The sequence below is a fragment of the Olivibacter sitiensis DSM 17696 genome, assembly GCF_000427965.1.
GTDB classification, from domain to species: domain Bacteria; phylum Bacteroidota; class Bacteroidia; order Sphingobacteriales; family Sphingobacteriaceae; genus Olivibacter; species Olivibacter sitiensis.
The window spans coordinates 57,672-103,359 of record NZ_ATZA01000014.1; the positions used below are offsets into that span (position 1 = coordinate 57,672).

General features: G+C 42.4%; 39 protein-coding genes and 1 rRNA gene (1 of these 40 running past the window's edge). 36 read left to right on the forward strand and 4 right to left on the reverse strand.

Going from position 1 to position 45,688, the window contains the following annotated elements; translation table 11 throughout:
* The 14 genes from rpsE to dnaK form a co-directional block, all read left to right on the forward strand.
* On the forward strand, positions 1-365 hold the 3' portion of the coding sequence (gene rpsE / locus A37S_RS0109390) for a 30S ribosomal protein S5 (RefSeq protein ID WP_028296769.1). 154 nt of this gene lie to the left of the window's left edge; the window shows 365 of its 519 coding nt (coding positions 155-519); its start codon lies beyond the left edge, outside the window; its stop codon occupies positions 363-365.
* A gap of 5 nt (positions 366-370) precedes the next feature.
* A complete protein-coding gene (gene rpmD, locus A37S_RS0109395) occupies positions 371-550 on the forward strand; it encodes a 50S ribosomal protein L30 (protein WP_028296770.1) in 180 nt (59 codons plus the stop codon).
* A 138-nt stretch (positions 551-688) separates the two neighbouring features.
* Positions 689-1,135, forward strand: a complete 447-nt coding sequence (gene rplO, locus A37S_RS0109400) for a 50S ribosomal protein L15 (protein WP_028296771.1) — start codon at positions 689-691, stop codon at positions 1,133-1,135.
* A 3-nt stretch (positions 1,136-1,138) separates the two neighbouring features.
* On the forward strand, positions 1,139-2,482 hold the full coding sequence (gene secY, locus A37S_RS0109405; RefSeq protein ID WP_028296772.1) for a preprotein translocase subunit SecY: 1,344 nt from the start codon (positions 1,139-1,141) through the stop codon (positions 2,480-2,482).
* A gap of 6 nt (positions 2,483-2,488) precedes the next feature.
* Complete coding sequence (gene map, locus A37S_RS0109410; RefSeq protein ID WP_028296773.1) at positions 2,489-3,283, forward strand: type I methionyl aminopeptidase; 795 nt, start codon at positions 2,489-2,491, stop codon at positions 3,281-3,283.
* Between the two features lie 66 nt (positions 3,284-3,349).
* Entirely contained in the window at positions 3,350-3,568 is a 219-nt protein-coding gene (infA, locus tag A37S_RS0109415) for a translation initiation factor IF-1 (protein WP_028296774.1), read from the forward strand.
* A gap of 42 nt (positions 3,569-3,610) precedes the next feature.
* Entirely contained in the window at positions 3,611-3,727 is a 117-nt protein-coding gene (gene ykgO, locus A37S_RS26620) for a type B 50S ribosomal protein L36 (protein WP_013665024.1), read from the forward strand.
* A 102-nt stretch (positions 3,728-3,829) separates the two neighbouring features.
* Entirely contained in the window at positions 3,830-4,207 is a 378-nt protein-coding gene (gene rpsM, locus A37S_RS0109420) for a 30S ribosomal protein S13 (RefSeq protein WP_028296775.1), read from the forward strand.
* Between the two features lie 16 nt (positions 4,208-4,223).
* On the forward strand, positions 4,224-4,613 hold the full coding sequence (gene rpsK, locus A37S_RS0109425) for a 30S ribosomal protein S11 (protein WP_028296776.1): 390 nt from the start codon (positions 4,224-4,226) through the stop codon (positions 4,611-4,613).
* A gap of 68 nt (positions 4,614-4,681) precedes the next feature.
* Positions 4,682-5,290: a 30S ribosomal protein S4 gene (gene rpsD / locus A37S_RS0109430; RefSeq protein WP_028296777.1), complete on the forward strand. Its 609-nt coding sequence runs from the start codon at positions 4,682-4,684 to the stop codon at positions 5,288-5,290.
* Positions 5,291-5,373: 83 nt separating this feature from the next.
* The gene (locus A37S_RS0109435) at positions 5,374-6,366 is read left to right on the forward strand and encodes a DNA-directed RNA polymerase subunit alpha (protein WP_028296778.1); all 993 of its coding nucleotides are present in this window, start codon (positions 5,374-5,376) and stop codon (positions 6,364-6,366) included.
* A gap of 140 nt (positions 6,367-6,506) precedes the next feature.
* Positions 6,507-7,052, forward strand: a complete 546-nt coding sequence (rplQ, locus tag A37S_RS0109440; protein ID WP_028296779.1) for a 50S ribosomal protein L17 — start codon at positions 6,507-6,509, stop codon at positions 7,050-7,052.
* A gap of 164 nt (positions 7,053-7,216) precedes the next feature.
* Positions 7,217-8,329 (forward strand): class I SAM-dependent methyltransferase, encoded by a 1,113-nt coding sequence (locus tag A37S_RS0109445; RefSeq protein ID WP_245586346.1) that lies wholly within the window; start codon positions 7,217-7,219, stop codon positions 8,327-8,329.
* Between the two features lie 164 nt (positions 8,330-8,493).
* A complete protein-coding gene (gene dnaK / locus A37S_RS0109450) occupies positions 8,494-10,410 on the forward strand; it encodes a molecular chaperone DnaK (RefSeq protein WP_028296781.1) in 1,917 nt (638 codons plus the stop codon).
* 83 nt (positions 10,411-10,493) lie between these two features.
* On the opposite strand, the gene A37S_RS24180 is transcribed toward dnaK, so the two are convergent.
* A complete protein-coding gene (locus tag A37S_RS24180) occupies positions 10,494-12,959 on the reverse strand; it encodes a TonB-dependent receptor (protein WP_036602019.1) in 2,466 nt (821 codons plus the stop codon).
* Between the two features lie 161 nt (positions 12,960-13,120).
* Here A37S_RS24180 and A37S_RS0109460 point away from each other — a divergent pair, with 161 nt between their 5' ends.
* On the forward strand, positions 13,121-14,029 hold the full coding sequence (locus A37S_RS0109460) for a bestrophin family protein (protein WP_028296782.1): 909 nt from the start codon (positions 13,121-13,123) through the stop codon (positions 14,027-14,029).
* A gap of 9 nt (positions 14,030-14,038) precedes the next feature.
* Here A37S_RS0109460 and A37S_RS0109465 read toward each other — a convergent pair whose 3' ends face one another.
* The gene (locus A37S_RS0109465; protein WP_028296783.1) at positions 14,039-14,887 is read right to left on the reverse strand and encodes a universal stress protein; all 849 of its coding nucleotides are present in this window, start codon (positions 14,885-14,887) and stop codon (positions 14,039-14,041) included.
* A 221-nt stretch (positions 14,888-15,108) separates the two neighbouring features.
* Here A37S_RS0109465 and A37S_RS0109470 point away from each other — a divergent pair, with 221 nt between their 5' ends.
* The 5 genes from A37S_RS0109470 (at position 15,109) to A37S_RS0109490 (ending at position 21,587) form a co-directional block, all read left to right on the forward strand.
* Positions 15,109-16,710: a glycerol-3-phosphate dehydrogenase/oxidase gene (locus A37S_RS0109470; RefSeq protein WP_084163836.1), complete on the forward strand. Its 1,602-nt coding sequence runs from the start codon at positions 15,109-15,111 to the stop codon at positions 16,708-16,710.
* Between the two features lie 32 nt (positions 16,711-16,742).
* Positions 16,743-18,269 (forward strand): glycerol kinase GlpK, encoded by a 1,527-nt coding sequence (gene glpK / locus A37S_RS0109475; protein ID WP_028296785.1) that lies wholly within the window; start codon positions 16,743-16,745, stop codon positions 18,267-18,269.
* Positions 18,270-18,280: 11 nt separating this feature from the next.
* Complete coding sequence (locus A37S_RS0109480) at positions 18,281-19,015, forward strand: MIP/aquaporin family protein (RefSeq protein WP_028296786.1); 735 nt, start codon at positions 18,281-18,283, stop codon at positions 19,013-19,015.
* 86 nt (positions 19,016-19,101) lie between these two features.
* Entirely contained in the window at positions 19,102-20,676 is a 1,575-nt protein-coding gene (locus A37S_RS0109485) for a calcineurin-like phosphoesterase C-terminal domain-containing protein (RefSeq protein ID WP_028296787.1), read from the forward strand.
* Positions 20,677-20,813: 137 nt separating this feature from the next.
* A complete protein-coding gene (locus A37S_RS0109490) occupies positions 20,814-21,587 on the forward strand; it encodes a glycerophosphodiester phosphodiesterase (RefSeq protein WP_028296788.1) in 774 nt (257 codons plus the stop codon).
* Positions 21,588-21,619: 32 nt separating this feature from the next.
* Here the strand turns inward: A37S_RS0109490 and A37S_RS24185 are convergent, their stop codons facing one another.
* Positions 21,620-22,333 carry a carboxypeptidase-like regulatory domain-containing protein gene (locus A37S_RS24185; protein WP_169719468.1) on the reverse strand — a complete coding sequence of 238 codons (714 nt, stop codon included), beginning with the start codon at positions 22,331-22,333 and terminating at the stop codon, positions 21,620-21,622.
* A gap of 284 nt (positions 22,334-22,617) precedes the next feature.
* On the opposite strand from A37S_RS24185, the gene A37S_RS24190 reads away from it, so the two are divergent.
* The 6 genes from A37S_RS24190 (at position 22,618) to A37S_RS0109525 (ending at position 31,771) form a co-directional block, all read left to right on the forward strand.
* Positions 22,618-23,901, forward strand: coding sequence for a DASH family cryptochrome (locus tag A37S_RS24190; RefSeq protein ID WP_051292940.1), 1,284 nt, complete (start codon positions 22,618-22,620; stop codon positions 23,899-23,901).
* A 239-nt stretch (positions 23,902-24,140) separates the two neighbouring features.
* Complete coding sequence (locus A37S_RS0109505; protein WP_028296789.1) at positions 24,141-26,963, forward strand: 2-oxoglutarate dehydrogenase E1 component; 2,823 nt, start codon at positions 24,141-24,143, stop codon at positions 26,961-26,963.
* A gap of 32 nt (positions 26,964-26,995) precedes the next feature.
* Entirely contained in the window at positions 26,996-28,573 is a 1,578-nt protein-coding gene (odhB, locus tag A37S_RS0109510) for a 2-oxoglutarate dehydrogenase complex dihydrolipoyllysine-residue succinyltransferase (protein ID WP_028296790.1), read from the forward strand.
* A 119-nt stretch (positions 28,574-28,692) separates the two neighbouring features.
* Complete coding sequence (locus A37S_RS0109515; RefSeq protein ID WP_028296791.1) at positions 28,693-29,094, forward strand: GtrA family protein; 402 nt, start codon at positions 28,693-28,695, stop codon at positions 29,092-29,094.
* Between the two features lie 5 nt (positions 29,095-29,099).
* Positions 29,100-30,752 (forward strand): ArnT family glycosyltransferase, encoded by a 1,653-nt coding sequence (locus A37S_RS24195; RefSeq protein WP_036602047.1) that lies wholly within the window; start codon positions 29,100-29,102, stop codon positions 30,750-30,752.
* A 44-nt stretch (positions 30,753-30,796) separates the two neighbouring features.
* Positions 30,797-31,771 (forward strand): hypothetical protein, encoded by a 975-nt coding sequence (locus A37S_RS0109525; RefSeq protein WP_051292942.1) that lies wholly within the window; start codon positions 30,797-30,799, stop codon positions 31,769-31,771.
* Between the two features lie 38 nt (positions 31,772-31,809).
* On the opposite strand, the gene A37S_RS26210 is transcribed toward A37S_RS0109525, so the two are convergent.
* Positions 31,810-32,544 carry a head GIN domain-containing protein gene (locus tag A37S_RS26210; RefSeq protein WP_051292944.1) on the reverse strand — a complete coding sequence of 245 codons (735 nt, stop codon included), beginning with the start codon at positions 32,542-32,544 and terminating at the stop codon, positions 31,810-31,812.
* A 203-nt stretch (positions 32,545-32,747) separates the two neighbouring features.
* Here A37S_RS26210 and A37S_RS0109535 point away from each other — a divergent pair, with 203 nt between their 5' ends.
* The 10 genes from A37S_RS0109535 to A37S_RS0109585 form a co-directional block, all read left to right on the forward strand.
* Entirely contained in the window at positions 32,748-33,902 is a 1,155-nt protein-coding gene (locus A37S_RS0109535; RefSeq protein WP_028296793.1) for a GNAT family N-acetyltransferase, read from the forward strand.
* Between the two features lie 67 nt (positions 33,903-33,969).
* Positions 33,970-34,491, forward strand: coding sequence for a plastocyanin/azurin family copper-binding protein (locus tag A37S_RS0109540; RefSeq protein WP_028296794.1), 522 nt, complete (start codon positions 33,970-33,972; stop codon positions 34,489-34,491).
* A gap of 201 nt (positions 34,492-34,692) precedes the next feature.
* Complete coding sequence (gene lpdA, locus A37S_RS0109545) at positions 34,693-36,096, forward strand: dihydrolipoyl dehydrogenase (RefSeq protein ID WP_028296795.1); 1,404 nt, start codon at positions 34,693-34,695, stop codon at positions 36,094-36,096.
* Between the two features lie 123 nt (positions 36,097-36,219).
* Positions 36,220-36,624 carry an acyl-CoA thioesterase gene (locus tag A37S_RS0109550; protein WP_028296796.1) on the forward strand — a complete coding sequence of 135 codons (405 nt, stop codon included), beginning with the start codon at positions 36,220-36,222 and terminating at the stop codon, positions 36,622-36,624.
* Positions 36,625-36,765: 141 nt separating this feature from the next.
* Entirely contained in the window at positions 36,766-37,449 is a 684-nt protein-coding gene (locus tag A37S_RS0109555; protein ID WP_028296797.1) for a response regulator transcription factor, read from the forward strand.
* Positions 37,446-38,753 carry a sensor histidine kinase gene (locus A37S_RS0109560; RefSeq protein WP_028296798.1) on the forward strand — a complete coding sequence of 436 codons (1,308 nt, stop codon included), beginning with the start codon at positions 37,446-37,448 and terminating at the stop codon, positions 38,751-38,753. The genes A37S_RS0109555 and A37S_RS0109560 overlap by 4 nt, the downstream gene beginning before the upstream one ends.
* 112 nt (positions 38,754-38,865) lie before the next feature.
* Complete coding sequence (locus A37S_RS0109565; protein ID WP_245586347.1) at positions 38,866-40,275, forward strand: TolC family protein; 1,410 nt, start codon at positions 38,866-38,868, stop codon at positions 40,273-40,275.
* Between the two features lie 29 nt (positions 40,276-40,304).
* Entirely contained in the window at positions 40,305-43,571 is a 3,267-nt protein-coding gene (locus A37S_RS0109570; protein WP_028296800.1) for an efflux RND transporter permease subunit, read from the forward strand.
* 11 nt (positions 43,572-43,582) lie between these two features.
* Positions 43,583-44,722: an efflux RND transporter periplasmic adaptor subunit gene (locus tag A37S_RS0109575; protein WP_084163837.1), complete on the forward strand. Its 1,140-nt coding sequence runs from the start codon at positions 43,583-43,585 to the stop codon at positions 44,720-44,722.
* A 432-nt stretch (positions 44,723-45,154) separates the two neighbouring features.
* Positions 45,155-45,688 (forward strand): 16S ribosomal RNA (locus tag A37S_RS0109585); the annotation flags it as partial.

Consider the following 45,688-nt stretch of genomic DNA (forward strand, 5'->3'; position numbering starts at 1 on the left):
GTTATGGGCTAGGCAAGGCGAAGGAAGTAACTGAGGCCATTGCAAAAGGCGTGGATGATGCGAAGAAGAACTTGATTAAAGTTCCTGTCATAAAAGGAACCGTTCCTCATCCTCAATTGGGCAAATTCTCGGGTGGGTCCGTTTTGATTAAGCCCGCTGCCAGTGGTACTGGTGTTTTGGCTGGTGGAGCGATGCGGGCGGTACTAGAGAGTGCCGGCGTAACGGATGTATTGGCAAAATCAACAGGATCTTCCAATCCGCATAATGTGGTAAAGGCTACGATAGATGCATTGACTAAGATGCGCGATGCCTATACTGTCGCCCAGCACCGTGGGGTAGATTTGAATAAAGTTTTTAACGGATAATCATTATGGCAAAGATAAAGATCACTCAGATTAAAAGCGTTATCGATAGGCCTGAGCGCCAAAAGAAAACGATGGTTGCCTTGGGCTTAACCAAGATTAATAAATCGGTTGAATTAGAGGCGACACCTTCAGTAATCGGTATGGTTAGAAAAGTGAACCACCTAGTTGCTATAGAAGCCATATAATTCTGGTTTTTCTCTTGAACAACTCCTATCATCTGAATTGTGTGGGGAGTTGTTCAAGTAGATTTTAGTTAATACATGTTTAATCGTTGTCCCTGATTAGTGAAAGCGAAGGGCAACATAAAGGGAAAGAGTTTAATTATGAACTTGTCAAATTTAAAACCTGCTAAAGGTTCAACGAAATCTAGAAAGCGTATAGGTCGCGGTCAAGGATCTGGTCGTGGAGGTACATCTACACGTGGACATAAAGGAGCAGGATCTCGTTCTGGCTATAGCCAAAAAATTGGTTTTGAAGGTGGTCAAATGCCTTTGCAACGTCGTGTTCCGAAAGTTGGTTTTAAGAATATCAACAGAGTCGAGTATGTGGGTATCAATTTGGACGTCATCCAACAACTGGCTGAGAAATTGAATGTGACTAAATTCGATTTTGATACGTTTAAAGCACATGGTCTTGTGTCAAAAAGTGATTTGGTAAAGATTTTGGGTCGCGGAGAATTGAAAGCTAAACTTGAAATAAAAGCACATGCATTTTCTGCCTCTGCGCAAGAAGCTATTGAAGCAGTTGGCGGGTCTATCGAAAAACTTTAATAGATGAAGAAGCTGATCTCAACCTTAACCAATATTTGGAAAATCGAAGATTTAAGAACGCGTATCTTAAATACGCTTTTGTTTCTTTTGATTTATCGGATAGGGTCGCACATTGTATTGCCGGGGATCAATCCAGCGGCATTGCAGTCCGAAGCTAAAGACGGGCTTATTGGTCTGTTGAATATGTTTGCAGGAGGGTCATTTAGCCGTTCTGCCATATTTGCTTTGGGGGTGATGCCCTATATCTCTGCTTCTATTGTTGTACAATTGCTAGGTATTGCTGTTCCTTATTTTCAAAAGTTGCAAAAGGAGGGAGAGAGTGGTCGCAAGAAAATGACTCAAATAACCAGGTACCTTACTTTGGTTATCACCTTGGTGCAAGCGGTCGCTTACGTAAGATCTCAAATATCACCTGATATGAGAATGTCTGAAATAGGAGAGCCTACCTTTACCATTTTATCTACCTTTATCCTCACTGCAGGTACTATGTTTGTGATGTGGTTGGGTGAAAAGATTACCGATAAGGGAATTGGAAATGGTATTTCGCTTATCATCATGGTCGGAATCATTGCTCAACTCCCTAGCGGACTTATCAGTGAATGGGGCGCAAGAGTTGGAGGTCAAGGCGGTGGTCTTATTCCTTTCATAGTTGAATTGGCGGCATTGTTTTTTGTAGTGGTGTTTACCATTATGATAGTTCAAGGTGTAAGGAAAATCCCTGTACAATACGCTAAGAAAATTGTCGGAAACAAGCAATATGGTGGTGTACGTCAATACATTCCTTTGAAAGTCAATTCGGCTGGCGTAATGCCTATAATCTTTGCGCAGGCAATTATGTTTGTTCCGCTTACGTTGAGCCAGTTTTTTCCGGATATGAAGAATTCTTTTTTGGATTCGCTGTCTAACTATACTTCTGTGACCTATAATGTGACTTTTGCGATATTGATTATCGCATTTACGTTCTTTTATACGGCAATTATGGTCAATCCTCAGCAGATGGCCGATGATATGAAGAAGAATGGTGGTTTCATACCTGGCATAAAGCCTGGTTTTGCAACGGGCAATTACATTGATGGTGTTATTTCGAAAATCACGTTGCCTGGTTCTGTCTTTTTGGCTATTATAGCTATTTTACCTGCTGTAGCTGGTAAGTTGGGCGTTAACAGCCAGTTTGCACATTTCTATGGCGGCACTTCACTGCTTATATTGGTAGGTGTAGTACTAGACACTATTCAGCAAATAGAAAGCCATTTGTTGATGCGTCACTATGACGGATTGATGAAAAGCGGACGAGTAAAAGGACGGGCTAATGCTGTGGCAAGCGGCGTAACCGACCCAACTCTGTAATAGAAGATGTCTAAAATTATATTAAAATCGGCAGAGCAGATAGAGGGCATCCGTGAGAGCGCGCTCATCTTATCTAAATTGCTGGCTGAGATAGCTAAGGAAATAAAGCCAGGGGTGAAAACCATTTCGTTGGATAAATTGGCTTACGATTATATCCAGGACAATGGCGGAACCCCAGCCTTTCTTAATTACAACGGGTTTCCTTATTCGCTCTGTATTTCAGTAAATGATCAGGTTGTCCATGGTTTTCCTTCCGACTATGAGCTGAAAGATGGCGATATCATCAGCGTAGATGGTGGAGTGGATTTAAAGGGCTATATTAGCGATTCGGCCTTTACATTTGGTGTAGGGGAAATTGACGACGATATCGCTCAGTTACTACGGATTACTCGAGAAAGCTTGGATAAAGGAGTTGAATTTGCCGTAAAAGGGAATAGGGTGGGCGATATTTCATCCGCTATACAGGATTATATTATCCCTCATGGATATGGGATTGTCCGTGAGCTTGTAGGCCATGGAGTAGGCCTTTCGTTGCACGAAAAGCCAGAAGTTCCAAACTATGGATCCCGAGGTCGAGGAGTCAAGCTTGAACTTGGAATGGTAATAGCTATAGAGCCTATGATCAATCTGGGTAAAAAAGGAGTTCGGTTTTGGGACGATGGTTGGACAGTGAGTACTGTTGATGGCAAACCTTCCGCACATTTTGAGCATACAGTTGCAATAAATAAGGGAAAACCAGATGTGTTGACGACCTATGCTTTCGTTGATGAAGTTTTAAATAAAAAGGTTGATAATCAATAATTTTATTTTTATCTTTGCAACCCTGTTTGTGCAGGATGTATAATTGTATATAAATCAATAATATATATGGCTAAACAAGCCTCTATTGAACAAGACGGCATAATTAAGGAGGCTCTGTCAAACGCGATGTTTCGCGTGGAGCTTGAAAACGGACACGAAATTATAGCGCATATCTCTGGAAAGATGCGTATGCATTATATCAAGATCTTGCCTGGAGATAGGGTGAAGTTGGAAATGTCTCCTTATGATTTGTCTAAAGGAAGAATTACTTATAGGTATAAATAGGCACCTTGAAGTGCTTGAAAAACTTTAAAATAAATAGAACTGATGAAAGTTAGAGCATCTATAAAAAAGCGTAGTGCTGATTGTAAGATCATACGTCGCAAAGGAAAGGTTTTTGTGATAAACAAAAAGAATCCTAAATTCAAACAGCGTCAAGGATAAGGAATTTCAGATGGTGGATTTTAGATTTACGGTTGCTGATAAACATCGGTATTCATCAATCTAAAATCTAAAATCGTATATCAGAAAATCGTAAATAGAAGTATGGCAAGAATAGCAGGTATAGATTTACCAAGAAACAAAAGGGGCGTAATTGGCCTTACCTATATCTATGGTATAGGAAGATCTACAGCTCAAAAGATTCTAGCTGAAGCAGGAATCGACGAGAACCTAAAAGTTCAAGATTGGAACGATGAGCAATTGACGGCAATTCGTACAATAATCAACGATCAAATTAAGGTGGAAGGAGCTTTGCGCTCTGAAGTACAACTTAACATTAAGCGTTTAATGGATATAGGTTGTTATCGCGGACTTCGTCATCGTAAGGGATTACCTTTGCGTGGGCAGAGAACCAAGAACAATTCCCGTACTCGTAAGGGAAAACGCAAGACAGTTGCTAACAAGAAAAAAGCTACTAAATAATAATTAATACAATACAATGGCTAAAACTAAAAAAGTAACCAAGAAGCGTATTGTAGTGATTGAACCTGTAGGTCAGGCTCATATCAACGCAACTTTCAATAACATTATTGTCACTTTGACCAATAATTCAGGTCAGACCATATCTTGGTCTTCTGCTGGAAAGATGGGCTTCAAGGGTTCTAAAAAGAACACTCCTTATGCCGCTTCTCAAGCAGCTGCAGATTGCGGTAAGGTGGCCCATGATTTGGGATTGCGTAAAGTTGAGGTTTTTGTAAAGGGACCTGGTGCCGGTCGCGAATCGGCTATCCGTACTCTTCAAACCCAAGGTATTGAGGTAACTACTATCAAGGATATCACTCCACTGCCTCACAACGGTTGTCGCCCTCCAAAAAGAAGAAGGGTTTAAGTTTAATTAACGGAATTTAAAGATAAGATTCTTTCGCAACTGGCGAAATGATACTTTAAAAAAAGAAAATGGCAAGATATACTGGACCAAAGTCCAAAATAGCACGCAGATTCAGGGAGCCTATATTCGGACCTGATAAAGCATTGGAACGTAAGAATTACGGACCTGGAATGCACGGCCCTTCTAAGCGTCGTGGCAAACAATCTGAATACGCTGTTCAGTTGCAAGAAAATCAAAAAGCAAAATATACGTACGGAGTTTTAGAACGTCAGTTCTCGAATCTGTTCGATAAAGCGTCTTCCAAAGTAGGTATTACTGGTGAGAACCTCCTTAAGTTTTTGGAAGCACGTTTGGACAATACCGTTTATAGACTAGGTATTGCACCTACTAGATCTGCCGCTCGCCAATTGGTGGGACATAGGCATATCACTGTAAATGGATCGGTAGTGAATATTCCTTCCTATAGCTTGCGTCCTGGAGATGTCATTACGGTGCGCGAAAAATCCAAATCATTGGAAGCGATTACATCTTCTGTGGCAGGTAGGAAAATAAATAAATTTAGCTGGTTGGAATGGGATGCTAATGAACTTAGCGGCAAATTCTTGAATTATCCAAATCGTGATGAGATTCCTGAAAATATCAAGGAACAACTCATCGTCGAATTGTACTCTAAGTAACCAGTTATAAGGAAAAGCAAATACTATATAAGGTACTTGCTTTTCCTTGTAGTGTTTGAAAAATAAATCTTAAATAGACATAAATGGCAATTTTAGCATTTCAGAAACCGGATAAAGTTATTATGCAAAAATCCACAGACTTTGACGGTGCGTTTGAATTTCGTCCGTTAGAGCCTGGTTTTGGAGTAACCATAGGTAATGCTCTGCGCCGTATATTGTTATCTTCTCTCGAAGGTTTTGCGATTACGTCTGTTCGTTTCTCTGGTGTTTCACACGAATTTTCTACTATTAAGGGAGTAGTTGAAGACGTGACTGAAATTATACTTAACCTCAAGCAGGTTCGTTTCAAGAAAACGGGTGAAATTGGGGATAGCGAGAAGATTTTCGTAGTACTCAATGGACAGGATCAGTTCAAGGCTGGCGACATTACTGGCTTTTCTAGCAATTTTACCGTTCTGAATCCAGACTTGGTGATTTGCAACATGGATTCTTCCGTTACACTTGAGGTCGAACTGACAGTGAATAAGGGAAGGGGATATGTAAATGCGGAAGAAAATAAAGTAAGCGATGCTCCTGTGGGACTTATTGCTATTGACTCTATTTATACTCCCATAAAGAATGTCAAGTACACGATCGAGAACTATCGTGTGGAGCAAAAGACGGACTATGAGAAATTGCTCTTGGATATATCTACCGATGGCTCAATCCATCCTGAAGATGCTTTGAAAGAAGCTGCAAAGATACTTATCCACCATTTTATGCTGTTTTCTGACGAGAATATCCTTTTGGAATCTCAAACAAAAGAAGAAAGCAAAGAAGTGGATGAGGAAATATTGCATATGCGCAAGATTTTGAAGACCGAGTTAGTAGATTTGGATCTTTCAGTCAGAGCGTTAAATTGCTTGAAGGCCGCTGATATTCGTACTTTGGCGGAGTTGGTTTCTTACGATGTAGCCGATATGTTAAAATTCAGAAACTTCGGTAAGAAATCTTTAACTGAAATTCAGGATTTGGTAAAGTCTAAAGGTTTATCCTTTGGCATGAACTTGTCCAAGTATAAATTGGACGAAGAATAAAACCTTCGGGCACCGAAAGGTACATCGGTGCAATTAATTTATTTTTATCATAATTTTTTAAGCGACCTGTTGCATAATTCCCTCCTTGTAGCTTTTCAATTATATAAGTTCGGAGACGGTATGCACAAAACAACAAAACAATGAGACACGGAAAAAAATTTAACCATTTAGGCCGCACATCTAGCCATCGCAAAGCATTGTTGGCTAACTTGTCTGTTTCGTTAATCAAGTATAAGCGTATAACGACAACATTAGCCAAAGCTAAGGCCCTTAGGACATATGTGGAGCCTCTTCTTACCAAGTCTAAGGATGATACTACACATTCTCGCCGTATGGTATTTAGCTATTTGAAAAATAAGGAGTCGGTAACGATCTTGTTTAGAGAGATCTCTGAGAAAATAGCGAATCGTCCAGGAGGATATACACGTATCATTAAGTTGACCAATAGGATGGGTGATAATGCGGAGATGGCTTTGATCGAATTGGTGGATTACAATGAGGTATACACCAAGGGTGAAGCTAAAGTAGAAAAGAAGGCGACTCGTCGTAGAGGTGGCAAGAAGAAAGCTGCTACTGCAGAAGCTGTGGAAGTTGCGGACAGTGAGGTTGTAACAGAGCCTGTATCTGAGGTGGCTGAAGAAGAAGCTCCAGCAACTGAAGAGGAAGCTCCAAAAGAAGAGAAGTAAGATTCCTTTCTTTTTAGAAAGCGATATTCAAGTCAATATTTCAATCCCCTATTTTAGGGGATTTTTTTGTTTTTATTAATGTCATGTCGATGGTCAATTCAACCATACAAATAGTCGAACTATTTTCTTCATTTCTCGATAGCAAGAGCTTCGTTAAGCTGTCCATGAGTAGTTATCAGGGCACTTTGGCCGAAATGCGGAACATTTATGTTAGGGAGGTGCTCATAAAAGGCTCTATTCAATTGGGTTTTACTTTCCGTTACGCTACAAGAGATATTACGAAGAACTATACGAGAGGTGAAGGAGAAGCGCTGGTAAAAGAATATCTTCTTGGCGGGTTTTCGCAAGTTCGGATTTTTACGATAGATCGCGACCTTGCCTTTGAGTTGAAAGGTGACGGTTTTTGGCGTGTTCGCGAGTTTGCACCTAGCCTGAAAAAACAAGATATAGCGCATGATAAGAAAAAACGACGCTTACTAGCAACATCCAACGATAAGCTATATCTCCACGAGCTTGGTATTATGGATGCGAATGGTCAAGTATATAAACATGGACAAGATAAGTATAAACAAATTAATCAGTTCTTGGCCTTGCTGAAACCACTATTAGATGAAGTTGACCCCACATCAATCCATCATGTAGTAGATATGGGTGCTGGAAAGGGCTATCTGACATTTGCCTTATATGACTTTCTGCATACCGAATACAACATCAATCCAGATTTCGTCGGGGTAGAATATCGTCAAGAATTAGTAGACCTATGCAATAAGGTCGCAGAAAGTTCCAAATTCGATAAACTTGTTTTTAGGCAAGGTGGTATTATAGACTACGATGGCGAGGTGGATATGCTCATTGCACTACACGCTTGCGATACTGCTACTGATGACGCTATATGCAAAGCAATCAAAGGTAATGCCTCTTTAATTGTTGTCGCACCCTGTTGCCATAAGCAAATAAGGAGGGAGATGGAAAATGGAATCAAGAAGAATGAATTGAGTTCTTTGACAAAATATGGCATTTTTTTAGAAAGACAAGCTGAAATGGTGACAGATAGCCTTAGGGTACTTATTATGGAATATTTTGGCTATAAAACAAAGGTAGTCCAATTCGTTTCCGACGCGCACACCCCGAAAAATGTGATGTTGACGGGGATAAAACAGAAAAAGGAGATTGTAGAAAGTCGCAAAGCTGAGATTCTAGCTGAAATATCCGCTTTGAAATCTTATTTTGGTATTTCTACCCACTACCTTGAGCAGTTGTTAGCTCTTTCGCACTAGACCATCGACATCTGTTGTTTGAAGGGCTGACATGATGTCATGTTTCGAGGTCCGCTTCAAAAAGTTTCAACATTGGCACAAGGCTTGATAAGTTAATGTAAATTAGAGTTTGCTAATTGAATTAACTTATTTAATCACTACATAAAAATAAAAATATATTAGAGATGTCAAAAATTATAGGAATAGACTTAGGAACAACCAATTCTTGTGTAGCAGTGATGGAAGGTAATGAGCCTGTAGTCATTGCAAACAATGAAGGTAAACGTACCACACCATCTATCGTTGCATTTGTAGATAATGGTGAACGCAAAGTGGGTGATCCTGCCAAACGTCAGGCAATCACAAATCCTCAAAAGACCATATATTCCATCAAAAGGTTTATGGGAAGAACGTTCGATGAGGTTAAGGATGAAATAAAACGAGTACCTTACAAAGTGGTAAAGGGTGATAACAATACCCCACGTGTGGAAATAGGTGACCGCAAATATACTCCACAGGAAATATCGGCAATGATTCTTCAAAAGATGAAGAAGACAGCAGAAGATTTCTTGGGACAGGAGGTAACGGAAGCTGTCATTACAGTGCCAGCTTATTTTAATGACGCAGAGCGTCAGGCTACCAAAGAAGCCGGTGAAATTGCAGGTTTGAATGTAAAACGTATTATTAACGAGCCTACTGCTGCTGCCTTGGCTTATGGCTTGGACAAAGCTCACAAGGATATGAAAATCGTGGTTTTCGACTGCGGTGGTGGTACACATGATGTATCTGTCCTAGAGTTGGGTGATGGCGTATTTGAAGTGAAATCTACCGATGGTGATACCCACCTTGGTGGAGATGACTTTGATTCGGTCATTATAGATTGGTTGGTTGAAGAGTTTAAAAATGAAAACGGTGGTTTCGATTTGCACAATGATGCAATGGCTTTGCAAAGGTTGAAGGATGCTGCTGAGAAGGCAAAAATAGAATTGTCAAGCACTTCTTCTACAGAAATCAACTTGCCATATATAACCGCAGATGCTTCTGGACCTAAACACTTGGTTCGTACATTAAGTAGAGCAAAATTTGAGTCCTTGGCAGCCGACTTAATCAAGCGCACCATCGATCCATGTCGCTCTGCATTGAAAAATGCTGGACTTTCTGCTAGTGATATCGATGAAATTATCCTAGTGGGTGGTTCTACTCGTATCCCAGCCATTCAAGAAGCCGTAAAGAGCTTCTTTGGCAAGGAGCCTTCCAAAGGCGTAAACCCTGATGAAGTAGTAGCGCTGGGTGCTGCTATTCAAGGTGGTGTGCTTACCGGCGAGGTCAAAGATGTGTTGCTTTTGGACGTAACTCCTTTATCCTTGGGTATAGAGACTATGGGTGGAGTGATGACCAAATTGATAGAAGCCAATACAACAATTCCAACTAAGAAATCGGAAACTTTCTCTACGGCATCTGACAACCAGCCATCTGTAGAAATCCATATCCTTCAAGGTGAACGTCCTATGGCTGCCCAAAACAGGACAATAGGTAGGTTCCACTTGGATGGAATACCTGCAGCACCTAGAGGTGTGCCTCAAATTGAAGTAACCTTCGATATAGATGCTAATGGTATCTTGAACGTATCTGCAAAAGATAAGGCTACTGGCAAGGAACAAAAAATCCGTATAGAAGCTTCTTCTGGTCTTAGTGAAGAGGAAATTAAAAAGATGAAAGCTGATGCAGAAGCCAATGCCGATGCAGATAAGAAGGCTAAAGAGGAAATTGAGAAATTGAATGCAGCTGATGCTTTAATCTTCTCTACCGAAAAGCAACTGAAAGAGTACGGCGATAAAATTCCAACAGATAAAAAAGCTCCTATAGAAGATGGACTGAAAAAATTGAAGGAAGCCCATGCTGCGAAGGATTTCGCAAAAATTGAAGAGGTACAAGCCGAGCTTCAAGCCGCTTGGAATGCTGCTTCCGAAGATATGTACAAAGCATCTCAGGATGCTGCTGGACAACAAGGAGCTCCGCAAGGAGAAGCCGGACAACAGCAAGCTGCCGATGATGTTACGGATGTAGATTTCGAAGAAGTGAAGGACGATAGCTCGAAATAGGTTTTTGAGTTATAGACGCTGAATAGAAAAGCCCCAGATCATATTGATCTGGGGCTTTTTTTGTTTGTAAAAAGGCGGATCCCTTAAAAATTGCCTGAACCTTGATTGCTTTCTCCAGCTTTCTGATCATCGTTTTTTATACCCCTTTCCTTTTGGGGAGCATTGAAATTCATCTTGCCAAATTTCCAGCTAAAAGTGATGCCAACCGAACGAAACGGTACAGCGGCATTGCTTACTTGTCTATAGGTGGCTGTTTCTATACGTGAGCGAAAGTTCTTGGTTTCGTTGAAAGGATCTATTACGTTGAGTCCAATAGAGGCTTTTTTGTTCAATACCTCTTTTTTTACGCCGAAACTCCACATATTGAATGCGGGATTATAACCTTGGAAGGTTCTGCGAGGAGAATTGAGTATAAAGAAAGTTTCGGCAGTGAAGCCTTTGTTCAGATTGAGCGTACCGCTAATGAAAGCTTGATAAAGAACAAATGTTTTTTCGGAGATATCGCTCAACAAGCTGCCGGATACATTGCCTACATTATTGTTGTAGGTGAAGATATTGGAATTAGCCCTTAGGGTCAATATTTTCCAAGGGGTATACTGAGCGAAAATATTCGTTCCAAATGAGTGTATGGTGCCTATATTGTCGAAACTTTGCAAGACGATAGGCGATTCTTCCGTACCGATATTTTGAAAGATGCTTTCGATAACATCATTGGTTTGTCTATAATATAGCGCGGTATTAAGCACCAGTTTTTTGACCACGGTGGAATAGCCCAATTCGATATTGTGGGACAGCTCTGGATCCAATTCCGGATTGCCTTCGCTCTGGTTTACGGGATCGGCCTCATTACGGAAGGGGTTGAGGAAGAACAGGCTCGGCCGTTGTATGCGTTGATTATAGCTCAATTTCAGTGTGGACATTGTCCCTAATTTGCGAGACAAGATCAAGCTGGGCAATACATTATGATAATCGCTATTGAACGAAGGTATATTCGCTATCGCATCTCCGTTAATCTGCGTGTATTCATATCTTACCCCTGCCATCAGTTCATATTGTTTACCCAGGGGCGTAGTGATGTTTGCGTAGCCAGCAACCACATTCTGGTCATAGGCGTAAACATAGGAGCGGGTTGGGCTATGTACAAAAGCGCCGTTTTCCCAGAGGCTGATATCGGCATCACTGATAATATCTCTCAGTATCGTTTTGGCACCCAATTCGAGTTTAGATTTCTGAATAGGATGCACGTAGTCTACTTGCAAGGTCAGTTCATCATTGACACCTCTATTTTTACCTAGTTCGTCTTGACGAGTCTCTTGCTGATACCACGTTGTGTAATCTGCATTGTTGTGGTTTTTTGAAAACTGGCCCGCAAAAGAAATCTCCTTGCCTAGGGTATCAAATTTATGGGTATAGTCTGCACTCCAGTCGAACCCTTTATTTCCTCTTTGGTTGTCCGAGCTGTTATCCAAGCGGTCTTGTCCATTGAAAATGCTATAGCCACTTCCGTCAGTTCCAAAGTGAAAAAGGTTGTAGGCAAAATTGGTCGTGAAGCTATTCTTATTGTCTATGTCATAGTCAATGCCTACGTTTCCCCTACCCCCGCCACGAGTTACGGTTTGCGAGCTAAGCTGCGAAATGACGGGATTTCCGGAAAGATCCGTTTGATCGAAACTGAATATCGTAGTGACTGGCCAACCCCACATGCCTCCCAAATTGGCGTTGACACCTACCTTGCCTTTACGGTAATTGAGATTGCCATTCATGTTGTTTTGACGAAGGCCTATACCGCCGGCAATAGAGCCGTTGATGCCTGCCACATTGCGTTTTTTTGTGACAATGTTGATAATGCCCGAAGTACCTTCGGCATCATATTTGGCCGATGGACTGGTGATGACTTCCACATTTTTGATCTGATCGGCAGGAATCATGCGCAATGCGTCGGCAACACTGCTGTTCATAGCCCCAGAGGGTTTACCATTGATAAATATACGTACATTTTGATCACCTCTAAGTGACACATTGCCATCCATGTCTACCGAAAGCAGGGGCACCTTCCGCAACACATCGGCTGCGTTGCCTCCCGATACCGTAATGTCTTGCTCGGCATTGTATACAACCCTATCTACCTTGTTCTCTATCAACGGAGCCTGTCCCACTATTTCCACCTCTGCCAAGGTATTGGTGAGTGGTGCCAATATGAGACTACCTAAATCGACATCTGGTTTATCTGTGGTGATGAAGATGGGGTCGATGGTTCGAGACCCATAGCCCAAAAAGCTTACAACGAGTTTGTATTTGCCGGGTAATAGATTTTCTATCTTAAATCCACCATTTTCATTGGCTAGACCTCCCGTGACTAAATCTACACTTCCACTTTTTGTCACACTTAGTGTGGCAAAGTCTACTCCTTTTTTCGTTATGGAATCGATGACCGATCCAGATATAGTTCCCTTTCCCTGTTGGGCATAACTAGTCCCAAACCAAGCCATGAACAAAACGGCCATGGCCACACCTATACTTTGCATTTTTATGTTTATTAGCTGTTTCATATATTTATTAGCTGTTTCATTCGTTAGTCGAGTCACCTAACGAAATGTTACAAGTTTCGGGATAAATAAACTAGGGGTAAGGTAAATAACTCGTTACAATTTGTGTGCGAATATTCATTGTGCGATGAGATTTTATTAGCAACTTTGGAAGAAAAAATGAAATGATTATCCGTCCGCGAGAAAACTGGTTTAAGATGCTTTTCATATGGAAAGGGTCTGTCTTGTCGCATATTATTCCCCAATTGCTCTTAGTGTTGATTTTTTCTATACTGGTCACTTGGCTGCATGGCGCTTTTTTTAGCTACAAGATCCCATTGTCTCCGGTGGTCTTTACCTTACTTGGGGTGGCTTTGGCCATTTTTTTGGGGTTCTGCAATACGGCCAGCTACGACCGCTTTTGGGAAGGCCGTAAGCTATGGGGAGCTTTGATAATTGACTCGCGCTCACTCGTTAGGCAGGCAAAGGCTTATCTGCCTCGCAGTGTACATGAGGAATTTACCCAACTGGTTATTGCCTTTTCTTACGCATTGAAGCATCAATTGCGCGGGACCATGGCAGAGGAGGATTTGGTGCGTCTGCTTCCTAAGCAGCTTGCGGGAAAAGTGAGCGACAGGCATTTCAAACCCGTAAGTGTATTAGATGAGATATCCTTGTTGCTAAAAGGGCAATTGGATAAAGGAGAAATCGACAGTATCGTACTGATGGGAATAGACAACAACGTCAATAAATTGTCGGAAATATTGGGAGGGTGCGAACGCATTAATAATACGCCCATTCCGTTTTCTTATCATGTGCTATTGCATCGTACAGTGTACTTGTATTGCTTTTTGCTTCCTTTTGGCTTGGTAGATGCAGTGGGATGGATGACACCTATCATGGTGACGTTCATTGCCTATACCTTTATAGCATTGGATGCTATTATTGATGAAATTAGCGAGCCTTTCGGAACCGAGCCTAATGATTTGGCTTTAGATGCCATGTGCCATACCATAGAGCATTCATTGAATGAACAGATAGGTAGGGCATATACTGTCAATATGGTCAACAAGAAATACTACTACCAAACTTGACCTGTGAAATTATTTGTTGAATACCAATAAAGGTACGCTGGTGTGAAAAGACAGTTCCTCTGCTTTACTTGAAAGGAATATTTTTTGGAAAAAGTTTCTGTGCTGATTGGTGAATAATGCCACGATAGATGGTGAACGTTTTTCGATCTCTTTTCTTAGATTATGTATTAGTGAATGCCAGACATCTTTGTTTTCAAAGGCAACTACAAGATCTATTCCATATTCCTGTTGGATGGTTTCCTCGATATCTTCTTTTTTCAGATCTAAGACCATGGTTTCTAAGGATAGAAAGTGCAATATTTCTAGCGACATGTGCATGAGCTTGACAAAGGGAACAATTCTTTCAAGTTCGTGTTTATAGTTCGTGAAATCAGTTGCATAGAGCAACTTGGACAATGAGCTAGGGTTATAATCAGCAGGAACTGCCACCACAGGAACGTGAGACTTGGTGATGATATTTCCCGTGTTAGTACCCAAAAATCGATCTAAGCGATTACCAGTTCCTCTTGTGCTCATTACAATATAGTCAATATCATCGTGCTTCTCCATGTAATTGAGTAGAGCAGCGTCTGCTCGCACTCCCTTAATTATTAAAAGAGATTGATCAACTGGACGTTTTTGGCTTTCTAGATATAAGTCTTCGACCAACTTATTTAGTTTAGACAGGTAATTTTGGTCGTCCAAGTCTTCGTGAATGTCCTCTTCTTGGTCTTTTGTTTTGATATTTGGACTATATGAGGGACTTTTTACATATGCAAACAAAAGTTTTGCCTGCATTAGTGACGCCATATCTAAAGCCATTCTTACCCCAGCCATGGCATTGGAGGAAAAATCAGTGGGGACCAAAATAGTTTTCATAATCTTCTTAATTAGTTCTATGAATCGACAGAACAAAAGTAAGGTTATATCCTTATGGAAAAAATGACTCGCGGCATAATTAATTTAGGCATAGAGCTAAAACGATGGCGGCTGTCATTTGTAATTACAAGTAGCTTCAAGTGGACAAATTTTTTACTTTTGTTTTAACCAAGCTATGAGCCAATGTTCAAATATAGATAGCATGTTTTTTGTAATAAACTATGGAACATAGAACAACAAGGTATTTGGATAGGGAAAGGAGCCTTCGAGAAATTAGGGATACCCATATTTGGGACATTGCCATAATAGGTGGTGGCGCTACGGGATTGGGGATAGCGTTAGACGCGGCTTCTAGGGGTTACAAAACCCTGTTGCTTGAACAGGCAGATTTTTCAAAAGGAACATCAAGCCGTAGTACCAAACTGGTTCACGGTGGCGTGCGTTATTTGGCTCAGGGCAATATAAAATTGGTCTATGAGGCATTGCGGGAAAGGGGAATCATCTTTAGGAATGCCCCACATGTGGCACATGTGCAGAGTTTTGTCATTCCCTGTTATAGCTTCCTTTCAAAGATCAAGTTTCTTGTAGGCCTCAAATTATATGATTGGATGGGAGGCCGCCATCGCATAGGGAAATCTAGCTTTATATCAAACAGAAGATTGGTGGAGAGACTCAGCGGCATAGTGGATGAAGGGTTGAAAGGAGGGATTGAATACTTTGATGGCCAATTTGACGACGCCAGACTTGCTGTAAATATCAGCCAGACTGCCACTGAGTATGGTGCCACATTGCTCAACTATGCGCAGGTGGTAAAGCTCAGTAAGGATGTATCTGGAAATATAAGCGGTGTAGAATTCGTCGATGAAGAAACAGGAGAGGCCCATGAAATAAAAGCAAAAGCTACTGTGAATGCTACTGGCGTGTTTGTAGATGATATCCTGTCGATGGACAATCTGGATCACGTACCAATGGTGAGGCCAAGCCAGGGTGTACACTTGGTAGTTTCTCGTTCATTTTTGGGAGGCAGCAGTGCCCTGATGATCCCTAAAACCAGTGACGGGCGGGTGCTGTTCGGAGTGCCTTGGCATGAACACCTTTTGCTGGGTACTACCGATACGCCTCTGGATGTACATGCACTGGAACCTAGGGCCTTAGATAGTGAAGTCGATTTTATTCTGAAAACCGCGGGGCAATACCTCGTCCGAAAACCTAAACTTAGCGATGTGTTAAGTGTTTTTGCTGGTTTGCGCCCGCTGGCAGCTCCAAGGGATGGAACCGAAAGTACCAAGGAGATCTCCCGAGATCATAAGTTGGTGCTAAGCGAATCACAATTGATTACCATAACTGGCGGTAAATGGACTACTTATCGTAAGATGGCCGAAGATGCCGTTGATACAGCAATGCGGATAGGCCGCTTACCAAAAAAGAACTGTCAAACGTTCGATCTAAGAATTCATGGTTATAGTTTAGAAAAAGACGATTCTTATTTGAGTATTTATGGTTGTGATGCCAAAGCTATCCGCGAGTTGGCGGCAGAAAAGGAGTCGCTCGCCGAGAGGCTGCATCCAGTTCATCCACATATAGCGGCTGAAGTTATATGGGCAGCCAGGTATGAGATGGCTAGAACGGTGGAGGATGTACTGGCGAGGAGGATAAGGATACTTTTTCTGGATGCCCGTGCTGCCATTGAAATGGCACCTAAGGTGGCTGCCTTGCTCCAGAAGGAATTTCACAAAGACGAAAAATGGGCAAGTGAACAGGTACGTGCTTTTAGCGAGCTGGCAGAAGGGTATCTTATAAAGGCAATGCCGGTACCGATATAAAACATAAAAAGGACCAAATAGAAAACCAAATTATGATGCAGGAAAAATATATTTTGGCGCTAGACCAAGGCACCACAAGCTCCAGAGCCATTGTTTTTGACAAAAAAGGGGCGATCGTCGACATTGCTCAGAGAGAATTCAAACAATACTATCCGCACCCAGGGTGGGTAGAGCATGATGCTCGTGAAATCTGGTCATCGCAAATTGCTGTAGTGACGGAGGTTCTGGTGAAAGCAGATCTCAATGCTTCTGATATTGCTGCCATCGGCATCACGAATCAACGAGAAACAGTGGTCGTTTGGGATAGGGAAACAGGCAAACCTATTTATCATGCTATCGTATGGCAGGATAGGAGAACAGCAGATTATTGCGATGAATTGCGCAGCAAGGGCTACGGGGAGCTTGTACAGGCCAAGACTGGGCTGCTAATTGATTCTTACTTTTCTTCTACGAAGATAAAATGGATACTTGATCAGGTAGATGGTGCCAGAGCGATGGCAGAAGCGGGGAGACTGGCTTTCGGGACAGTGGACAGTTGGCTTATTTACAATCTAACAGCAGGAGAGAAACACGTTACGGATGTGACCAATGCTTCTCGTACCATGCTTTACAATATACATAATATGGCTTGGGATCAGGAACTGTTAGACTTGTTCGCTATACCCAAAAGCATGTTGCCCGAGGTGAAATCTTGCAGTGAAATCTACGGAGAAACTGCCGGTAAGATCCTAACGGCAAAGATTCCCATTGCCGGTATTGCTGGCGACCAGCAGGCCGCCCTTTTTGGACAGCTCTGCATAAAACAGGGCATGGTAAAAAACACTTATGGTACGGGCTGCTTTATGCTTATGAACATTGGTGAGAAACCGATTTTATCCAAAAATAATCTTATCACTACCGTAGCATGGCAGATTGGCGATAAAGTAGTGTATGCGCTCGAAGGGAGTGTCTTCATTGCTGGGGCCGTGGTGCAATGGCTTAGAGATGGCCTTGGTCTCATCAAAACAGCAAAAGAAGTGGAACGCTTGGCCATGCAGGTGAACGATACTGGAGGGGTATATATAGTTCCGGCTTTCGCTGGGCTAGGTGCTCCGCACTGGGACGCGCATGCCCGGGGCACCATTGTAGGGCTTACAAGGGGGAGCAATGCTGCACATGTTGCTCTGGCGGCATTGGAAAGCATCGCACTGCAGACAGTCGATATCCTGAAGGCGATGGAAGCAGATGCGCATGCACGCATTCCCGAGTTGAGAGTAGATGGGGGAGCATCTTCCAACAACTTGCTGATGCAGTTCCAGGCCGATATGCTCCAAGCAAAGGTGATTAGACCAAAAATTACCGAGATAACGGCAATCGGTGCGGCCTATCTTGCCGGGTTGGCGATTGGATTTTGGGCAAACATTGAGGAAATAGAACAGCAACAAAATATAGACGAGGTGTTTGAGCCCAAAGCAAATATGGCTGTTGAGGAAAAGTTAAGGGATTGGAACAATGCTGTTGAGGCCGCAAAGGCATGGGCGAAGCTGGAAGGACTGAAGCATAGCATCAAAAAAACGTAGGAGGCCAATGTATGACACCATTTACAGCAGAATTTATAGGCACGGCGATCCTTATCTTGTTAGGTGGGGGAGTAGTTGCCAATGTATTATTGAAAGGAACAAAAGGCCATAATAGTGGTTGGATAGTGATTACAACGGGTTGGGCACTGGCTGTTTTTACCGCGGTGGTTGTTGCTGGCCCCATTAGTGGCGCGCATCTCAACCCGGCTGTGAGTTTGGCTATGGCCATTACGGGCAATATCCAATGGCAGGATGCTGTTCATTATGGCATTGCTCAGTTGTTGGGGGCCATGACGGGAGCCATTCTTGTTTGGCTCGTGTATCAAGACCATTTTAAACAGACTGAGGATGCAGAATTGAAACAAGCTGTCTTTTGCACGGCACCAGCCATTAAGAACATACCTGTCAATCTTTTTAGTGAAGTGATAGGCACCTTTGTGCTGATATTTGCGGTATTCTATTTTAAGGAAGGAGAGCTGTCTGTTTCCGACGGTAAAGTGCCGATGGGCTTGGGTTCTATAGGAGCCATTCCCGTTGCATTTGTTGTATGGGTAATAGGGCTGTCTTTGGGTGGCACCACTGGCTACGCCATTAATCCTGCCCGTGATTTGGGGCCTAGAATTGTACATGCCGTATTGCCTCTGGGAAATAAGGCAAGCTTTAATTTTGCTTATGCATGGATTCCAGTATTAGGGCCTATGATGGGAGCGATATTGGCTTGCTTGGTGCATTTATGTGTCCGTTGAGGTAAATTCCCTTACGATTTAATTACGCTGCGTTAACTGTTAATTAACATAGCATGGCTTTCTTTGTTGACGAAATCACCACTTGTATGAAAAAGTATATAGTCAGCGTAATTATAATACTTGGTTTCTGCGGTTCGTCGTACACGCAGGATTTTGTCAAAGGCAAAGTTTACCACGACATTGACAACAACGGTAAGTTGGACAAAAAAGACAAGGGAATAGAAGGAGTCTCCGTAAGTAACGGTGTGGATGTCGTTCAAACCGACAAAAATGGATTTTATGAATTGCCAATAAGTGAGGACGCCATCATATTTGTGATCAAGCCTGCCAATTATTCCTTGCCTATCAATGATAGATACCAGCCTCAATTTTATTATATACATAAACCAAAAGGCTCCCCAGAGTTAAAATATGCGGGAGTTGCTCCTACTGGCCGCTTGCCCAAGAGCGTTGATTTTGGACTGGTTAAGGAACAAGGGGAATCAAGCAATTTCTTGGCAATGATCTTTGGAGACTCTCAGCCATATAATAAGGCAGAGGTAGCCTACTTCAAGAAAGCGATTGTGGATGAAGCTGTAAAGACAAAAGGAGAGGCGTTGTTTGGATTGACATTAGGAGACCTGGTTGGCGATGATCTGTCACTACATGATGATTACAAGGAAGCAATAGCGGGAGTAGCCCTTCCTTGGTTCAATGTGATGGGGAATCACGATATGAATTATGACGTGGACGTAGATTCGCTTTCCGATGAAGCTTTCGAAAGGTCTTTTGGTCCCAATAACTACTCGTTCAATTATGGGAATGCTCACTTCATTGTTTTGGATGATATTATCTACCCTAATCCATATACGGGAAAAGGGTATATAGGTGGTTTCCGAAAAAGTCAATTAGATTTTGTTGAGAATGATCTCAAATTTGTTCCAAAAGATAAGTTGGTCGTAATCTCCTATCACATTCCGCTATTTGGTGATGAAAATGTTTTCAGACAGGAGGATAGGAAACGCCTGTTTTCTATATTGAAAGATTTTCCTCATGTTTTGGGACTATCGGCTCACACTCATTTTCAGACGCAATTTTATTGTGGTGAAGATGATGGTTGGCAAGGAAATAAACCTTACCACGAGTATAATGTGGGAACTACAAATGGCGACTGGTATTCAGGGGCTATGGACGAAATGGGTACTCCTACATCTACCATGAGAGATGGTACCCCGAAGGGATATGCCTTTTTGCGGATCAATGGTAATCAATATAGCTTTGATTACAAGGTTGCTGGAAAAGACAATAGCTATCAGATTGAAATCGCCGCGCCAGATTATATTTATCAGGGACAGAGTCATCGTTACCCTGTATATGCAAACTTCTTTGTTGGTAAGGAAGGAGATAAAGTAGAGTACAGAATTAACGGAGGTGAATGGAAAGACATGCAGTATGCAGAAGAGACCGATCCGCTTTACCTAGACAATCTCTACCTGTGGGATCTTGCCAAAGAGCCAATAGAGGGAAAGCGGCCGTCGAACCCTGTACTTTCGTCTCATTTGTGGAAAGCATCACTGCCTCGTTGGGAGGTCGGTACCTATGTGTTGGAAGTGAGGGCTACAGATATGTTCGGCAAGACTTTCTTGCAGTCAAAGACCATAAAAGTAATAGCAGAAAAATGATGGTGATTTTTGCAGTTCTTTCTTTTGAAAAAGTTAAATGCGAAAATCTTGTGTCCTCTATCGGAAATAATGATATTTGAACTCAGTATAAATTTTGATTAGCTTCATTTGAAGCTAATGAACAGCTAACTATGAACATGAAAAAAATATTTGCTATTTGCGTTGCTATTTGTTTATTCAGTAACATGCTTCTTGCACAAAGTACTACTACTAAGGTGATTGCTCACCGCGGGGCTTGGAAGACCGAAGGTTTGCCACAAAATTCGTTGGCTTCACTAAATAGAGCAATTGAATTGGGTTGTTACGGATCAGAATTCGATGTGCATCTTACGAAAGACGATGTACTCGTGGTGAACCATGATCACGATTTTTACGGCTTGGAAATAGAAGAGTCTACTTATGAGCAACTTCTGAGCAAAAGTCATCCCAATGGCGAAAAGATTCCTACGGCTGAAGCCTATATTAAAGAAGGACTGAAGCAAAAAAACACAAAGCTTATTTACGAGTTGAAAACTTCTAGAAAAGGGAAAGATCGTACATTGGAAGCCGCGAGAAAGTCTATCGAACTGGTGAAAAACCTGGGAGCGAAGGAATTGATAGAGTATATCTGTTTCGACTTTGATGCGGGCGAGCTTATCAAGACACTCGATAGTGAAGCTGAAGTGTCTTATCTAAATGGAGATAAGACACCCGCAGAAGCTAAGAAAGCTGGTTACAGTGGTATTGACTATCATTTTTCCTTGTTTGATAAGAATCCAGAATGGTTAGGAGAGGCCCAAAAGATAGGGTTGACTGTTAACTCTTGGACTGTCAATAAGATAGAGGATATAAAGAAACTCATAGAGCAAAGGATAGATTTCATCACGACCGACGAACCAGAACTTGCCTTGCGGGAACTTAAAGGAGAATAGGACGGGCTGGCAAACGGGAATAATTGTTCAACTCAATTGTCCTTTTTGTTGAGGTCCTGTGGGGGGATGTCTATTTTCGGTAGGGCCTGAAACTTCGGCTTTCCATCTTTCTCAAACTGTGCCAATGATTTTTCCAGGTATTTGCGAATATCGTACTCATTCCAATATTGGCATTCTTGGAATGAAGGACGATAATAGGCCATAAAGCTATTGAGATCATCGTCTTTGAGGCCAGTAATCTCCGATACGTTGTATTTATTGAACTTTTTGTCCACTACAGACTCTTCCAGCTCGTTGTTCATGTACCGATTGAAGCGACGTGCGTTTTTTGGGGCAGAACCAAAGGCATTGTAAAGTGCGGTGAGCGGAGTGAATACATACTGTAGGGGTTTGGTCTTTCCATCGTTAAAAACACCCTGCCTTCGATAATCATTCATGACATCTTCCATCTCTTGGCTTTTGCTCCTACCCGTGATGGTGACTTCGTCTAGCATGTAGTTCTTATCGAGCCTTATTACGATATCTTGCGCAGAACTAATAGGCTGGTTTTTGGTGGCATAACCATATTTGGTGACTATCAAAGTATCGCCGACGGATGCAGCTATATCGAAATTTCCCAGCATATTTGTCAGTGCCCTGTCTTGTGTGCGTTTGTTTACGATAGACACATCACCAATGCGCTGTGCACCATTTTGTTCAGTCACAACACCTTTTATATGCCCCACATTTTGAGCTCTAAGCTGCATGTGTATAGAAACAGAAAATATTGCTGAGAGAATATACAATCTGGCATTCATGTTATATAGTGACCTTTTTACTCGGTAAACATAAGCAAAAGCCGTGCTATTGTTATGCTAAAAATTGTTAAATTTTGTTTCTAAAAAACATTTGTACTCCTTCGCAATCGGCAAGAGAATTAAATCCTCGTAAGAAATGTATGATTAGTGTAATTATTGTTTGAACAGAAATTTTGGGTTCTTTGGGATGGGAGTAAAAACCATATATTTGGAGAATTTAGACTTTATTTAGAATGGTTAAAGATACCTTGTTGGTTTGGTTTCGGAACGATTTGCGGGTGCAGGATAATGAAATCCTTTTGACGGCGATTGAACGGGCTGATCTTGTCTTGCCAGTCTATATTTTCGACCCTCGGTATTTCTCCGAAGATGAAACAAGCAAGATAAAAAGAACGGGTGTTTTTAGGGCTAATTTCTTATTGGAAAGCGTGCACGACCTTAGGTTGTCTCTTCGTGAATTGGGCGGAGATTTATTGGTGCGGGTAGGCTATCCCGAAGAGATCATTCCGCAGTTGGCCAGCGAATATCAGGTAAAGGAAGTATATCACCATCGAGAGGTAGCAGAAGAAGAAACACATATCTCTGGCTTGGTAGAAGCTGCATTATGGAAACTAAAGCTTAATCTGAGGCATATTATAGGGCATACGCTATATCACAAGGAAGATTTGCCTTTTCCGATAAAGGATATTCCAAGTGAATTCTCTGTCTTCAAGAAAAAAATAGAGCGGGAGTCCTCTATAAGGGGTGTGTCTGAAGGGCCGAGCAGCATCGCTGTGCCGGTATTGCAGGACGAGGGGGAAGTGCCTAGTCTTGCCGAACTCGGATATGATGATGAAGATATAAAGCTTTCCAGCGCATCGGTTTTCCACGGTGGGGAGTCTCAGGCATGGATTGTTATTAGAGATCTTCTCTCGGTGTCGATTCAGGAAGCAAAGGATGGACATAGCTTACTCTCCCCATGGATTCAGATGGGCTGCATTTCAGTTCACAGTATTTATAAGTTTATAAACGAACATAAGGATCAGTTGCCTTACAGGATATATGACAGTCTTCTGATAGGGCTGCTATGGCGCGATTATTATCGTTTCATGTTCAAGAAATATCAAAGCATTTTCTTTCAACCCAATGGTTTCTCCGACGAGGAGCTAACGTATGATCTAAGTTTTGAAAATGCTTCGTTCAAAAATTGGTGCGAGGGAGAGACGGGGCATGTGCTTGTTGACGAGATTATGCAGTCTCTTAACCGAACAGGTTTTATAAGTCATGAAGCAAGGTTGCTAGCTGCGCATTATCTGATACATGACTTGCGTGTGAGTCATCTTCTTGGTGCGAGATATTTTGAATATGCATTAGTAGACTACTGTCCTGCATCAGGTTATGGCAATTGGGCTCATGTGGCAGGTGTAGGTACAAGTAAAAAGGAAAATGCACCTAAAAATTTTGACAAGCTGTGCAAAGATTATTTACAGAAAAAAAAACAGACATGTAAAAGTGTGATGGAAATTGCTCGTAAATAAACCTGAAGAATTCAATTGTAACGATGTTTTTAAATACTAACTAAATTTTGTGTTTTGTTCGAAAAAAAACAAAAATAACTTCGTGTGATAAACCTTTGTCTTTTTTTGATAAATACTATGCTGTTTTTGCAAAATATTGTTTTTTTAAAGAAATTGGTTCGCAATGTAATGCCCATAAAAAGTGTGATTTAGTGTGTTTTACATTGGATATTTTATAACTTTGCCTTAATCTAATTAAAATGGCTACATTATCATATTTAAATAACGCAGACTCTAGTTATATAGATTCTTTGTATCAGGATTATAAAAAAGATCCAAATTCGGTTGATTTTGGATGGCAGAAATTTTTTGAAGGATTTGATTTTGGTCATTCAGCAGAAAATGGAGAAACTTTGTCTTCGCCGCGAGAAGGTGGGGATGTGTCAGACCATATGCTGAAAGAAATCAATGTGCTGAACATGATTCATGGTTACCGAGATCGTGGGCACCTTTTTACAAAGACCAATCCTGTTCGTGAGCGCCGACCGTACTACCCAGGTAAAGAATTGGAGACCTTTAATCTTTCAGAGAAAGATATGGACACCGTCTTCAATGCAGGTGTAGAGGTGGGCTTGGGGGCTGCCAAGTTAAGGGATATACGTCAGCTCATAGAAGACACTTATTGTCAGTCTATAGGGGCCGAGTTTACCTATATTCGCCATCCTGAAAAAGTTAAGTGGCTACAGGAAAGGATGGAAAGCACTAGAAACAAACCGAGCTTTTCCGTAGAAACAAAAAAGCGCATTTTAGAAAAACTAAACGAGGCTGTTCTATTCGAAAGTTTTTTGGGAACGAAGTTTTTGGGACAAAAGCGTTTTTCGTTAGAAGGTGCGGAAAGTGCTATTCCAGCTTTAGACTCAGTCATAGAGAAAGGCGCCGATTTAGGTATCAAAGAATTTGTCATAGGCATGGCACACAGGGGAAGACTCAATGTGCTGGCCAATATTTTAGGAAAAACATATAAAGATATTTTTTCCGAATTTGAAGGTAAGACATATGCTTCTTCGACCAATGAACCTGATTTTGGGGGAGATGTAAAATATCACCTTGGTTACTCAACGGATGTTAAAACCTTGGATGGCAAAGATGTGCATTTAAGCTTATGTCCAAACCCTTCGCATTTGGAAGCTGTAGATCCAGTAGTAGAGGGTATTGTGCGGTCTAAGATTGACATGAAATACGATGGTGATAAATCTAAGATTGCCCCGATTTTGATTCATGGAGATGCAGCTATCGCGGGTCAAGGTATTGTATATGAGGTGGCGCAAATGTCTAAACTTGATGGGTATTCCACTGGTGGTACTATACATTTGGTTATCAACAATCAAATAGGTTTCACTACCAATTATAAGGACGCGCGTTCGTCCACTTATTGTACAGACTTGGCTAAGGTTACCTTGTCTCCTGTTTTTCACGTAAATGGAGATGATGTGGAGGCCTTGGTATTGGCTATTAATATGGCTGTCGAGTTTAGGCAGAAATATCATACCGATGTATATATTGATTTGCTTTGTTACCGACGATATGGACATAACGAAGCTGATGAACCTAAATTTACCCAACCCAAATTATATAAGGCAATAACCAATCACCCTAATCCTCGTGAGATTTATATCAAGAAACTAATAGAGGAAGGAGATATAGATGAAAAGTTGGCCAATGCCATGGAGAAGGAGTTTAAGGGGCTGCTCCAGCAACGTTTGGATGAATCGCGTGAGCAGGATAGTTTGACAGATTCTAACCCCATGTTTTCGGGGGCTTGGAAAGGACTTAAACCCGCCCGCTACGAAGATATATTTACGCCAGCCGACACCGCTGTGAACGAAGAACGATTCGTTCAAATAGCTAAGAAGATAACAGAACTACCAAAAGGGAAGGATTTCTTCAATAAGACCGTGAAGTTGTTCGAGAGCCGTCGTAAGATGGTGGATGATAAATCTTATGACTGGGCTATGGGAGAGCTTATGGCATACGGCACGTTGCTAGATGAAGGATATCGGGTGCGTATCAGTGGTGAGGACGTGAAGCGGGGAACATTTTCTCATAGACATGCTGTCATTACCTTGCAAGATTCTGAGGAGGAATATGTTCCGTTACGTCAGATAAAGAAAGGGGACGTGAAATTTGATATTTACAACTCCTTGTTGTCCGAATACGGTGTCTTGGGATTTGATTATGGATATGCTCTTGCAAATCCTAACTGCTTGACGGTTTGGGAAGCACAGTTTGGAGATTTTTATAACGGTGCACAAATCATAGTTGATCAATATTTGACCAGTGCCGAAACAAAATGGAGAAGATCCAACGGTTTGGTGTTATTGCTTCCGCATGGTTATGAAGGACAAGGGCCTGAGCACTCTTCAGCGCGTGTTGAACGCTTTTTGGAAGCATGCGCGGAAAATAATATGCAAGTCACCAATTGTACAACCCCTGCAAACTATTTCCATTTGTTGAGAAGGCAGTTGCATCGTGATTTTCGCAAACCGCTTATTGTGTTCACACCCAAGAGTTTGCTTCGTCACCCTCTTGTGAAAAGTTCGCAAGAAGAATTTACCGAAGGACATTTTCAAGAGGTAATTGATGACGGCTATGTGGTAAACAAAGACGTAAAGCGTGTTTTGTTTTGCACGGGTAAGATATACTACGACTTGTTGAAGAAGCAGCAGGATGACAAACGGAAAGATGTGGCTATTGTACGGGTAGAACAATTATATCCCGCCCCCACAGAGAAAATAAGGACTATCCGGAATAAGTACAAAAATGCAGATAAGTTTTTCTGGGTACAGGAAGAACCAGAGAACATGGGAGCTTGGCCATATATTTGCCGTAAATATCGTAAGACTAGTGTGGAGTTGGATGTGATTTCAAGAAGAGAAAGTAGCAGTACTGCAACCGGCTATTCCAAGCAACATAATCAGCAACAACTATCGCTCATAGCTAGGGCATTTGATTCTGATAGCGTGCCTCCAGCTGCCAAGAAAAATGTAAAAAAAGCAACAAAGGAAGCCGAAAAAGTAGATTAAAACATATAACTAAATAATATAAACGCTAAAACATGGGTTTAGAGATTAAAGTCCCAACCGTAGGAGAGTCTATAACTGAAGTCACCTTGTCTCAATGGTTGAAGAAAGATGGAGATTATGTCGAAATGGATGAAAACTTAGCAGAGTTGGAATCTGATAAAGCGACGTTTGAGTTGCCATCTGAAAAAGCGGGAATTTTGCGTATCGTTGCCCAAGAAGGGGATACGTTGGAAATAGGTGCCGTAGTTTGCACCATTGAAGATGCTAACGAAGAAGGATCCTCCAAAAAGGGAGATAATAAAAAAGAAGAGGTCAAAGAGGATGCGAATGAAGCATCATCTAGTGGAGACGAGCCTGCAGGAGAGCCCATCGAGATAAAGGTGCCTACTGTAGGAGAATCTATTACGGAAGTGACCCTGTCCAAATGGTTGAAGCAGGACGGAGATCACGTAGAGATGGATGAAGACTTGGCCGAGTTGGAATCAGACAAAGCTACATTTGAGCTTCCGGCAGAGGCAGCGGGCACATTGAGAATAATAGCGCAAGAAGGCGATACGCTGGAGATAGGTGCACTTGTGTGTAAAATCGAACCAACGGGCAAAGGCTCCTCCTCGAAGAAGGCATCAAGTGCCGAAGCGCCAAGTAAAGATAGTGCTACGCCTGCGGAGGAAAAAGAAGACAGTTATGCTGCTGGAACACCATCTCCCGCTGCTGCGAAGATCTTGAAGGAAAAGGGCATAGACCCAACAAATATAAAAGGGACGGGCAAAGACGGACGAATCACCAAAGAAGATGCTTTGAAAGCTGAAAAATCAGCTCCGAAGAAGGAAACAACTACGCCTGCTGCAGCTACCGCTCCAAAGGCTGAGAGCAAACCGTCATCCGCTGTTAAAACAAGTGCTACTGGTGAGCGAAACGAACGCCGTGAAAAGATGTCTTCATTGCGCAAGACAATAGCTAAGAGATTGGTTGCCGTTAAAAATGAGACAGCGATGCTCACTACCTTTAATGAGGTAGACATGAAACCGATCATGGACTTGCGCAACAAATATAAAGACAAGTTTAAAGATAAGTTCGGTATTGGATTAGGCTTTATGTCGTTCTTTACCAAGGCAGTTACCATGGCCTTGCAGGAATGGCCTGCGGTAAACGCTCGTATTGAAGAGAATGAGATTGTTTACAGTGACTTCGTAGATGTTTCCGTAGCAGTATCTTCGCCTAGAGGCTTGGTTGTGCCTGTGGTTCGTAATGCAGAGTCACTCCCGCTTGATGGAATTGAAAAAGCTATAAAAGAACTAGCCACCAAAGCAAGGGATAATAAGTTAACCATTGAGGAAATGACAGGAGGCACTTTCACCATTACCAATGGTGGTGTTTTCGGTTCTATGATGTCTACGCCTATCATCAATGCTCCGCAATCCGCTATCTTGGGGATGCATAACATTGTGGAACGTCCTGTGGCCGTCAATGGAGAAGTAGTAATTCGTCCCATGATGTATATCGCACTCTCATACGATCACCGTATTGTAGATGGACGCGAGTCGGTCAGCTTCTTGGTACGGGTGAAAGAATTATTGGAAGACCCAGCTCGTTTGCTGCTTGGAGTATAAAAGCAAGATGTTGGGCCTTGGTCTATGTACTTATCAGGTACAATAGGCCATTATGTTGTATATTTGAACGGTTGATGATGATTTCATCAACCGTTTGCATTTAATTGTATTTTTCATAGATGTCAAATGTACCCTCGTTCTTCATAAAGTTTATCAAATTTGGGCTTGTTGGATTTTCCGGGCTTGTGGTTGATTTTGGGATTACATTCCTACTAAAGGAAAAGTTAAAGTTACCCAAATACCTTTCCAATGCCATTGGTTTTATAGTGGCTACTTTCAGCAATTACATGTTGAACAGGTATTGGACGTTTTATATGAGGGGAAAAGAAGCGGCATTCATAGAGTTTTCCAAGTTTTTTGGTATTGCGTCCCTTGGGTTGCTATTCAATACTATTATTCTGTATCTGCTTCATGAAAAGTGGGGGAAAAATTTTTATTTGTCCAAGTTCGCTGCTATCATGCTGGTGTCATTGTGGAATTTCTTTGCTAATTACTATTACACTTTCTCCGTAACTTATTGATAATTATGTTTTTTTTGAAGAGGAAGCTTTTTGTTTGGTTGTGCGTTTTGGGGATAGCAATCAATGCTATTGGTCTGTTTACCGGGATCATGCTTGGTGATGGGGTGCTTTATGCATTGATAGCAAAGAACATGATTGTAAATAACGAATACTTTTTTCTAACCGTGAATGGCTTGGATTGGTTGGATAAGCCGCATTTTCCCTTTTGGTGCGCCGCTTTTAGTTATCATATCTTTGGAATAAATGATTTTGCCTATAAACTTCCGGCTTTCTTATTTTGGCTTGTGGGCATTCTATATACCTATGCTTTATCAAAAAGGTTGTATGATAAAAATGTTGGTCAAATAGCCGTTTTGATTTATATAAGTACCCTACATTTACTAATTTCCAACTCGGACGTAAGGGCAGAGCCTTACCTCACAGGGATGATTGTAGCGGCTATTTATCATTGTTACAGGGTATATAATGGGGGAACATTTAAGCACTTGGTGTTTGCGGCTTTTTGGGCTGCGGTTGCTGTGATGACGAAAGGAATCTTTGTGTTAATCATTATAGCTAGCGGATTTCTGGTGTTATGGATAATCAGAAAGGAATGGAAGCAGTTTTTGAATTATAAATGGTACCTGATTGTACTTTTAACCTTGATTTTTATACTGCCAGAACTTTATAGTTTATATGTCCAGTTTGATGCCAGACCAGATGCCCTCGTCTTTGGCAGTACGAATGTTTCGGGGATTAAGTTTTTCTTTTGGGATAGCCAGTTTGGTCGCTTTGTAAATTCGGGCCCAATAAAAGGGGCTGGTGATCCATTCTTTTATGTACATACCTTGTTGTGGGCTTTCCTGCCTTGGTCTTTTATTTTCCCTTTTTTGGTTTATTTTTCCTTTAAGCGAAAACTGTCGATCGGACATCCTTTGCTTTGGGGTACTTTTTTGTTGACTTTTTTGATGTTTTCAGCGTCTAAATTTCAACTGCCACATTATTTGAATGTGGTCTTTCCCATATTGAGCATTTGGTTGGCCCATTTACTTGCTAATGTAGATAAGCTTTCGGTAATAGGCGTCGTTGATAAGATTCAAAGGTGCTTAGGCATTTTATTGTTGGTCGTTTTAGTATTATTGACTTATCTCTATCATGGTACTTTCTGGTGGCTTATATGCCTAGTTGTTTTACTTATAGGAGGCTTCTTTGTCATTCTATACGACTATAAGTCAAGAATGAAGCGTATCGTTTTGTCTACGTTTGTCCTTGGGCTGACTATTGGACTGTTTTATGGGGCGTATCTATATCCCAACCTGCTCGTGTACCAAAGTGGTGACCATATAGCACATTATATTAACGAGCATAAGTTGGCACCTGTATATGTGATGGATAATGAGATAAATACATTAGCAGTTGGCTTTCAATGTGATGGGCCTTTGGACTATCTCCGGTCAGATGAGGATTTGAAGAAATTGGATGCTGGCGATTTTCTCGTTTTGCACAACGAAAAACTGCAAGAGCTGTCGCCAATTTATGATTTCTCTATCCTTACCTCATTTCTAGATTATCATGTAAGTAAGATTAAACCTCGTTTTTTCTATTATGAAAGTAGGGAGGAGACACTGGGCAAACTTTATTTGGTGCAATTAAAAGATAAAAAAGAGAGTGATTTGTAATTATGTGGGCTAATTGTAGGTTACGTGTTTTTCTGTTTTTAGGGATGTCTTGCTGGGCTTATGAGGGCTTTGCGCAACAATTGGAATGGCGGATGAGCGCATTCGGTTTTGCGGACAATAGAGAATATTCCGTCTCTGCTTTGCCATCCAAAACGATATTTGGGATGCGGTTTTCTCCCGAGCTAGGGATATTGGTAGACAGTACGCATAGATTCAGGATAGGGGTGAACTACCTGAAAGAGTTTGGCAACAGCGAAAAATTTGCTACTTCTCTCGATCCCGTGATCTACTACAGTTATGAAAAGGCGGCCGTGAAATTCAATATCGGAGCTTTTCCTCGTTTTGGCCATAGCGACCTGTTCCCGAGGGCGGTACTGATAGATACCCTGCAGTATTACAGACCTAATATAGAAGGCATGTTGTTCAATTATACGAAGCCGAATTTCAGGCATAGCATGTGGATAGATTGGTACGGCAGGCAATCGGAAACTGTACGGGAGCAGTTTATGGCCGGTTGGTCCGGTGCGTTGAAATCCACTATTTGGAGCTTTCGCTATTTCGGTTATTACTTCCATGATGCCAATAAGCTGGAGTACGACCCGGAGCGGCCGCTTCGCGACAACGGTTCGCTCTTGCTAACGGCCAACGTAGACCTTACGGAAAAAACAGCGCTCGATTCCCTATCCGTAGCCGTGGGATGGCAGAGCTCCATGGACCGGATTAGGAGCGTGACCGATTTGCGCTTTGCGCACGGTCTCTATACCGAGCTTTACTTGGGTTATAGGCGTTTTTTTCTTGACAATATTTTCTATACCGGTTCTGCGCAGTTGGCGTTTATGGCCGATAGGTTTTATGGATTTAAGCATTACAATAGAACGGATATTGGCTGGAAAGCCATCCATTCTAATTATGTAGATGCCAGTTTGGTGCTAAGTTTCCACCATACGCCGCATGGCCTGGACAATCAACAGGCTTTTCTTTTGCGCTATAACCTTGAAGGGGTATATCGAAAAAGATAAGGTGCTATGCTCTTCTAGGAGAAGAATGCGGCAAGCAGCTAATACTTGCTGATACTTCCTGAACCTGTTTTGCTGGATGTGACATTTTTGACAGAACCACTATAACGGATATCTCCAGAACCGGTGACAGTTGCACTTAATGTGTTGTTCACCCTTACGTAGGCGTCTCCTGAGCCAACAACTCTTACAGCGGCGTTTTCAATCGCAAGTTCCTTGGCGGAAAAATCGCCAGAGCCATTTACTCGAATGTCTGCATTCTCCACTTTTCCTCCTAACGAGATATCTCCAGATCCGGTGATAGATGCAGCCAGATCAGTGGCATTGAGTGTCTTGGCGATAATGTCGCCTGAGCCTTTAACCTCCAATACTAGCGCTGACGTAGTCAACGGACTTTCTAGTTTTATTGTTCCAGATCCGATTTGACGCAAAGCTTTCAAATTAGTAGCGGTAACTTTGATGACGACATTTCTGGTTCTTATGTTCCAACCGCGTTGGTTATTCTTGACACTGAATTTCAAAATTCCGTTTTCCACTTTTGTTTCTATCAGTTTGGTGTCGTCTGGATTTCCCTTAATGACGATATCTTCCGTATCCCCCATGTTGATAAGCACATCGCAGCTTCCGTAGTTTTCTATACTATGGAAACTGGTGCCTGGTTGTAGTTTGATTTCCTCTTCTAAAGCATCGTTATATAAAGAAGCGTAAGCTACATTGATAATAAAGAGTGGCAACAGTGCCATTAGCCATCCGAGCTTTGAAACATTGTTTGTCATATCGTTTTGTTTTCTTTTTTGACAATTATATAATTATAATACAAATGACGCAATAAGATGTTGCAATTCCACATGTTGCAACACCTTTTGTATATTCATTACATTTGTTATGACGATTTTTGAGTGGTTCTGGTTGCATGGAAAAAGAATATATTTAAATTATGTTTATAGTTCCTTAAGTTTATCACGTCTAAACAATGCTGATGAGAGTAGAAGAAGTGACATCTGAAGAAGATGAAATGGCATTTTTGCAAATGCCATTGATCATATATAAGCAAGATCCCAATTATATAAGGCCTTTGGACGCTGACTTAAAAGAGATTTTTGATCCAAAACAGAATAAGCTGTTCTCAAACGGAAAATGTTGTAGGTGGTTGCTGATGGACGGTAGGTCGTCAATAGGCCGTATTGCAGCTTTTTATCATCACGATATTGCTATGTCCTACGAGCAGCCCACGGGCGGCATAGGTTTTTTTGAATGTATAGATAGCGAGCGGGCAGCAGAACTCTTGTTTGACACGGCAAGGGAGTGGCTCCGCTCATTGGGGATGGAGGCCATGGATGGTCCAGTCAATTTCGGCAGCAGGGAAAGATGGTGGGGATTGCTGGTGGACGGATGGCATCCCCCCTGTTATGGGGCCAACTATAATCCACCTTATTATAGGCACTTATTTGAGCATTATGGTTTTAGCGTGTATTTTAAGCAGTTTACCTTTTTACGTAGACTGGATGTGCCGTTGGATAGCAAATTGGAAATACTAGCTTCCAGGCTCAAGAGAAACAACAAATATATATTTCGACATGTAGACAAAGGCGAGCTCGATAAGTTGCCTGCTTATTTTAGCGAGGTATATAACAAGGCATGGGTTGATCATGTAGGCGTATACGCTCTTAATGAAGAAGATGTACGCGCTATGCTATTAGCAATGAAACCTATTTTGGACGTGAAAGCACTCTGGTTCGCATTTTACGAAGGTGTTCCTATTGCGTTTTTTATCGCCATACCTGATGCCAATGAACTACTTCTAAAACATTGTAATGGCAAACTCAATTTTAAAGCTTTATGCTGCTTTTTTATCAAGAAAAAGTTTCGGCTTGGAAGGAATTTGTTGGGCATGGTTTTTGGCGTAGTTCCAGAACATAGGAACAAAGGCGTGGATCTTGGGCTGATCGCAAGTGCGGGAGAAACATTGTTGGAACTTGGTTATCGACAATTGCAAATGAATTGGATTGGAGATTTTAATCCTAGAATGGTACGTATGTGTAGAAAAATCGGTGCGGAAATCTATAAAATGCATCATACCTACCGTTACCTATTTGATAGGAATAAGGAATTGCAAAAGCATAAAAAAATCTAGCATTGCAATTGAGAATAAAATTATATAAGTTTGACGTTTGAGTAAATCTATTAAAAGTTCAACAGGAATGAAGAAAGTATTTTATACGGCTTCTGCCGTTGCCGTGTTGTTTATGGCTGCCTGTGGTGGCGGTAGTTCATCTAGTAGTACTACAACTACTACCGAAACCAGCGCACCGGCTGAAGAAGCTCCAGAGGTGAGCGAATCGGATGTAACGGATCATATTATTATTGAAGGTGGAGACAACATGCAGTTTGACAAAACCCTTTTTGCCGTAAAAGCAGGAGAAAAAATTAAGCTGACATTGAAAAACGTTGGCGAATTGCCCAAAGAGTCAATGGGGCACAACGTGGTAGTTTTGAAGCCTGGCACAGACGTAGCTTCATTCGGCGGTGCTGCGGTACAGGCAGCTGCTACCGAGTATATTCCAGAAGCGCAAGCTGGAAACGTCATTGCACATACTAAGCTATTGGGACCTGGCGAATCTGATGAGATAGAAATAACACTGCCATCAAAAGGAACCTATGAGTTTATATGCAGTTTCCCAGGACATTTTGGTTCCATGAGAGGTAAAATCGTGGCGCTTTAATGTTGAAGAAAGAAGTCTATTAATCATTAAATAAGGCCCTAGCTTGCTGGGGCTTTATTTGTATATAAGCATGGCATTAGAAATGTACTTTGGTGGTCATTATTTTGACCTATGTCAAAAACATTTCTAAAATAAGGCGAAAGCTTTGTATAATTTTTAACTTTGGGTGCAGAAATCATAAATTCATAGGAATAAATACAAATGCAATACGACGTAGTAGTAATAGGAAGTGGACCGGGAGGCTATGTTTCGGCCATCCGTTGTGCCCAATTAGGATTGAAAACGGCTATCATAGAAAAGTACAGCACCTTCGGTGGAACCTGCCTTAACGTAGGTTGTATCCCTTCCAAGGCCCTGTTGGACTCTAGTGAGCACTATCTAAATGCAGAAAAGCATTTCAAGGAGCACGGCATAGAGCTGAAAGATCTGAAGGTGAACTTCAAACAAATGGTAAGTCGGAAAAATGAAGTCGTTGCCCAAACCACAGCAGGTATCACATTCCTGATGAAAAAAAATAAGATTACGACATACGAGGGTGTTGGCTCTTTTGTAGATAAGAATACTATTAAAATTACAAAAAAAGACGGTTCTTCTGAAGAGATCAGTTCTAAGAATGTCATCATTGCTACGGGTTCTAAGCCATCATCCCTACCTTCCATAAAGGTAGACAAAAAGCGTATTATCACATCGACGGAAGCCTTATCTCTAACAGAAATTCCTAAAAATTTGATTTTGATAGGCGGTGGCGTTATCGGTCTTGAATTGGGATCGGTCTATGCGAGGCTGGGAGCCAAGGTGACCGTTTTGGAATACCTCGATTCCATTATTCCTACTATGGATAAAGGACTGGGGAAAGAATTGCAAAAATCACTTAAGAATATCGGGTTCGAATTCCTGCTGAGCCATAAAGTAACCGGAGCTACTGTAAAAGGAAAGAAAGTGACTGTGACGGCCGAAGATAGCAAGGGCAATGAAGTAGTGGTAGAAGGCGACTATTGCTTGGTAGCTGTGGGACGTATAGCCTATACCGAAGGCCTTGGTCTGGACAAAATCGGTATAGAGTTGGAAGAACGTGGCAAGAAAATCCCCGTCGACGAACATTTGGAAACGCCTGTAAAAGGAGTGTTTGCTATTGGTGACGTGGTGAAAGGAGCTATGTTGGCCCACAAAGCAGAGGAAGAAGGTGTGTATGTGGCTGAGCTGATAGCCGGACAAAAGCCTCATGTCAACTATAATCTCATTCCCGGCGTAGTATATACCTGGCCAGAAGTGGCTAGCGTGGGTGCTACGGAAGATCAATTGAAAAAGGATGGTAAGAAATATAAATCAGGCTCATACCCCTTCAAAGCTAGCGCTCGTGCCAGGGCAAGTATGGATACAGAAGGTTTTGTGAAGGTATTGGCCGATGCCGAAACCGATGAGATATTGGGAATACACATCATTGGTCCCCGTGCTGCCGATTTGATTGCGGAAGCAGTGGTCGCAATGGAATTCCGTGCTTCGGCAGAAGATATTGCACGTATCTGCCATGCCCACCCGACCTATAGCGAAGCTACCAAGGAAGCGGCTTTGGCGGCAACAGCCAATCGTGCTATCAATATATAATATAATAGCGTAGAGCAATCGTTGTTCTGCCAATAAACAGATTCGATTGGACATGTTTTTCCCAAAAAGACATGTCCAATCTTGTAGATTCTTAAATCGTTCAATCATTAAATTCGCTTCGGCATGAATTTTTATACAAGAAAATGGGTAAAACCAGAGGATTTAAACCCGAATGGCTCATTGTTTGGTGGCACCTTGCTGCGTTGGATAGACGAGGAAGCGGTCATCTATGCCATCGTTCAGCTAGGTAACCCCAGAGTAGTTACCAAATTTATCTCGGAAATTAATTTTGTCAGTTCTGCTTATCAAGGAGATATTATTGAACTGGGCATTCAGGCTACACATTTTGGAACAACATCCATTACCATGCGCTGTGAAGTGCGAAACAAGATTTCCAAAAAGAGCATCCTGACCATTGAAAAATTGGTATTTGTGAACTTGAACGAAGCCGGTGAGCCTACTCCTCATGGGAAGACCGAGATCTCTTATGTACATCAAGGGGTTGACTTCCAGCAACCTGGTAAATAGCATTCGTTATGAGGGACCGATAGGTGTCCATAGGCGCAAATTCGGTGAATCCAGGCGGGATACGGGCAACACACTTCAAAATTTCTTCAAGATTTATTGCTACATTGGTATGGTAATAAACGTGACTCAAATCGCTGAATCATGAAAATCCTGACCATAGAGGACAATAGAGAATTGGCTAGTAGCATTTATGATTATTTGGCGCAGGAACATTACGTATGTGAACTGGTGTCGAACGTTGTGCAAGCGAAAGAAAAGCTGCTGCTTTATTCTTACGATTGTGTGATACTGGATATCATGTTGCCAGACGGTAGCGGCATGGATATCTTACATTTCATCAAAGAAGCGCACTTAGGATGTTCTGTGCTCATTGTATCTGCCAAAGGAGCCCTGGATGACAAGATTGAAGGATTTGAAAATGGTGCGGACGACTATATTACCAAGCCTTTTCATTTGCCGGAACTGCATGCGAGATTGAAAGCTATTCATAGACGCAACAGATTGGATGGTAGCAATTTGCTAGTGTTCAACGAATTATTGTTAAATACGGATAGTTTTGCCTTGCTGGTGCATAATCAAGCCATTGAAGTGACCAGAAAGGAATTCGAGCTGTTATTGTATTTTTTGGTAAACAGGGATCGAGTTCTTTCCAAGCAAGCTATTGCCAGCCATCTTTGGGGAGACTATACCTATGATTTGGACAATGTAGATTTTGTCTATCAGCATGTGAAAAATCTAAGAAAAAAATTGAGTACGGCCAATGCTGTTGATTACATTGATACGGTATATGGTTTGGGTTATAAATTCAATTCGCATAAAACATGAAATTGGTCAACAAATTCATCCTGTGGTTCGTGGCCATTATCTTGCTGACTACGCCAATTAGCATGTATATTACCTTTCACACCATCAGGCAACGAATAGATCGTTCGGAAACTGAGCGGCTCGAGCAGGTGAACAATGAAGTGGCAGAACAATTGAAATTGGGGCGCGAGCCCGACAAGTATTCTCAGGGTAGACCCATCCACATAGAAGAGATAGATACCATTGGCTTGAGCGAGGTCGTGCACAAGGCATCGGAGAAGCAAACACCAGAACAGGAGAGTATGGTGCTGCTGGTATCTTATTACCCCATTGGAGATAAGGTTTACAAGATATCTTCTTATAACTATGTGACAAAAGCTGACCAGTTGTTCAGCGGTATGTTGTATGCCGCAACGGTCAAGCTATTGTTAATTGTGGCGATCCTTATACTCACCGTGACTATACTCTCAAAGTATATCTTGCATCCGTTCAAGGAAACGCTATCGGTGATACAAAACTTTGATATCCGTAACAAAGAACCCGCGATGCTATTTTCAAAGACGAGCACCAAGGAGTTTGCCGAGTTGCAATCGTTCGTTTCATCCATGATTATAAGGGCAAAAAAAGAGTATGCTTCTATAAAGGAATTCGGTGAGAATGCCTCACATGAGCTTCAGACACCATTGGCGATCATCAGAAATAAATTGGAGTTACTTGCAAATACCGATATCGGGATCAAGCAGGCCGAACTTATTGCCGATATGCAACGCGCGGTGGAGACGCTTTCTCGCATCAACCATTCCTTGTTGCTCCTCACCAAACTTGAGAATAAGGAATTTCCTAACAGTGAACAAATTGATTTCTCAGATAGGTGCGAGACGATCATCGATACTCTGGAAGACGGTATTTACTTGAATGAGCTACGCTTAGAGAAACACATAGAAGCAAATGTGCCTGTTTCCATCCATCCAGCGCTGGCAGATATGTTGCTGAATAACCTGATTGGCAATGCCATCAAACACAATATTGAGGGCGGATGGGTGCATATTATGTTGGACCAGCATAGTCTTTGCGTACGCAACGCGGGTGTAGAACCGAAAGTGGCTACCCATGTATTGTTCCATCGTTTTAAAAAAGGCAATCAGAGCAATGAGGGCATTGGCCTTGGTTTGGCTATAGTGAAGCAAATCTGTGATTTGAATGGCTTTGATGTGTCTTATCATTACCAGAATGGCGAGCATACGGTAAGAATACTTTTTTATGGAAGCAGAGGTTACAAAAATGAGTTTCCACCAGAGATTAGGCCCGATATGGAAAACGTTTGAGCCATCATATCGTTTGTGACGAATATTTTACCTAAGGAGGCCAAAATCTTCAAGTTTTCTTCAAAATTGACTCCTTCCTTTACAAAGGATACTATAAACGAATCATTCTTTTGTGAAATTAATACTGAAAGAAGTGAAGAAATACGCCTTGGCCCTGTTGTACCTGCACTGCTGTTTCCATTGCCTTCACGCACAACGAAAACTCCCCTTGAGAGAAGCGATTGACCTAGCCGTTGATAATTATGGTGTTATTAAGGCAAAGGCGAGCTATAGGCAAGCTTCAGGTGAAAGCGTTAAGCAGGCCATAAAAGATTATTTCCCCAATGTTGTAATTGCGGCTCAACAAGACTATGGTACCATAAATGGTCAAAATGGTCCCTTATATGGTTTTGGGGGCTATGGAGTTGCGAGTTCTGGCCTTCCTTTGTCCAATCAGAACTGGAATGCGGCATTTGGGGCACTTTACCTTGCCAATGTCAACTGGGATGTCTTTGCTTTTGGCAGAGCCCGTGAAAAGATAGAAGTTGCCAAAAGACAAATGAGCAGGGACAGCACCGACTGGCAGCAGGAAATATTTCAGCATAAAGTAAAGGTTACGGCAGCCTATCTCAATTTGGCGGCTGCCCAGAAATTAACGGAATCTTATCGTAAAAATTTAAATCGGGCGGATACATTTAGAAGGACGGTGGTAGTGCGCAGCCTCAATGGACTCAATGCAGGAGTAGACTCTTCGCAAGCCAATGCGGAGGTATCCAATGCCAAAATAGCGCTCACTAAGGCCCTCGATTTCGAACAGGAACAAAGCAATAAATTGATTCAATTGCTAGGTACAAATGAAACTTTATTGGAATTGGATACGTTTTTTGTTTCTCGGTTGCCTAGGGAATTGTTGGATAATGTTGCCACATCGGTTGATGGCCACCCGCTCTTGCAATGGTATCAAAGCAGGATAAACCTAAGTGACGAACAAAGCAAGTATTATAATACGTTCAAGTATCCCACGGTTTCTATTTTTGGCGTGTTTCAGGGTAGGGGCTCTGGTTTCTACAGTAACTATGCTACTGATCAATCGGCCTTTACGAGCAATTATTTTGATGGCATATCTCCAGACCGCATGAACTATTTGCTGGGCGTGGGGATCAGCTGGAACCTTACTCAGCCATTTAGAATGAGGCATCAGGTAAGGGCGCAAAATCTTATCAGCCGAGGCCTGGCTGCTGAATATGAAATGACGCAGCAGCAGTTAAATGCACAGTTGGTGCTTGCCAATCAGAAACTGAAGAATGCACTGGACAATTATTTGGAGGCCCCAGTTCAGGTAAAGGCGGCGTCGGATACTTATTTGCAACGGTCGGTGCTTTACAAAAATGGACTTACCAATCTGGTCGATGTGACGCAAGCGCTCTATCTGCTTATCAGGGCGGAAACCGATCGGGATATAGCCTACAACAATGTATGGCAAGCGCTTTTATTAAAAGCCGCTGCCTCTGGAGATTTTGATTTGTTTCTGGAGGAAATATAAATTACTGAAAGCCCAAATAATTAAATGAAATGAATCTGATTCGATTTGCACTACGTAAGCCCATCACGATAATGGTTATGGTGGCAGGTCTTTTCTTCTTTGGCATAAAGGCAATTACATCCATTAAGATTGATATTTTTCCCAGATTGGATTTGCCCGTGATTTATATTGCACATCCTTTTGGAGGATATACACCTACGCAAATGGAAGCGTTTTTTGGCAAGCAATATGTTAACGTACTGCTATTCGTAAACGGAATCCAAAGTATAGAAACGAAGAACATTCAGGGGCTCACGTTGATGAAGGTCAACTTTTATCCCGGGACGGATATGGCGCAAGCCGCCGCTGAGCTGAGCGCCTATTGTAATCGTATTCAGGCTGTATTCCCACCAGGGTCACAACCACCATTCATCATGCGTTTTGATGCATCTACACTTCCGGTAGGACAATTGGTGTTGCGAAGTGACAAGAGGAGTAACAATGAATTGCTGGATATGGCCAATCAATATGTGAGATCAACTTTCACTTCCATTCCCGGCCTAGTGGCTTCGCCTCCTTTTGGAGGCAATGTGAGAACCGTCGTTATAAAGGTTGATCCCACCATGTTGCGTTCGCATAATATGACGCCCGATCAAATTGTGAATGCCATTGCAGTGAACAATCAGACTACGCCGTCTGGAAATGTACGTATTGGAGATAACAACTACTTGACTCCTGTCAATACGACTATAAAACAAGTGAAAGATTTTGAAGATATCCCCTTGTTTAAAGACGGCGTGCAAAATCTCTATCTGAGGGATGTGGCTACGGTGGAAGATGGAGCCGATATTACTTCCGGATATGCACTTGTCAACGGAAAGCGATCGGTATATCTCAGTATTGCAAAAAGTGCAGATGCTTCTACTTGGGAGGTAGTGAACAATTTAAAAAAAGCTATTCCCAGGATACAAAATACGCTTCCGGAGGATGTACAGTTGAGCTATGAGTTTGATCAATCCACTTATGTAGCTAATAGTGTAAAAAGCCTTATCACGGAAGGGGCGATAGGGGCAATATTGACCGGATTAATGGTCATTCTGTTTCTGGGTGATTTGCGCGGTGCTCTCATCGTGATCTTAACTATACCTACCTCTATTATTTCCAGTGTACTTTTCCTCAATTTATTTGGCCAGACTATCAATATTATGACGTTAAGCGGCCTGGCATTGGCCATAGGCATATTGGTAGATGAAAGTACCGTTACTATCGAAAATATACACCAGCACATGGATATGGGTAAGCCCAAGGCATTGGCCATCTGGGATGCTTGTAAGGAAATTGCCTTTCCGAAACTGTTGATCTTGTTCTGTATTCTGGCCGTATTTGCGCCAGCGTTTACGATGGGGGGTATTCCGGGTTCCTTGTTTTTGCCACTTGCCTTGGCCATAGGGTTTAGCATGGTCGTTTCTTATTTCCTAGCACAAACCTTTGTACCGGTAATGGCCAATTGGATTATGAAGGTGAAGCATCATAAGCGCGATGATGGCAACTTGATGAGCGATGCCGAGGAGTACAAGCTGGCTGGTTTGGAAGAAGATGCAGCGCATCAGAAGATAGTATCTGCCAATGAATTGGATATGAACCACGATGGTAAAATCAGTTTCTTCGAAAAGTTACGTGGTCGGTATCTACGTTTTATTGACAGGATTATGGTATACCGAAAACCAATTGTATTGCTATATCTGGCTTTTGTTGGCACTATAGCCTTTTTTCTATTCCAAACCATTGGGAGAGATGTATTGCCAAAGGTAAATGGGGAGCAGTTTCAGGTAAGGATCCGTGAGCCCCAGGGTACCAGAATAGAGCGAACAGAAGCAAAGACCATATCGGTTCTCAATGCTATTGCCGATGTTGTAGGAAAAGAAAATGTCTCCCTTACATCCGCTTATGTAGGTACCCATCCACAGCAATTTGCAGTAAGCCCCATATTCCTTTGGATGGCTGGCCCTCAAGAGGCCGTGATACAGGTGTCTTTGCGGGAAGGGTATCACGTCGATTTAGATAAGCTTAAGGATGGGATAAGAACGAAGGTAAGTCAGCTTGCGCCAGAGATGGAGCTGTCTTTCGAGCCAATTGAATTGACGGATAAGATTCTAAGTCAGGGATCTCCTACGCCTATAGAAGTTGCTTTTTCAGGAAGGGACAAGAAACAGAATATTGTGTATGCGAAAAAGCTGATGCATGAGTTGAACAAGATTTCCTATTTGAGGGATATACAGATAGCGCAGTCTACGGAATACCCTTCTATCAACGTGGAAGTAGACCGCATACGGGCTGCGCAGCTGGGTGTAGACATGAGAGATATTTCACGTTCGTTGATCGCGTCAACATCATCTTCTCGGTATACGGAAAAAAACATGTGGACGGATTTGAATATGAACTACCCCTATAGTGTTCAGGTACAGGTTCCTGAATACCAAATGGGCAGTGTGGACGAGCTGGGGGAGATACCTTTGTTGCCCAATACAAGTCGTCCTGTTCTGAGCGACGTAGCTACTATTCGTCCATCTACGGAATATGGGGAGAACGACAATATAGGAGCATTGCCAACCCTTTCCGTAACGGCCAACTTGAATGACGTAGATTTGGGTACGGCGAAAGAAGGTGTTCAGAAAGCTATAAAGGCCTTAGGGGAGCTCCCTCGGGGCATTACGATAGAAACAAAAGGACTGACTAATACACTGGACGAAACTATGGGCAGCCTGGAATCGGGATTAATTATAGCCATTGTGGTGATATTCCTCATGTTGGCGGCCAATTTTCAGTCGTTTAAAGTTTCTGCTATTGTACTGGCTACCGTACCTTCTGTCGTATTGGGTTCTTTGTTGTTATTGATGCTTTGTGGCTCCACGTTGAACTTACAGTCGTACATGGGAATGATCATGTCCGTGGGAGTTTCTATATCCAATGCCGTGTTGTTGATAACCAATGCGGAAGAAATTCGCCTGCAAACGAATGATGCCTTGTCTGCCGCCAAGCAAGCAGCAGCCTTACGACTAAGGCCGATCTTAATGACAGCTTTGGCAATGGTTGTGGGAATGATTCCTATGGCCAGTGGGCTTGGCGAAGCAGGGGATCAGTCTTCCCCTTTGGGAAGAGCCGTGATAGGGGGGCTGATCGCTTCAACATTCGCGGCACTGTTTATCTTGCCTTTGGTTTTTGGATGGGGGCAAAAAAATGCTGGCATTCAAAGTGTCTCCCTTGATCCAGAAGATCCGGAAAGTGTTCATTTTATAGAAGATTTAGAAAACAAATAATACTGAAAGCTATGAATAAAGCTAATGCTCATCACCATTGGACTCGCTGGAATGTGCTGCTGATGTCCTTTGTGGTAATTATTATCAGTGCCTGTCATTCGTCTGGCAATGATGGTGAGGAAAAGGTACAGGAAGAAAGTGGTCGGCCATTACGGCAAGCTTTCAGGCTGGAGAAAGGAGATTTGAATACCTCTTTTCGAATACCAGGCGAGCTAATGGCCTTTCAGCAGGTAGATATTTATGCAAAGGTTAATTCTTTTGTTAAAAAGCTTTATGTCGATGTAGGCAGTGAAGTGCAGCAAGGTCAATTGCTTGCTACGATGGAAGCCCCAGAGTTGAATTCGCAATTAGCCGGGGCTGAATCGCGCTTGAAATCTCAAGAGGCGGTTTATTTAGCCAGCAAGGCGACCTATGAACGTTTGCTCGAAACGAGCAAAACCCCAGGGACGATTTCACAAAATGACTTAGATATAGCCTTGTCCAAACAGAAATCAGACTTTGCACAATTCAATGCCGCTGAAGCAAGTTATAGGGAAATAAAGGACAATATGGGCTATCTGGAGATTAGGGCGCCATTTAGTGGGATAATTAGTGCTAGGAATGTGAGTTCTGGTGCTTATGTTGGTCCATCAGGGAAAGGATCCGACCTGCCTATATTTACCTTACAGCAGCAAAATAAACTACGGCTAGTAGTAACCGTACCCGAAGTCTATACCTCTTATTTGCACCGCGATGCGGAGGTGTCGTTCCGCGTAAAGGCAAAACCCAATCAAGTATTCAAGGCACAGGTAAGCAGGATGGCTGGAGCCTTGGATAGCCGTCTAAGGTCGCAACGAGTCGAAATGGATGTAGACAATCAAAGCAAAGTGTTGTTGCCAGGTATGATCGCCGAGGTAGATATTCCTTTAAAAGGTGCCGAAAGGAATTTTGTTGTGCCAAGCACGGCTGTTCTAAATTCTACGCAAGGTTTATTTGTGGTGAAAGTTGTCAATAATAAGGCAGTATGGGTTCCAATCTCTCTGGGACGTAGCGCTGATGGTAAGTCTGAGGTGTTTGGTGAGCTTCAAGAAAATGATCATTTATTATCTGTTGCGACAGAAGAGGTTCGGAATGATGATGATTTAGGTCAATTGGAAATAGTTGGTAATTGACTTAAATTTTTTCGATCAGACAATCAATGCGTTAGGTTTTTTTTGAAAAAAAAGGGTGTTTGTGGTTTGGAAAGGGGGATATAGTTTCTACCTTTGCACTCCGCAAACGAGGGGATGCGGTGGTTTTTTGAGGTCTTGAGGGGTGTTTTATCGGGGTGCGGGGTGCATGGGAGGTGCCTGGAAAAAAAGCGAGAAAACATTTGGAAAGACGGAGCGAAGGTCTTACCTTTGCAGCCCCGAAAGGGGGAAAGGGATACGAGGGGCTTGCGCCCCGGAGATCTGCCAGGCCGAAGCGCGAAGCGGGGGCAAAGAGGTTCTTTGAAAATACAGGTTGGAATAGACAGAGCAGCGGTACCCGGGAGGGCCGGCGGGCGTCCACGGGCGTCCTTCGGTCCTCCGGGTGCCCGGAAGATACAATTAAGAGAAACAATTACAATGGAGAGTTTGATCCTGGCTCAGGATGAACGCTAGCGGCAGGCCTAATACATGCAAGTCGGACGGGATCCAGTAGCTTGCTACTGGTGAGAGTGGCGNACGGGTGCGTAACGCGTGAGCAACCTGCCCACGTCAGGGGGATAGCCCCTCGAAAGAGGGATTAAGCCCGCATGCGACGGAAGGCCCGCATGGGCCCTCGGTCAAATATTCATAGGACGTGGATGGGCTCGCGTGGCATTAGCTNGTTGGCGGGGTAACGGCCCACCAAGGCGACGATGCCTAGGGGCTCTGAGAGGAGTGACCCCCACACTGGTACTGAGACACGGACCAGACTCCTACGGGAGGCAGCAGTAAGGGATATTGGTCAATGGGGGGAACCCTGAACCAGCCATGCCGCGTGCAGGAAGGAGGCCCTACGGGTCGTAAACTGCTTTTGCCGGGGAACAACCGCCGCTACGCGTAGCGGCCTGAGCGTACCCGGAGAATAAGGATCGGCTAACTCCGTGCCAGCAGCCGCGGTAATACGGAGGA

Bases quoted from the DNA above. Each gene is read 5' to 3' on its own strand.
- rpsD (WP_028296777.1), top strand. From the start codon at position 4,682: ATGGCAAGATATACTGGACCAAAGTCCAAAATAGCACGCAGATTCAGG.
- A37S_RS0109480 (WP_028296786.1), top strand. From the start codon at position 18,281: ATGACACCATTTACAGCAGAATTTATAGGCACGGCGATCCTTATCTTG.
- A37S_RS0109505 (WP_028296789.1), top strand. From the start codon at position 24,141: ATGGCTACATTATCATATTTAAATAACGCAGACTCTAGTTATATAGAT.
- A37S_RS0109555 (WP_028296797.1), top strand. From the start codon at position 36,766: ATGAAAATCCTGACCATAGAGGACAATAGAGAATTGGCTAGTAGCATT.
- lpdA (WP_028296795.1), top strand. From the start codon at position 34,693: ATGCAATACGACGTAGTAGTAATAGGAAGTGGACCGGGAGGCTATGTT.
- rplO (WP_028296771.1), top strand. From the start codon at position 689: ATGAACTTGTCAAATTTAAAACCTGCTAAAGGTTCAACGAAATCTAGA.
- A37S_RS0109435 (WP_028296778.1), top strand. From the start codon at position 5,374: ATGGCAATTTTAGCATTTCAGAAACCGGATAAAGTTATTATGCAAAAA.
- glpK (WP_028296785.1), top strand. From the start codon at position 16,743: ATGATGCAGGAAAAATATATTTTGGCGCTAGACCAAGGCACCACAAGC.
- map (WP_028296773.1), top strand. From the start codon at position 2,489: ATGTCTAAAATTATATTAAAATCGGCAGAGCAGATAGAGGGCATCCGT.
- A37S_RS0109445 (WP_245586346.1), top strand. From the start codon at position 7,217: ATGAGTAGTTATCAGGGCACTTTGGCCGAAATGCGGAACATTTATGTT.
- A37S_RS0109485 (WP_028296787.1), top strand. From the start codon at position 19,102: ATGAAAAAGTATATAGTCAGCGTAATTATAATACTTGGTTTCTGCGGT.
- A37S_RS24180 (WP_036602019.1), bottom strand. From the start codon at position 12,959: ATGAAACAGCTAATAAACATAAAAATGCAAAGTATAGGTGTGGCCATG.
- dnaK (WP_028296781.1), top strand. From the start codon at position 8,494: ATGTCAAAAATTATAGGAATAGACTTAGGAACAACCAATTCTTGTGTA.
- A37S_RS0109465 (WP_028296783.1), bottom strand. From the start codon at position 14,887: ATGAAAACTATTTTGGTCCCCACTGATTTTTCCTCCAATGCCATGGCT.
- A37S_RS26210 (WP_051292944.1), bottom strand. From the start codon at position 32,544: ATGACAAACAATGTTTCAAAGCTCGGATGGCTAATGGCACTGTTGCCA.
- A37S_RS0109490 (WP_028296788.1), top strand. From the start codon at position 20,814: ATGAAAAAAATATTTGCTATTTGCGTTGCTATTTGTTTATTCAGTAAC.
- rpsK (WP_028296776.1), top strand. From the start codon at position 4,224: ATGGCTAAAACTAAAAAAGTAACCAAGAAGCGTATTGTAGTGATTGAA.
- A37S_RS24195 (WP_036602047.1), top strand. From the start codon at position 29,100: ATGTTTTTTTTGAAGAGGAAGCTTTTTGTTTGGTTGTGCGTTTTGGGG.
- rplQ (WP_028296779.1), top strand. From the start codon at position 6,507: ATGAGACACGGAAAAAAATTTAACCATTTAGGCCGCACATCTAGCCAT.
- A37S_RS0109460 (WP_028296782.1), top strand. From the start codon at position 13,121: ATGATTATCCGTCCGCGAGAAAACTGGTTTAAGATGCTTTTCATATGG.
- A37S_RS0109535 (WP_028296793.1), top strand. From the start codon at position 32,748: ATGAGAGTAGAAGAAGTGACATCTGAAGAAGATGAAATGGCATTTTTG.
- infA (WP_028296774.1), top strand. From the start codon at position 3,350: ATGGCTAAACAAGCCTCTATTGAACAAGACGGCATAATTAAGGAGGCT.
- A37S_RS0109470 (WP_084163836.1), top strand. From the start codon at position 15,109: ATGGAACATAGAACAACAAGGTATTTGGATAGGGAAAGGAGCCTTCGA.
- A37S_RS0109560 (WP_028296798.1), top strand. From the start codon at position 37,446: ATGAAATTGGTCAACAAATTCATCCTGTGGTTCGTGGCCATTATCTTG.
- ykgO (WP_013665024.1), top strand. From the start codon at position 3,611: ATGAAAGTTAGAGCATCTATAAAAAAGCGTAGTGCTGATTGTAAGATC.
- A37S_RS0109575 (WP_084163837.1), top strand. From the start codon at position 43,583: ATGAATAAAGCTAATGCTCATCACCATTGGACTCGCTGGAATGTGCTG.
- A37S_RS0109525 (WP_051292942.1), top strand. From the start codon at position 30,797: ATGTCTTGCTGGGCTTATGAGGGCTTTGCGCAACAATTGGAATGGCGG.
- A37S_RS0109540 (WP_028296794.1), top strand. From the start codon at position 33,970: ATGAAGAAAGTATTTTATACGGCTTCTGCCGTTGCCGTGTTGTTTATG.
- A37S_RS0109550 (WP_028296796.1), top strand. From the start codon at position 36,220: ATGAATTTTTATACAAGAAAATGGGTAAAACCAGAGGATTTAAACCCG.
- rpmD (WP_028296770.1), top strand. From the start codon at position 371: ATGGCAAAGATAAAGATCACTCAGATTAAAAGCGTTATCGATAGGCCT.
- odhB (WP_028296790.1), top strand. From the start codon at position 26,996: ATGGGTTTAGAGATTAAAGTCCCAACCGTAGGAGAGTCTATAACTGAA.
- secY (WP_028296772.1), top strand. From the start codon at position 1,139: ATGAAGAAGCTGATCTCAACCTTAACCAATATTTGGAAAATCGAAGAT.
- rpsM (WP_028296775.1), top strand. From the start codon at position 3,830: ATGGCAAGAATAGCAGGTATAGATTTACCAAGAAACAAAAGGGGCGTA.
- A37S_RS0109570 (WP_028296800.1), top strand. From the start codon at position 40,305: ATGAATCTGATTCGATTTGCACTACGTAAGCCCATCACGATAATGGTT.
- A37S_RS0109515 (WP_028296791.1), top strand. From the start codon at position 28,693: ATGTCAAATGTACCCTCGTTCTTCATAAAGTTTATCAAATTTGGGCTT.
- A37S_RS24185 (WP_169719468.1), bottom strand. From the start codon at position 22,333: ATGCAGCTTAGAGCTCAAAATGTGGGGCATATAAAAGGTGTTGTGACT.
- A37S_RS24190 (WP_051292940.1), top strand. From the start codon at position 22,618: ATGGTTAAAGATACCTTGTTGGTTTGGTTTCGGAACGATTTGCGGGTG.